Annotated in this window: 59 protein-coding genes, 2 pseudogenes and 1 other annotated feature (2 of these 62 only partly in view); of the genes and pseudogenes, 27 read left to right on the forward strand and 34 right to left on the reverse strand. The window is 48.5% G+C overall.

The window, feature by feature from the left end; translation table 11 throughout:
• Positions 1-5: the beginning of a heme A synthase gene (locus tag D082_RS07800; protein WP_028948204.1), read on the reverse strand. 937 nt of this gene lie to the left of the window's left edge; 5 of the gene's 942 nt are visible here — the first part of the coding sequence; its start codon is at positions 3-5; the stop codon falls past the left edge of the window.
• Positions 6-264: 259 nt separating this feature from the next.
• Between D082_RS07800 and D082_RS07805 the strand changes: the two genes are divergently transcribed.
• On the forward strand, positions 265-951 hold the full coding sequence (locus D082_RS07805) for a response regulator transcription factor (protein ID WP_028948203.1): 687 nt from the start codon (positions 265-267) through the stop codon (positions 949-951).
• Positions 952-982: 31 nt separating this feature from the next.
• On the opposite strand, the gene D082_RS07810 is transcribed toward D082_RS07805, so the two are convergent.
• The 5 genes from D082_RS07810 to D082_RS07830 form a co-directional block, all read right to left on the reverse strand.
• Positions 983-1234 carry a hypothetical protein gene (locus tag D082_RS07810; protein WP_028948202.1) on the reverse strand — a complete coding sequence of 84 codons (252 nt, stop codon included), beginning with the start codon at positions 1232-1234 and terminating at the stop codon, positions 983-985.
• A 26-nt stretch (positions 1235-1260) separates the two neighbouring features.
• Positions 1261-2418, reverse strand: coding sequence for a DegT/DnrJ/EryC1/StrS aminotransferase family protein (locus D082_RS07815; protein WP_028948201.1), 1158 nt, complete (start codon positions 2416-2418; stop codon positions 1261-1263).
• A gap of 130 nt (positions 2419-2548) precedes the next feature.
• Positions 2549-4330, reverse strand: a complete 1782-nt coding sequence (locus D082_RS07820; RefSeq protein ID WP_028948200.1) for an ABC transporter ATP-binding protein — start codon at positions 4328-4330, stop codon at positions 2549-2551.
• 131 nt (positions 4331-4461) lie between these two features.
• Positions 4462-5106 carry a hypothetical protein gene (locus tag D082_RS07825; protein ID WP_028948199.1) on the reverse strand — a complete coding sequence of 215 codons (645 nt, stop codon included), beginning with the start codon at positions 5104-5106 and terminating at the stop codon, positions 4462-4464.
• Positions 5103-5834 carry a hypothetical protein gene (locus D082_RS07830; RefSeq protein ID WP_238546889.1) on the reverse strand — a complete coding sequence of 244 codons (732 nt, stop codon included), beginning with the start codon at positions 5832-5834 and terminating at the stop codon, positions 5103-5105. Before D082_RS07830 ends, D082_RS07825 begins: the two co-directional genes overlap by 4 nt.
• Before the next feature lie 204 nt (positions 5835-6038).
• Here D082_RS07830 and sir point away from each other — a divergent pair, with 204 nt between their 5' ends.
• From sir to ligA, 3 genes are all read left to right on the forward strand, one after another.
• On the forward strand, positions 6039-7946 hold the full coding sequence (gene sir, locus D082_RS07835) for a sulfite reductase, ferredoxin dependent (RefSeq protein ID WP_028948197.1): 1908 nt from the start codon (positions 6039-6041) through the stop codon (positions 7944-7946).
• Positions 7947-7991: 45 nt separating this feature from the next.
• Positions 7992-8918, forward strand: coding sequence for an EfeU/Ftr1 family ferrous iron transporter subunit (locus D082_RS07840; protein WP_028948196.1), 927 nt, complete (start codon positions 7992-7994; stop codon positions 8916-8918).
• An 82-nt stretch (positions 8919-9000) separates the two neighbouring features.
• On the forward strand, positions 9001-11010 hold the full coding sequence (gene ligA / locus D082_RS07845) for an NAD-dependent DNA ligase LigA (protein ID WP_028948195.1): 2010 nt from the start codon (positions 9001-9003) through the stop codon (positions 11008-11010).
• A gap of 63 nt (positions 11011-11073) precedes the next feature.
• On the opposite strand, the gene ruvB is transcribed toward ligA, so the two are convergent.
• Positions 11074-12150, reverse strand: a complete 1077-nt coding sequence (gene ruvB, locus D082_RS07850) for a Holliday junction branch migration DNA helicase RuvB (protein ID WP_028948194.1) — start codon at positions 12148-12150, stop codon at positions 11074-11076.
• Here ruvB and D082_RS18550 point away from each other — a divergent pair.
• From D082_RS18550 to D082_RS19020, 3 genes and pseudogenes are all read left to right on the forward strand, one after another.
• On the forward strand, positions 12149-12286 hold the full coding sequence (locus tag D082_RS18550; RefSeq protein ID WP_158506501.1) for a hypothetical protein: 138 nt from the start codon (positions 12149-12151) through the stop codon (positions 12284-12286). The two genes, ruvB and D082_RS18550, sit on opposite strands and share 2 nt — an antisense overlap.
• 66 nt (positions 12287-12352) lie before the next feature.
• Positions 12353-13378, forward strand: a pseudogene (gene thiO / locus D082_RS19015) (glycine oxidase ThiO); the annotation flags it as partial.
• 90 nt (positions 13379-13468) lie between these two features.
• The gene (locus D082_RS19020) at positions 13469-14326 is read left to right on the forward strand and encodes a thiazole synthase (protein WP_304413397.1); all 858 of its coding nucleotides are present in this window, start codon (positions 13469-13471) and stop codon (positions 14324-14326) included.
• Between the two features lie 14 nt (positions 14327-14340).
• Here the strand turns inward: D082_RS19020 and D082_RS19310 are convergent, their stop codons facing one another.
• Complete coding sequence (locus D082_RS19310) at positions 14341-14463, reverse strand: hypothetical protein (RefSeq protein WP_255356942.1); 123 nt, start codon at positions 14461-14463, stop codon at positions 14341-14343.
• A gap of 15 nt (positions 14464-14478) precedes the next feature.
• On the opposite strand from D082_RS19310, the gene D082_RS07860 reads away from it, so the two are divergent.
• Genes D082_RS07860 through cbiB form a run of 3 tightly spaced genes read left to right on the forward strand, consistent with a single transcriptional unit; the run spans position 14479 to position 17943 of the window.
• Positions 14479-15675 carry a Coenzyme F420 hydrogenase/dehydrogenase, beta subunit C-terminal domain gene (locus D082_RS07860; RefSeq protein WP_028948192.1) on the forward strand — a complete coding sequence of 399 codons (1197 nt, stop codon included), beginning with the start codon at positions 14479-14481 and terminating at the stop codon, positions 15673-15675.
• A gap of 34 nt (positions 15676-15709) precedes the next feature.
• Positions 15710-16915, forward strand: coding sequence for a serine hydrolase (locus tag D082_RS07865; protein ID WP_028948191.1), 1206 nt, complete (start codon positions 15710-15712; stop codon positions 16913-16915).
• On the forward strand, positions 16915-17943 hold the full coding sequence (gene cbiB / locus D082_RS07870) for an adenosylcobinamide-phosphate synthase CbiB (protein WP_028948190.1): 1029 nt from the start codon (positions 16915-16917) through the stop codon (positions 17941-17943). The genes D082_RS07865 and cbiB overlap by 1 nt, the downstream gene beginning before the upstream one ends.
• On the opposite strand, the gene prfB is transcribed toward cbiB, so the two are convergent.
• Positions 17893-19012, reverse strand: a protein-coding gene (gene prfB, locus D082_RS07875; protein WP_144428725.1) for a peptide chain release factor 2 whose coding sequence is annotated in 2 segments (ribosomal slippage) — positions 17893-18933 and positions 18935-19012 — 1119 coding nt in all. Because the reading frame shifts where the segments join, the coding sequence is not laid out codon by codon here. The two genes, cbiB and prfB, sit on opposite strands and share 51 nt — an antisense overlap.
• Before the next feature lie 353 nt (positions 19013-19365).
• Here prfB and D082_RS07880 point away from each other — a divergent pair.
• The gene (locus tag D082_RS07880; RefSeq protein WP_051738765.1) at positions 19366-19611 is read left to right on the forward strand and encodes a hypothetical protein; all 246 of its coding nucleotides are present in this window, start codon (positions 19366-19368) and stop codon (positions 19609-19611) included.
• A 12-nt stretch (positions 19612-19623) separates the two neighbouring features.
• Here the strand turns inward: D082_RS07880 and D082_RS07885 are convergent, their stop codons facing one another.
• Positions 19624-22314, reverse strand: coding sequence for a chloride channel protein (locus D082_RS07885; RefSeq protein ID WP_028948187.1), 2691 nt, complete (start codon positions 22312-22314; stop codon positions 19624-19626).
• Between the two features lie 112 nt (positions 22315-22426).
• Between D082_RS07885 and D082_RS07890 the strand changes: the two genes are divergently transcribed.
• Positions 22427-22930, forward strand: coding sequence for a hypothetical protein (locus D082_RS07890; protein ID WP_028948186.1), 504 nt, complete (start codon positions 22427-22429; stop codon positions 22928-22930).
• A 102-nt stretch (positions 22931-23032) separates the two neighbouring features.
• Here D082_RS07890 and D082_RS07895 read toward each other — a convergent pair whose 3' ends face one another.
• From D082_RS07895 to D082_RS07920, 6 genes are all read right to left on the reverse strand, one after another.
• Positions 23033-24082, reverse strand: a complete 1050-nt coding sequence (locus tag D082_RS07895) for a DMT family transporter (protein WP_028948185.1) — start codon at positions 24080-24082, stop codon at positions 23033-23035.
• 3 nt (positions 24083-24085) lie between these two features.
• Positions 24086-24439, reverse strand: coding sequence for a cupin domain-containing protein (locus D082_RS07900; RefSeq protein ID WP_038530507.1), 354 nt, complete (start codon positions 24437-24439; stop codon positions 24086-24088).
• Between the two features lie 18 nt (positions 24440-24457).
• Positions 24458-25162 carry a DUF4079 domain-containing protein gene (locus tag D082_RS07905; RefSeq protein ID WP_028948183.1) on the reverse strand — a complete coding sequence of 235 codons (705 nt, stop codon included), beginning with the start codon at positions 25160-25162 and terminating at the stop codon, positions 24458-24460.
• Positions 25163-25283: 121 nt separating this feature from the next.
• On the reverse strand, positions 25284-25766 hold the full coding sequence (locus tag D082_RS07910; protein ID WP_028948182.1) for a hypothetical protein: 483 nt from the start codon (positions 25764-25766) through the stop codon (positions 25284-25286).
• Between the two features lie 37 nt (positions 25767-25803).
• Positions 25804-26460 (reverse strand): peroxiredoxin-like family protein, encoded by a 657-nt coding sequence (locus tag D082_RS07915; RefSeq protein WP_028948181.1) that lies wholly within the window; start codon positions 26458-26460, stop codon positions 25804-25806.
• Positions 26461-26543: 83 nt separating this feature from the next.
• Positions 26544-26921 (reverse strand): hypothetical protein, encoded by a 378-nt coding sequence (locus tag D082_RS07920; RefSeq protein WP_038530511.1) that lies wholly within the window; start codon positions 26919-26921, stop codon positions 26544-26546.
• Between the two features lie 111 nt (positions 26922-27032).
• Between D082_RS07920 and D082_RS07925 the strand changes: the two genes are divergently transcribed.
• Both D082_RS07925 and D082_RS07930 read left to right on the forward strand, forming a co-directional pair.
• On the forward strand, positions 27033-27941 hold the full coding sequence (locus D082_RS07925) for a LysR family transcriptional regulator (RefSeq protein ID WP_028948179.1): 909 nt from the start codon (positions 27033-27035) through the stop codon (positions 27939-27941).
• A gap of 147 nt (positions 27942-28088) precedes the next feature.
• A complete protein-coding gene (locus tag D082_RS07930; protein ID WP_028948178.1) occupies positions 28089-29267 on the forward strand; it encodes a DUF58 domain-containing protein in 1179 nt (392 codons plus the stop codon).
• A 184-nt stretch (positions 29268-29451) separates the two neighbouring features.
• Here D082_RS07930 and D082_RS07935 read toward each other — a convergent pair whose 3' ends face one another.
• Both D082_RS07935 and D082_RS07940 read right to left on the reverse strand, forming a co-directional pair.
• The gene (locus tag D082_RS07935) at positions 29452-29736 is read right to left on the reverse strand and encodes a type II toxin-antitoxin system PemK/MazF family toxin (RefSeq protein WP_038531490.1); all 285 of its coding nucleotides are present in this window, start codon (positions 29734-29736) and stop codon (positions 29452-29454) included.
• Positions 29727-29897 (reverse strand): hypothetical protein, encoded by a 171-nt coding sequence (locus tag D082_RS07940; RefSeq protein WP_238546655.1) that lies wholly within the window; start codon positions 29895-29897, stop codon positions 29727-29729. Before D082_RS07940 ends, D082_RS07935 begins: the two co-directional genes overlap by 10 nt.
• Before the next feature lie 329 nt (positions 29898-30226).
• Between D082_RS07940 and D082_RS07945 the strand changes: the two genes are divergently transcribed.
• Both D082_RS07945 and D082_RS07950 read left to right on the forward strand, forming a co-directional pair.
• Entirely contained in the window at positions 30227-30757 is a 531-nt protein-coding gene (locus tag D082_RS07945; protein ID WP_051738930.1) for a hypothetical protein, read from the forward strand.
• Between the two features lie 40 nt (positions 30758-30797).
• Complete coding sequence (locus tag D082_RS07950) at positions 30798-31349, forward strand: Tfp pilus assembly protein FimT/FimU (RefSeq protein WP_051738767.1); 552 nt, start codon at positions 30798-30800, stop codon at positions 31347-31349.
• A gap of 85 nt (positions 31350-31434) precedes the next feature.
• On the opposite strand, the gene D082_RS19025 is transcribed toward D082_RS07950, so the two are convergent.
• The gene (locus D082_RS19025) at positions 31435-31587 is read right to left on the reverse strand and encodes a hypothetical protein (RefSeq protein WP_238546656.1); all 153 of its coding nucleotides are present in this window, start codon (positions 31585-31587) and stop codon (positions 31435-31437) included.
• A 34-nt stretch (positions 31588-31621) separates the two neighbouring features.
• On the opposite strand from D082_RS19025, the gene D082_RS07955 reads away from it, so the two are divergent.
• Genes D082_RS07955 through D082_RS07965 form a run of 3 tightly spaced genes read left to right on the forward strand, consistent with a single transcriptional unit; the run spans position 31622 to position 33692 of the window.
• Complete coding sequence (locus D082_RS07955; RefSeq protein ID WP_238546657.1) at positions 31622-32020, forward strand: hypothetical protein; 399 nt, start codon at positions 31622-31624, stop codon at positions 32018-32020.
• 11 nt (positions 32021-32031) lie between these two features.
• Positions 32032-32970 carry a PilW family protein gene (locus tag D082_RS07960; RefSeq protein ID WP_028948174.1) on the forward strand — a complete coding sequence of 313 codons (939 nt, stop codon included), beginning with the start codon at positions 32032-32034 and terminating at the stop codon, positions 32968-32970.
• Between the two features lie 26 nt (positions 32971-32996).
• On the forward strand, positions 32997-33692 hold the full coding sequence (locus D082_RS07965; protein WP_028948173.1) for an alpha/beta fold hydrolase: 696 nt from the start codon (positions 32997-32999) through the stop codon (positions 33690-33692).
• Positions 33693-33697: 5 nt separating this feature from the next.
• Here the strand turns inward: D082_RS07965 and D082_RS07970 are convergent, their stop codons facing one another.
• The 3 genes from D082_RS07970 to D082_RS07980 all read right to left on the reverse strand — a co-directional run bounded on the left by D082_RS07970 (position 33698) and on the right by D082_RS07980 (position 37837).
• Positions 33698-34516 carry an HpsJ family protein gene (locus tag D082_RS07970; protein WP_028948172.1) on the reverse strand — a complete coding sequence of 273 codons (819 nt, stop codon included), beginning with the start codon at positions 34514-34516 and terminating at the stop codon, positions 33698-33700.
• 114 nt (positions 34517-34630) lie between these two features.
• Entirely contained in the window at positions 34631-35371 is a 741-nt protein-coding gene (locus D082_RS07975; RefSeq protein WP_028948171.1) for a hypothetical protein, read from the reverse strand.
• A gap of 228 nt (positions 35372-35599) precedes the next feature.
• Entirely contained in the window at positions 35600-37837 is a 2238-nt protein-coding gene (locus D082_RS07980) for a heavy metal translocating P-type ATPase (protein WP_028948170.1), read from the reverse strand.
• Between the two features lie 188 nt (positions 37838-38025).
• Between D082_RS07980 and fabD the strand changes: the two genes are divergently transcribed.
• The 3 genes from fabD (at position 38026) to D082_RS07995 (ending at position 40249) form a co-directional block, all read left to right on the forward strand.
• On the forward strand, positions 38026-38907 hold the full coding sequence (gene fabD / locus D082_RS07985) for an ACP S-malonyltransferase (RefSeq protein WP_028948169.1): 882 nt from the start codon (positions 38026-38028) through the stop codon (positions 38905-38907).
• A 279-nt stretch (positions 38908-39186) separates the two neighbouring features.
• Positions 39187-39729, forward strand: a complete 543-nt coding sequence (locus D082_RS07990; protein ID WP_028948168.1) for a PleD family two-component system response regulator — start codon at positions 39187-39189, stop codon at positions 39727-39729.
• 64 nt (positions 39730-39793) lie between these two features.
• Entirely contained in the window at positions 39794-40249 is a 456-nt protein-coding gene (locus D082_RS07995; RefSeq protein WP_028948167.1) for a YbjN domain-containing protein, read from the forward strand.
• Positions 40250-40287: 38 nt separating this feature from the next.
• On the opposite strand, the gene hemW is transcribed toward D082_RS07995, so the two are convergent.
• The 3 genes from hemW to D082_RS08010 are packed head-to-tail and all read right to left on the reverse strand — an operon-like array spanning position 40288 to position 42716.
• Positions 40288-41505, reverse strand: a complete 1218-nt coding sequence (gene hemW / locus D082_RS08000; RefSeq protein WP_028948166.1) for a radical SAM family heme chaperone HemW — start codon at positions 41503-41505, stop codon at positions 40288-40290.
• A 17-nt stretch (positions 41506-41522) separates the two neighbouring features.
• Positions 41523-42125: a nicotinate-nucleotide adenylyltransferase gene (locus tag D082_RS08005; RefSeq protein WP_028948165.1), complete on the reverse strand. Its 603-nt coding sequence runs from the start codon at positions 42123-42125 to the stop codon at positions 41523-41525.
• A 39-nt stretch (positions 42126-42164) separates the two neighbouring features.
• Entirely contained in the window at positions 42165-42716 is a 552-nt protein-coding gene (locus D082_RS08010; RefSeq protein WP_028948164.1) for a hypothetical protein, read from the reverse strand.
• 165 nt (positions 42717-42881) lie between these two features.
• Between D082_RS08010 and folP the strand changes: the two genes are divergently transcribed.
• The 5 genes from folP to sfsA all read left to right on the forward strand — a co-directional run bounded on the left by folP (position 42882) and on the right by sfsA (position 48025).
• Positions 42882-43751: a dihydropteroate synthase gene (gene folP / locus D082_RS08015; RefSeq protein WP_028948163.1), complete on the forward strand. Its 870-nt coding sequence runs from the start codon at positions 42882-42884 to the stop codon at positions 43749-43751.
• Entirely contained in the window at positions 43742-45097 is a 1356-nt protein-coding gene (locus tag D082_RS08020) for a glycosyltransferase family 39 protein (protein WP_051738769.1), read from the forward strand. Before folP ends, D082_RS08020 begins: the two co-directional genes overlap by 10 nt.
• Before the next feature lie 461 nt (positions 45098-45558).
• The gene (locus tag D082_RS08025; RefSeq protein ID WP_028948162.1) at positions 45559-46515 is read left to right on the forward strand and encodes an RNA polymerase sigma factor, RpoD/SigA family; all 957 of its coding nucleotides are present in this window, start codon (positions 45559-45561) and stop codon (positions 46513-46515) included.
• A gap of 150 nt (positions 46516-46665) precedes the next feature.
• A complete protein-coding gene (locus D082_RS08030) occupies positions 46666-47253 on the forward strand; it encodes a DUF1997 domain-containing protein (RefSeq protein ID WP_028948161.1) in 588 nt (195 codons plus the stop codon).
• Positions 47254-47311: 58 nt separating this feature from the next.
• Entirely contained in the window at positions 47312-48025 is a 714-nt protein-coding gene (sfsA, locus tag D082_RS08035; RefSeq protein ID WP_028948160.1) for a DNA/RNA nuclease SfsA, read from the forward strand.
• A 342-nt stretch (positions 48026-48367) separates the two neighbouring features.
• On the opposite strand, the pseudogene D082_RS17720 reads toward sfsA, so the two are convergent.
• From D082_RS17720 to nusG, 9 genes and pseudogenes are all read right to left on the reverse strand, one after another.
• Positions 48368-48487: pseudogene (locus D082_RS17720) on the reverse strand (Uma2 family endonuclease); the annotation flags it as partial.
• Positions 48488-48785: 298 nt separating this feature from the next.
• Positions 48786-51098: a DUF3488 and DUF4129 domain-containing transglutaminase family protein gene (locus D082_RS08040; RefSeq protein WP_028948159.1), complete on the reverse strand. Its 2313-nt coding sequence runs from the start codon at positions 51096-51098 to the stop codon at positions 48786-48788.
• 116 nt (positions 51099-51214) lie between these two features.
• On the reverse strand, positions 51215-51799 hold the full coding sequence (locus D082_RS19030) for a GIY-YIG nuclease family protein (protein WP_028948158.1): 585 nt from the start codon (positions 51797-51799) through the stop codon (positions 51215-51217).
• A 9-nt stretch (positions 51800-51808) separates the two neighbouring features.
• Positions 51809-52900, reverse strand: coding sequence for a chorismate synthase (aroC, locus tag D082_RS08050; RefSeq protein WP_028948157.1), 1092 nt, complete (start codon positions 52898-52900; stop codon positions 51809-51811).
• Between the two features lie 200 nt (positions 52901-53100).
• Entirely contained in the window at positions 53101-53487 is a 387-nt protein-coding gene (rplL, locus tag D082_RS08055) for a 50S ribosomal protein L7/L12 (protein WP_028948156.1), read from the reverse strand.
• A gap of 89 nt (positions 53488-53576) precedes the next feature.
• Positions 53577-54098 carry a 50S ribosomal protein L10 gene (gene rplJ, locus D082_RS08060; RefSeq protein WP_028948155.1) on the reverse strand — a complete coding sequence of 174 codons (522 nt, stop codon included), beginning with the start codon at positions 54096-54098 and terminating at the stop codon, positions 53577-53579.
• A 40-nt stretch (positions 54099-54138) separates the two neighbouring features.
• Positions 54139-54310: a sequence feature (ribosomal protein L10 leader region), on the reverse strand.
• A gap of 34 nt (positions 54311-54344) precedes the next feature.
• Positions 54345-55061: a 50S ribosomal protein L1 gene (rplA, locus tag D082_RS08065; RefSeq protein WP_028948154.1), complete on the reverse strand. Its 717-nt coding sequence runs from the start codon at positions 55059-55061 to the stop codon at positions 54345-54347.
• Between the two features lie 101 nt (positions 55062-55162).
• Positions 55163-55588, reverse strand: coding sequence for a 50S ribosomal protein L11 (gene rplK / locus D082_RS08070; protein WP_028948153.1), 426 nt, complete (start codon positions 55586-55588; stop codon positions 55163-55165).
• Between the two features lie 106 nt (positions 55589-55694).
• Positions 55695-55832 carry the final stretch of a transcription termination/antitermination protein NusG gene (gene nusG, locus D082_RS08075; protein WP_028948152.1) on the reverse strand. Its footprint extends 483 nt past the window's final position, so 138 of the gene's 621 nt are visible here — the last part of the coding sequence; the start codon falls outside the window, past its right edge; the stop codon is at positions 55695-55697.

Here is a 55832-nt window from a genome sequence, read left to right on the forward strand (position 1 = left end):
GCCATAATGTTTGATTAGCAACCTCAGCAATGGGGGCAGGAAAAAAACCCCAGTCACCGTCAGATTCTAACCAACACTCCCCCCACGGGAAAGAAAATTTGGCTACAGCATTGGGATTCTTTAGATTTACTTCAGATTTATTTTCTTCGAGTTTTCACCTAGGGGGCGTCATTAGTCCACGATCTGCCCCTGCTGGAAGAATATCAATATACTTGGTAGGGTAGATTTTTTGGTGTTGAATGCCAATCCATTGCCCAAAGATCCATGGAGTTTGATCCTGATTCCCTCGTTTTTAACGCTAGGTATGACCTATTTCAGCTTTTGGTCAATCATTTTAACGTTATTGCCTGCTTGTATCCCCGTTTATTCGCCGTATCGGTGGCTCGGATTTCTGCCCAGAGGAAAAACAAAAAGAAAGTAAAAATTTTTACTCTGCAAACGGAAGCCCTAGCTTACTTTGATCAGCAACTGGAGCCGGTGGTGGTGATTATTTGCCAACGGTTAGAGGATGGTTCGGGCCTGGATTTACTCAAACAGTTAAAAGCCCACGCCCGATCGCCGCAGTGTTTGTTGCTATTGCTCAATGACCATCCGGTAATTGTGGAAGAGGCCCAACAGTTGGGGGCGGATGCTATTTTTCTTGAGTCTAGCTTGGGCAATGGGGAAATTAATTTGGCAGTGGAATCTTTGCTTCAGGGCAAGACCTACATTGATAGTCGCTTAAAGGCGATCGCCAACTATAAAAAATCCCTCAAGGATGAGTTAACCCAACGGGAAGTGGCGGTTTTACGGTTAGTGGCAGAGGGCAAAACCAACGGCGAAATCGGCCAAGAATTACATTTAGCCACCTCTACGGTGCGGGAATATGTCCAGACCATTATGCGGAAACTCAATGCTAGGGACAGAACTTCAGCGGCGATCGCCGGGCTACGGGAAGGCTATTTAATTTAGGGCATTAAGCTTGTAGATTAACCTCTGGGCTTTACCAATCCAACACGGCTTTTTCTGGTCCCTGTTCCCTTTTTCTTTTGGCATCCTTTTCAAACCAGGCAATGATCATTTCCGGTGTGAGGTTGGCGATCGCCTGTTGCTCCTCTGCGGCAATGGTTTGTAAAAGTCGGAAGGAAGAAATGGTTAGGCGGGTGAGAAACTTTTCCGACTGACTGAGCATGGCCCCATCAACGGCGTGGGACTCGGCGGGGGTGAGGAATTGTTGTCCGGCTTCCATGGCAATAGATGGTTATTGAATTGAAAATGGCATCAGAGACTAGGCAAAACCTGGATAATTTTTTCCGCCACTGCCTGCACTGTTGCGGTCTCCATTTCCGGCCAGATGGGCAAGCTCAACACTTCCTCCGCCAGGCGATCGCTGATGGGATTGGGGGCATATTGACCCCGGTACACGGGCAATTGATCCTGGGGCACAGGGTAATAAATCATGGTGCTGATGCCAATGGCCTGCATGGCTTTGGCCAAGGAGTCCCTTTTGCCCTCTAAAATCCGCAGGGTGTATTGGTGAAAAACATGGCCTGCGGTGATGGTGGGGGTAATGATGCCGTCAACGCCTTGGAAAAGCTCGTTATAGGTTTGGGCAACCCGGCGACGACCCTCGCTCCACTCTTTTAAATGGGCAAGTTTGACATTTAAAATGGCGGCCTGTAGTGCGTCAAGGCGGGAATTGTAGCCCAACATTTCATTTTGATAGCGCTGTCTGGAACCATGCACCCTCAAACAACGGGCCAGGTCGGCGATCTGCGGATTATTAGTGGTGATTAAACCGCCATCGCCATAGGCTCCCAGATTTTTGGTGGGAAAAAAGGAAAAAGCTCCCACATCCCCCATCGCTCCGGTATATTGACCCACTAAAGATTGTTTAACTTGGTCATAGCATTCTTTTTCACAACCCAGACAATCGCCGGCATAGATAGCCCCAAAGGACTGGGCACAATCTTCAATAATTTTTAGCCCATGGTCATCGGCAATGGTTTTAATGTGGGCCATGGCCGCCGGTTGACCAAACAAATGCACGGGCATAATGGCTTTGGTGCGGGGGGTAATGACCGCCTTAATTTTGTCCGGGTCGAGGTTGAAATCGGCGATCGCCACATCGACAAAAACTGGCTTGGCCCCCACGTTGCTAATGGATTCCGCCGTGGCAAAAAAGGAAAAGGGTGTAGTAATTACCTCATCCCCTGGGCCAATACCCAAAGCCCTCAGGCCAATCATCAAAGCGTCGGTGCCGGAATTGACCCCAATGGCATATTTCACCCCTAAATAATCGGCGGCGGCCTGCTCAAAATTTTCGACGGTTTTACCCAAAATGAATTGTCCCGATTCCAAGACACCATTTACTGCCTGTTGAATTTCGGCTTTGATCATCTGGTACTGGGGCTTGAGATCAAGGATGGGAATGTTCATCGAGCTGGTCAATTGGTTAAATTAGGGGGAAAACGACAACTTGGGGCAGGAAACATGTCCATCAAATTCTAGGGCATGGCCGCCCCCAAATTGAACAGATTCCCAACACCCCTGGCGAATGGAATGGGGCTCAACTCACCCCACTCCTCAGACCCGTTTGCACCCGCCAGAGTTTGGCGTAAATACCTTGTCTTGCCAGCAGGCTGTCGTGGTTGCCCATTTCTTCGACCATGCCGTTCTCCAGCACATAAATTTGATCCGCATAGCGCACAGTGGAAAGACGATGGGCAATGGTAATGGTAGTACGATTTTTAGTGATTTTTTCCAGAGAGCGAACGATGGCCGCCTCCGTTTCATTGTCCACCGCGGAAGTGGCCTCATCCAAAATGAGGATGGGAGAGTTTTTTAAAATGGCCCTGGCGATCGCCAACCGTTGCCGTTGACCACCGGAAAGTTTTTGCCCCCGTTCACCGATTATGGTGTCGTAACCCTGGGGCAATTGGCGAATGAATTCCTCCGCCTCTGCTAAATTGGCCGCCCGTTCAATTTGGGTCAAAGTGGCATCAGCACTGCCGTAGGCAATATTTTCGCGCACTGTGCCGTGGAATAAAAACACGTCCTGACTGACCAAACCGATACTGCGCCGTAAATCCCCCAGGAAATATTTTCTTAGATCTACCCCGTCAAGCAAAATGTCGCCGCTGTCCCATTCGTAGAGTCGCAGTAATAGTTTGACCAGAGTGCTTTTCCCCGAACCCGTTGCCCCCACAATGCCAATGGTCTGCCCCGCCGGAACTTTCAACGAAACATCCTTCAACACCGCCGGACGATGGGGATAGGCAAAGCTAATATTCTGGAAAATCAATTCTCCCTGTACTTGACTCGGATGAAGACTTAATTCCCCCGGATGGGCCTGGATGGGGGTGGCCAACAATTTCATCACCCGCTGGGTGGAAGCCATGGCCCTTTGATATAGATCCAAAGTTTTTCCCAAACCCGTTAGGGGCCAGAGTAATCGTTGGGTCAAAAAGACCAGCATACTGTAACTACCCACCGCCAAATTGCCCCGCACCGCATCCAAACCGCCGAAGTAGAGGATGGTGGAAAAGCCGACAAAAATAATCACCCGAATCAAAGGCACAAAGGCCGCACTCAAGGCGATCGCCCGTTGATTACTGTCCCGGTAGGCATCGCTATCTTGCCGCAGTCGTTCCACCTCCTCCGTTTCCGTAGCAAAACTTTTAATAGTCATAATGCCACTGAGGTTATTGGACAAACGGCTGTTCAAATTACTAACCTTTTCCCGCACCAGGGCGTAACGGGAAGTGAGCAGAGACTGAAAGTAAATGGAACCCAACAGCACAAAGGGCATGGGTACCACCGCCATCCAGGCAATGTCCGGGGTAATGACAAAAAATGCCCCTCCAATCACCACTACAGTGGTCAGCACCTGCAAAATTTCGTTGGCCCCCACATCCAAAAACCGCTCCAACTGGTTGATGTCATCGTTGAGAATGGCCATTAGCCGCCCCGTACTCCTTTCCTCAAAATAGGCCAGGTCTAGCTGTTGCAAATGGGCATAGGCATCCAAACGCAGGTCGTGTTGAATGTCCTGGGCTAGGTTACGCCAAAGCCGCTCATAGGCATACTCAAAAATTGACTCCAGGGCCCAAATAACCGCCGAAACCACCGTCAGCGCCAGCAGTTGGCTTTCCACCGCCACAATGCCCCAACGGGCGAGGAAAGAATCCTGCTGTTTGATCACCACATCCACCGCCAAACCAATCAGGGCCGGGGGAGCTAGGTCAAAAATTTTATTCAGTAGGGAGCAGGTTACCGCCCAGTAAATTTTGCCACGGTGGACCCGACTATAATTTAAAAGGCTGACGAGGGGAGCAATGGGTTTGGTCACAGGATTAGCAAGGACGGGAAAACGTTAATTTTAAGCCGGGGCACCATTTGATACGGTACAACCCAATTCCTTATCTTTGGCCAAAAATTGTCAGTTTCAGCGAGGGAATTTCGGCAAACCATCCTCAAACCTTAAAAAGGAGTTTCGGGACTTTCCCCATCATCGATCGCCCTAGTGCCTCCACCGCCGGTAGTACCAGGTAAGCCCTGACGGGAAGGGGGAGGAAATTGGATCTGACGAGGCTGGACGGGGGATCTGGGCACCCCCATGGGGGGGGTATCCGCTGGAGGATCTTCGTAGCGCAAAAAGTATGTGGCGGGAAATTTATACATCTCCCCTGAGGCACAGGTTTCCGTCCGCAACGTAGCCACCGCTTCGGCCATGCCCTCTAGGTTGAGGCTATATTCCTGGACAGTGGTGCTTCCTTGATGGGCTTTGACCGTTAACTGCTGGGCTTGGAGTAATTCCGTAAAGATTTCTCCGCTGATGACCACGCCAAAAGTTGATTTCTCTCCGACTGACAAAAGCAAGGGGGGTTTTGCTTCTCCGTAACTCAATTGGAGTTCAACGCTGTCAAATTCCCCTGGGATAAACAAAATCAGTTGGTCTTTACTTAGCTGATGGGAATAGTCTTGATAAATGCCCACGCAACTAACGGTGTTATCAATGGGATCAACGATGGGCCGGACAATCCAATTAATTTCTGCCATTGCCTGACCAGCTTGTCCCAGCAGTAGAGTGAAAGCCAACAAGGAATAAACACCACGGAGTTTCATAAATTTGCAAAACCTCTAACGCGAAAATTGCCCGTGTTGGAAATACGCTGATTGGTATAAGGCCAAAGGAAAACGTTAAAAGTCTTTCCGCCGATTTGTCCCCGATATTTAAAAGTGTCTTTTTCGTAGAGACTCACCACTGCATTAAGTTGGTTGGCTAAATTCAGGCATTGCCTAAAGGTGGGAGAGCTATAACATTGCACATCAATCTGGTTACAACCGTAGCGGGGCAAGAGGTTCCTTTGGAAAGGTTGAATGGAGCAAAAAATAAACTTGCGATACTGGTTGGCTAAACGCTCAAAATCCCTGGCGGAATAGTTGGCAAAGAAGTGGTCATCCACCTGTAAACCATCGGTGTGACGGGCTTCGTTGATAATTTGCTCGATGGTGAGGGAGCGGTGTTGGGGAGACTGAATCCAGGCTATGGGAATGAGGTTATGGTTGCGGGCTTGCTGGCTAACTTGTTCTTGTACCTCGTCGGTTACACTCCGAAAATCCAAAAAAACTAAGCGATAGCCCTGGCTTTGAATGTCCTTCATCACCTGATCCAGGGCATTCTGGGAAGCGTAGAAACGGATTTGGGGTTGGGATAACCAAGTCCCGTTGGGCACCCCGGCCAGGGCCATACTGGGGCAAAGTGCGAGGGCACCGATGAGTAGTGTTTGCAGAATTTTTAACATTTGGCGGAGAGGAGGGCGACGGGCGGCAACTTGGGGGCCAAGGGGCAAAAAAGCGACTGATTGTGGTCAATATTAAGCTAGTTAGCTGAAATTTAATCGGTTTTGCTGTTCTTAAGTCCGGCCATAGTAAACTGTTTGGCGATCGCCGCTTGACCGGGGGAATGGTATCTCTCGCCCACTATTAAAGTTAAAATAGGGTTTTCTGTGGATTAACCACGGACGATTTTCCCGTCGATTACATAGAGAGAGTTAATGGTAACCACCCCCACCGCTGCCCCCCGTAAACCGTCCAAGGTAGAAGGCATCAAGGAAAGAAGCAATTATTTACGGGAACCTCTGGCCACCGAACTGTTGAATGATGCTAACTATTTTACGGACGATGCTGTCCAAATTTTGAAATTCCACGGTTCCTACCAGCAGGACAATCGGGACAATCGGGTTAAGGGGCAAGAAAAGGATTATCAGTTTATGCTCCGCACCCGCAATCCGGGGGGATTCATTCCGGCCCAACTCTACACCGCCCTGGATGATCTGTCCAAAACCCACGGTAACCAAACTCTCCGGGTGACCACCAGGCAAGGTTTGCAAATCCATGGCATTGTCAAAAAAGATCTGAAAATGGCGATCGCCACGGTGGTGAATAATTTGGGTTCTACCCTAGGGGCCTGTGGGGACATTAACCGCAACGTGATGGCTCCGGCGGCTCCTTTTCGGGATAAACCAGAATATGGCTATGCCTGGGACTATGCCAATAAGGTGGCGGACTTGCTCAGTCCCCAGAGTGGTGCCTATTACGAAATTTGGCTCGATGGGGAAAAAGTTATTAGTGCGGAGGAAGCCCCGGAAGTTAAAGCAGCCCGGCAAAAAGCCCTCAATGGAACTAACCTGGATGACCCCAAGGAACCCATTTACGGCCAACAGTTCATGCCCCGCAAATTCAAAATTAGCGTCACTGTGCCGGGGGACAATTCCATCGACGTTTATACCCACGACATTAGTTTGGTGGTGATCACCGATCGCCATGGGGAGCTACGGGGTTTTAATGTATTGGCCGGTGGTGGTTTAGGCCGGACCCACAATAAGGAAGAAACCTTTGCCCGGGCCGCTGACCCCATTGGTTACGTGGGGAAAGATGATGTTTACGATCTGGTCAAAGCCATTGTGGCCACCCAACGGGATTACGGCGATCGCCATAACCGCCGCCATGCTCGGATGAAATATCTGTTGGCGGACTGGGGAGTAGAAAAATTCCGCAAACAGGTGGAAAAGTATTTAGGCAAACCGTTCCAATCCTTTAAGCCCCTGCCGGCCTGGCGTTACCAAGATTACCTCGGTTGGCACGAACAGGGGGACGGCAAACTCTTTTTCGGTCTGTCGGTGGAAAATGGCCGCATCAAAGATGAAGGGGATTTCCAGCTTAAAACCGCCCTACGCAAAGTGGTGGACCAGTTCCAGTTGCCCCTGCGCCTCACCGCCAACCACAATATCCTGCTCTACGACATCAATGCCCAGGATAAAGCGGCGATCGAGCAAATTTTTCAACAGCATGGTGTAGTCACTGACCCGGAGGCGATCGACACCCTGGTACGCTACTCCATGGCTTGCCCCGCCCTGCCCACCTGTGGCCTAGCGGTCACCGAGTCGGAGAGAATTATGCCCAGCGTCAATGCCCGTCTACGGGATCTGTTGAATAGCCTGGATTTACCTAACGAGAGCATTGTCACCCGGATGACCGGTTGCCCCAACGGTTGTGCCCGGCCCTACATGGCGGAAATTGGTTTTGTCGGTAGTGCCCCTAACACCTACCAAGTATGGCTGGCGGGGAGTCCCCACCAGGAACGTTTGGCCGAAGCCTACACGGAAAAAATGCCCCTGGAACAGCTAGAAAGCTTTTTTGAACCCCTATTTGTCTTCTTCAAACAGAATCGCAAAGCGAAGGAAAGTTTTGGGGACTTTTGCCATCGGGTGGGCTTCACCGCCCTACGGGAATTTAGCCAGGGTTACACGGTGCCGGCCAAGGGTAATAAAAACCGCAAAAACCAACGCCGAGTTAGTCTGTCCGATGAAATGTATGCCCAGCTTAAGGCCCGGTCTGAGCGGGATAATTGCCCCATGAACCAAATCGTTCAGGAGGCCCTCACCGCCTACCTGGGCAAATAATACCTTTGTTTATTTATTCCACCATTGTAATAACCGATTAAGAAGATGGATTTTGCCGCCGGTTTACCCATTTTCATTGTCACCCTGCGGGAAGCCCTGGAGGCATCCTTGGTGGTGGGCATTGTTTTAGCTTGTCTCGCCCAGGCCCGCCAACTGCAACTCAAAGGCTGGGTGTACCGGGGCATTAGTGCTGGCGTGGTAGCTAGTGTGCTAGTCGGTTGCCTCCTCGCAGGGGTATTGCAGGGAGTTGAACGGTTACCGGGGCCCTACACCCCCATTTTAAAAGCCCTTTTGGCAGCTCTGTTGGGGGCGATCGCCGTCGGGATGCTGAGCTGGATGTTGCTCTGGATGACCACCCAAGCCCGTTCTCTGCGGGGGGAAATCCAAGGACAGATTGACCAAGCGGTGGAACAGGAAGGGGGAGGCAAAGCCATTGCCATTGTGGTGTTCATTGCGGTGGTGCGGGAAGGCTTTGAAATGGTGCTATTCCTAGCGGCCCAACAAAATATGGCCAATCCGGCGGCGATCGGGGCGGCCCTGGCGGGCATTGCCACAGCGGTGGGGATAGCCCTCTTAATTTTCCGCCTTGGGGTCAAACTTAATCTGAGGCTTTTTTTCCAGGTGATGGGTACCCTGTTGCTGATTATTATCGGGGGACTGGTGATTGGGGTGCTAAAAAACCTTGATTTGGCCGTCAGTATGATGGGTCTGGCTAATCTGGGCCTAGATTACCTGTGCTTTGTTCCCGGCGATTCCTGCCTCCTGGGGCCCCAGTTGTGGAATTTGGCCCCCTGGTTACCGGATAATCAATTTCCCGGCCTTGTGCTTAAAACCCTCGCCGGTTACAGAGATCACCTTTACCTACTCCAGGCGATCGCCTATGGCATTTTTTTAAGCGTCATTGGTGGTCTTTATTTCCGGGGTTTAGCTGGCCAGAAAGATTCTTCCACTGCCATGGCTCAAAAGTCCTAGTCAACCCGCCACGGGACCAGAAAGTATGAATTACTACGGCCCGACAATGGGGGACGAAGCTTTTCCTTCAACCAATCCAACAATGACCACCGTTGATCGCCTTTTGCAACTGCGCCAACAACTCCAAAAAGCTAGCTACGCCTACTATGTGTTGGATGCTCCCACCATGGAGGATAGCGTTTATGACCAACTCTACCGGGAACTACAAAGGCTAGAAGCGGAAAATCCTGAGCTAATCACCCCCGATAGTCCTACCCAACGGGTGGGGGAACAGCCCGCCGGTCAATTCCAGTCCGTTGCCCATCATATTCCCCTCTACAGCCTCGAAAATGCCTTTAACGTGGGGGAACTACGGCAATGGCAAGAACGGTGGCAACGGATTACCCCAGAAATTGAAGCAGTGGAATATGTCTGTGAACTAAAAATTGATGGTTCGGCGATCGCCTTGACCTACGAAAACGGTCTGCTGGTGCGGGGTGTCACCAGGGGAGATGGTACCACCGGGGAAGAAATTAGCCAGAATATCAAAACCATTCGTTCCATTCCCCTAAAGTTAAATCTAGATAACCCCCCCCCCAGGGTGGAAGTGCGGGGAGAAGTCTTTTTACCTTTGCAGGAATTTGATCGCATTAATCGGCAAAGGGAAACCGAGGGAGAAAGTTTATTTGCCAATCCCCGCAATGCGGCCGCTGGTACTCTCCGGCAGTTGGACCCCAGAATAGTCCACCAAAGACGGCTACAATTCTTTGCTTATACTCTCCATTTACCGGGACAAGGAGAACAAATCCAGAGTCAATGGCAAGCGTTGGCATATCTAAAAGAAGCCGGTTTTCTGGTCAATCCCCATTGTCAGCTTTGCATCAATTTGGATGGGGTAGTGGAATATTTTCAAGATTGGGAAGGGGCCCGCCAACGTTTGCCCTATATGACCGATGGGGTGGTGGTGAAAATCAATGATTACCGATTGCAAAACGAGTTAGGCTTCACCCAAAAATTTCCCCGCTGGGCGATCGCCTTAAAATATCCCGCCGAAGAGGCCCCCACAGTGGTTAAAGCCATTGAAGTTAATGTGGGGCGCACCGGAGCTGTAACCCCTTTAGCGGTGATGGAACCAGTACATTTAGCAGGGACAACGGTGCAAAGGGCAACGTTACACAATCAAGACCGCATCCAGGAATTAGACATTCGGGTGGGGGACACGGTGATTATCCGCAAAGCGGGGGAAATTATTCCCGAAGTGGTACGGGTTCTAGGGGAATTGCGCCCCGCAAATACTAATCCCTACGTTTTTCCCAGTCATTGTCCTGCCTGTGGCTCACCATTGGTAAAACCGTTGGAAGAAGCGGTAACCCGTTGTGTGAACAGCTCCTGCCCCGCCATTCTACAGGGAAGTTTAATCCATTGGGCTAGTCGCAATGCATTGGATATTCAAGGGCTAGGGGAAAAGGTCGTCATTGCTCTGTTGGAAAATCGCTTGATCAACTCCGTTGCCGATTTATATCGTTTAGAGGTGGAGCAGTTATTAAACCTGGAACGCTTTGCCCAAAAGTCTGCAGAAAAATTAATTAGCGCTATTCAAACCAGCAAAACCCAACCCTGGAGTCGTATTTTATTCGGTCTGGGCATTCGCCATGTGGGACAAGTTAATGCCAAATCCCTTGCCAGACAATTTCCCACAGTGGAAAGGTTAGGCCAGGCTAGTTTTGCCGACTTAGAGGGGGTTTATGGCATCGGGCCAGAAATTGCCGAAGCCGTGGTGAACTGGTTCCGTAACCCCAGTAATCAAAAATTGGTGGCGGATTTACAGGAGTTGGGTTTGCAACTGGCGGACCATGGAGTGGACCAAAACCCAATGGAAACCAAACAATTAGCAGGGAAAACCTTTGTGTTGACGGGAACTTTGCCTAATCTAAGTCGCTTGGAAGCTCAGCAATTAATTGAACAAGCGGGCGGGAAAGTAACCAGTGCTGTGAGTGCCAAAACCGACTATGTTCTGTTAGGAGAAAAACCCGGTAGTAAGGCAACCAAAGCGGAAAATTTGGGTATCAGATTACTATCGGAGGCGGAATTTTTAGAAATCCTAGGGAATTAAGTATTCGCAAACTATCATGCCTGGTCAAGATTAAATCCAGACTAGGTTATGCCGATTAACTTCTTACCACGGCAGAAGGGGATTGGGCGGAGTTAACCCCAAATGTTCGTAGGCGGCGGTGGTGGCAATGCGGCCCCGGCTAGTGCGGGCCAGGTAACCGATTTGTAGCAGATAGGGTTCGTACACTTCCTCAATGGTTTTCGCATCTTCCCCCGTGGCGGCGGCGATCGCCTCTAGACCTGTAGGGCCACCCTGGAATTGTTCAATTAAAGTTTGTAAAACTAAGCGGTCTGTCCAATCCAAACCCCGTTTATCTACTTGGTATAAATCCAATGCCTCCGAAGCCAAGGTCGGAGTAATTTCCAGTTGTTGTTTTACCTGGGCGTAATCCCGCACTCTTTTGAGTAAACGGTTAGCAATACGGGGGGTGCCCCTGGCCCGCATGGCGATCGCCTTAGCCCCTTCCGGGGAGATGGGGACATTCAATAAACCAGCGGTGCGGAGAATAATTTGTTGCAACTCATCTAATTCATAAAATCTTAATCTTTGAATTAAGCCAAACCGATCGCGTAGCGGAGAAGTGAGGGAACCAACCTTGGTGGTGGCCCCCACTAGGGTAAACCGGGCCAAATTTAAACTACGGACTTTGGCACTTTGCCCTTTGCCCATGGTGATGTCTAAACGAAAATCCTCCATGGCAGGGTAAAGCAATTCCTCCGTGAGGCGATTTAAACGGTGAATTTCATCGATAAACAAAATATCTCCCGGTTGCAGTGCTAGCAGTAGTCCCGTAATGTCCCTAGGCCGTTCCAACGCCGGAGCCGCAGTGATTTTGCAACGCACCTGCATTTCCTCCGCCAAAATTAACGCTAGGGTGGTTTTACCCAACCCCGGCGGACCGTACAACAGTAGATGGTCGATCGGCTCTTGCCTACCCTGGGCGGCCTGAATGGCAATGCGTAACACTTGTTTGAGATCCCGTTGGCCAATGTAATCCGTCAACCTTTGGGGCCGCAGGGATGCCTCTTGCTGGTCCAACTCTGGACTGAGACTGCATTCCTGGGGGATAACTTCCGGGGAAAGAAGGTCGGACTTAACGTTGGGAGAAAGATTATTGTTACCAGAACGTTTAATGGCCATGGCGCAGGGAAAAGCAAAGGCTCAGCTCGAGTCAGTTTTAGTCAGTATCCCCCCATCCTACATTGGCGATCGCCGTCCGGTTGTTCGGAACATCCAAGCAAAAAAGCCTCCGGCCCTCGATAATCCGCTAACCTGAAATTAGGTACTTCTCCCCCCATTTACCCAGGGCTTTAAAGCATTCAGGGGTTGATTTTTTAAGGTTATGCAAACAACCAGTGACGTTCTCATTATTGGCGGTGGCATCATCGGTTTGGCGATCGCCGTTGAACTGAAATTAAAACAGAGACAGTTACGGGTCACAGTGCTGAGTCGGGACTTTGCCCAGGCGTCTAGCCACGCGGCGGCGGGGATGTTAGCCCCCCATGCGGAACAAATTGCCCCAGGCCCCATGTTGGAACTTTGTTTAGCCTCCCGCTGGCGCTATGGGGAATGGGTAGAAAAATTAGAACAGTTAACGGGGATGGAAACGGGTTATAACCCCTGCGGCATCCTGTCCCCTGTGTTTGAAGCACCCCATGGCAATGGTTCTAGTGTCAGTGGTAGTCCTTGGTTAGACGGGGAAACTATCCGCTATTACCAACCGGGCCTGGGGGAAGAGATAATCGGCGGTTGGTGGCACCCCGATGACGGTCAGGTGGATAACCGTAAATTAGTTAGTGCCCTCAGGCAAGCCGCCCAATCCCTGGGGGTACGCATCCAAGAAGGGGTCACTGTCCAGGCGATCGCCCAACGCCATAGCCAGGTAACGGCACTGTTGACGGATCAGGGGTCTTTCCAAGCGGATAGGTATGTGTTAGCCAATGGTTCCTGGGCCAAGGAGTTATTGCCCCTGCCGATATTCCCGGTAAAAGGACAAATGCTGGCCCTGCGGATGCCAGCGGGAACTCATCAGCCCTATCCCCTGCAACGGGTACTTTTTGGTCCCCAAACCTACCTGGTGCCCCGGCGGGATGGCCGTTTAATTGTGGGGGCTACCTCCGAGCAGGTGGACTGGGAGCCCCATAATACGCCCCAGGGCATTCAAACTCTGTTAAGTCGGGCTATTCGACTTTTTCCCGCCCTGGCCCATTGGCCCATTGAAGATTTTTGGTGGGGATTTCGCCCCGGCACCCCCGATGAAAAGCCTTTTTTGGGCTATGGCCCCTGTGATAATCTCATTTTGGCGATCGGGCATTACCGCAACGGCATTTTACTCGCCCCCATCACCGCCGCTTTGATCAGCGATTTAATCCTTGACCAGAACGTTTCCCCCCTCATCAAAGTCTTTAATTCCCAACGTTTACTCACCCCTAACCCCCCCGCTTTACCCTGTCGCCCTATGACTGCCGTGTTTACCTCCGTTACCAACCATTCTTTGCCCCACGCTTCCGACAAGTTAGAGGAGAGTAAGGATCTGCTGGAAATTGCCGGCCGTAAATTCCACTCCCGTTTAATGACCGGCACTGGTAAATATCCTTCTCTAACTACCATGCAGGACAGCGTAGCTAGTAGTGGTTGTCAGATTGTGACAGTGGCAGTGCGGCGGGTGCAAACCAATGCCCCAGGCCATGAGGGATTAGCGGAAGCCATTGACTGGTCTACCATTTGGATGTTACCCAATACCGCCGGTTGTCAGACTGCGGAGGAAGCCATTCGAGTGGCCCGTTTGGGGCGGGAAATGGCCAAACTATTGGGGCAGGAAGACAATAATTTCATTAAATTGGAAGTAATTCCCGATAGCCAATACCTGTTACCCGACCCCATTGGCACCCTAGAAGCGGCGGAACAGTTGGTCAAAGAAGGTTTTGCCGTACTGCCCTACATTAACGCTGACCCCCTACTGGCTAAACGCCTAGAAGAAGTGGGCTGTGCTACGGTGATGCCCCTCGGTTCCCCCATCGGTTCCGGTCAAGGTATTCGTAACGCTGCCAACATTGCCATCATCATTGAAAATTCCAAAGTTCCCGTGGTGGTGGATGCCGGTATTGGCACTCCTAGTGAAGCGGCCCAGGCCATGGAAATGGGGGCTGATGCGGTGTTGATCAACAGTGCGATCGCCATGGCGGCGGATCCGGTAATGATGGCTAAGGCCATGGCCATGGCAACCCAAGCGGGTCGGTTGGCCTATTTATCGGGGAGGATGCCCATTAAAGCGAAGGCCAATGCTAGTTCTCCCCTCACTGGGCTGGTCAGCTAATTTCTCAATTGCCCTTACCCTTCCTCTGGGGTGGAAAAAACCGTTTCACCTATGGCCAACAATGGCGATCGCCAATGGGTGGGCCCCTGGTTTTGCGCTACCTTGGGGAATGGCGTTAATGCCAGAACTTTTTGCAAATTTCCCACTTTTCCATGACCGTTCCTGCCCCCCACCAGAAAGCCAAAGGTCTTAAACCCGGTAGTGCGCGCCCCGCGAAAGAACTCTGTAGCGATTGTGGCCTCTGCGACACTTACTACATCCACTACGTCAAAGAAGCCTGCGCTTTCATCAACCAGCAATTTGACCACCTGGAGGAACAAACCCATGGCCGCCATCGGGATCTAGGCAAAGAAGATGAGGTGTACTTTGGGGTGCACGAAAAGATGTTCACCGCCCAAAAAAAAGAACCCATCCCCGGCGCTCAATGGACGGGCATTGTCAGCACCATTGGCTGTGAAATGTTAAATAAAGGCCTGGTGGAAGGGGTGGTATGTGTGCAAAATACCCCGGAGGATCGTTTTCAGCCCCAGGTGGTGATCGCCAGAACTCCGGCGGAAGTACTAGCGGCTAAGGTCAATAAACCCACGTTATCCCCCAATTTGTCGGTGCTGGAGGAAGTGGAAAAGTCCGGCATGAAAAGGCTCTTGGTTATCGGTGTCGGTTGCCAAATCCAAGCTCTGCGGGCGGTGGAAAAACAATTAGGCTTAGAAAAACTCTATGTGCTGGGCACCCCCTGTGTGGATAACGTGTCCCGGGCGGGACTACAGAAATTTTTAGAAACCACCAGCAAATCCCCCGATACAGTGGTGTATTACGAATTTATGCAGGATTTTCGGGTGCATTTCAAGCACGAAGATGGTTCGACGGAATTAGTGCCGTTCTTTGGCTTAAAAACTAATCAGTTAAAGGAAGTTTTTGCCCCTTCCTGCATGAGTTGTTTCGATTACGTCAATGGCTTAGCGGATCTTGTGGTCGGTTATATGGGCGCTCCCTTCGGTTGGCAATGGTTAGTGGTACGCAATCAAACAGGGCAGGAAATGTTAGACCTGGTGCAGGATCAATTACATATCGGCCAAGTAAGTTCCACTGGCGATCGCCATCAGGCGGTGCAACAGGGCATCACAGCCTACGATAAAGCAGTGACATTGCCCATGTGGGTGGCAAAAATAATGGGTTTAGTGATTGATAAGATTGGTCCCACAGGTCTGGAATATGCCCGCTTTTCCATTGATTCCCACTTCACCCGCAATTACCTATACGTTAAACGGAACCATCCGGAAAAGTTAACGGATCACGTGCCTCCCTTTGCGAAAAAAATTGTTGAGCAGTATAAACTCCCTCAGCAATAAATACACCTGATTAAAATAAAGTTAAAGATAAGCTATGAAAAAGTCTCTGTTTCTGGGCGGTACATTGGCGTTTTTCTCCATCCTATCCACCGGCAGTGCCTGGGGAGAATCAGTAGTTGATGGTAAGGTTCAAGCTATCCTGGACAAACATTATCAAACCTACAGAAATGATGAGTTTTTTAGTGCTATTCAGTTATCTACTAAAGCAGGGGATGGGGCAATCAAAACCTATGTGGTGGGGACAAAAAGCCATGAAGCGGATAGTCCTGTCATAGATTCAGAAAGCTTATTTCAAATTGGTAGTATTACCAAATCTTTCACTTCAGTATTATTACTGCAGGCGGAAATGGAAGGAAAAGTTAGTTTAGACAATGATTTTACCTCTTACCTACCGGAATATGGACGCTGGAATGGGGTAACCATTACCCAACTATTGAATATGACTTCTGGATTACCCAACTACAGTGATAGTCCCACCATTAACTATAGCTTTGTGCAAAGTCCAGAGCGCATTTGGCAGGACAAGGAATTGGTAGATGTGGTTTATCCCCAGCCCAATTTGCCGGCTCCGCCCCTAAATACTGGGTATGGCTACACCAACACCGCTTACACCTTGGGCGGTCTTATTTTAGAAAAGGTTTATGGTCAAAGTTATGCTGAACTAATTGATGAGAAAATTCTACAACCATTGCAACTAGACAACACTTTTTATCCCATTCCCAGTTATCCCCCGGTCATTTTAGCTCGCATGGTGGACGGGAATAATTTTAACCCCTACACGAACCCTGAATTAACAGGGCGATCGGTGGACAATGGCAATCTTTCATGGGCAGGAGCAGCAGGGGGTCTAGTGGCGAATACGCAAGATATTATTAGTTGGGTCAGAGCTTTGTTTGTGGAAGATAAGTTACTGTCATTGGAGCAAAAGAAACAGTTAACCCAAATAGTTTCCCTCAGCACCGGCGAACCCATTACAGGCACCACCGCGGAAGAACCGAGGGGATTTGGTTTGGGGGTTGTCCAAGGTTACGACCAAGATTGGGGGCATTATTGGTTCTACCAGGGGGAAACCCTTGGCCATCGTTCTTTTTATCTTTATTTTCCCTGTAATGAAGTAATTATTTCTGCTTTGTTTAATAGTGCTGTTAACGACCAAAATAATAATGTTAAACCTCTCTTAACCGGCGTTTATCAAGCCCTCTTGGATGACCAACCAAATTTAGTTTGCCAGAGCAAATAATGATGGCAGAAGATCCGAGTTTTTTGCCGCTGATTGGTTTAATTATTCTAGGGGGGGCTTCGCTGTTGGATTTTCTGCTAGGGGATCCCAAATCTTGGCGACATCCAGTGGAATTTATTGGTTCAGCTATTAACTTTGGTAGCCAGTTGATTATCCGTAAAGTTAATAATAAAAATACTCGACGTTTATGGGGTATTTTTTTAGGATTAAAAATAATTATTGGTAGTGGCTTTCTAGCCTGGTTAGTAGTTTATTTAACCGAAAAAATCTCCCCTATTTTGGCAATATTTGTGCAAATAATTGGCATGGCAAGTTGTTTTGCTGGCCATAGTTTGGCCCAGGTGGCCCGGTCAGTACTTGATCCTTTAAAAGTAGGAGATTTAAACGCTGCTCGACAAAAATTAGCTCTATTTGTGGGCAGGGATACGGATAATTTATCAGAAACAGAAATCCTGCGGGCTACAGTGGAAAGTGTGGCGGAAAACACCGTGGATGGGGTCACTAGTCCTTTGTTTTATGCACTTTTGGGCACTCTTTTCCCTTTGATTGGTCCTTGGCCCTTGGCGATCGCCTATAAAGCGGCCAGTACACTCGATTCCATGGTGGGGTATAAACGGGAACCCTATACGGATTTAGGTTGGTTTAGTGCTCGCCTGGAGGATTATTTAACTTGGTTGCCCTGTCGTTTAACGGTGTTGATGTTGGCAATGTTATCAGGCAAACCCAAAGCAATTTTAACCATTGTGGACAGGGATGGCCCCCTAGATCCCAGCCCCAATTCCGGGCGGAGTGAAGCGGTTTATGCCGCCATTTTAGGCGTACAACTAGGGGGTGATAACTATTACCAAGGAGTGTTGAAAAGCAAGCCCCTATTGGGGGATGCCATTGAACCTTTAAGCATAGGCAAAATTGCCCAAAGTTTGTGGTATTCCCGCACGGTTTTTCTTTGGCAATTATTGTTGGGGTTAACAGTAATACTAGCTATCCAAGCGGGTACTATGGCGGAGATAAGCCTCAATAAAATCTGATAATTCCCCGTCCATGACGCCGCTCACATCGGTGGTTTCCAGATTGGTCCGTAAATCTTTAACTAACTGGTAGGGGTGAAAAACATAGTTACGAATTTGGGTGCCCCAGGCCGCTTCCACCATATCGCCCCGGATTTCGGCGATCGCCTGGGCCCGTTGCTCCTCCAGCACAATTAATAACTTAGCTTTGAGGATAGCTAGGGCCTTTTCTTTGTTTTGTAACTGGGAACGTTCCTGAGTACAACGGACAGCTAAACCTGTGGGTAGGTGAACAATGCGGACAGCGGTTTCCACTTTGTTAACATTTTGCCCTCCCTTACCCCCGGCCCTGGAGGTGGAAATATCCAAATCCTTATCAGGAATGTCCAAATTAATTGCTTCTTCCCCCAGTAAAGGCATAACTTCCACTCCGGCAAAGCTGGTTTGACGTTTACCGTTGGCATTAAAGGGGGAAATACGCACCAAGCGATGGGTGCCCTTTTCCGATTTGAGGTAACCGTAGGCATAACGCCCTTCAATTTCCAACGTGACGGATTTTAAGCCCGCCTCATCCCCCTCGGAAATTTCTGCTAAATGAACTTTGTAACCCTGTTTTTCGCTCCAACGGGTGTACATCCGCAACAGCATTTCCGCCCAGTCCTGGGCATCGGTGCCCCCAGCTCCGGCATTGATGGTTAAAGTCGCCCCTTTAGCGTCGTAAGGCCCAGACAGTAATTGCTGTAATTCCCAACGGTCTAATTCTTTTTGTAATTGCTCTAGGGTAGCTTCCGCCTCTGTGAGCAGGGCTTCATCGTTTTCTAATTCTAAAAGCTCGGCGATCGCCTGACTATCCTGCCACTTTTGCTGCCAAGTATGCCATTGATGCAACTGGGATTTGGTGTCGTTCAAAGTTTGGAGAATCTTTTGAGCTTGGTCTGTATCGTCCCAAAAGTCTGGTTGGGCGGCACACTGCTCTAGATCTTGAACTTTGGCTTTTAATCCTGCCAGGTCAAAGATAGTCCTGGGTTTGCCCCAGGCGAGAAGAGATTAGCTCTAGGCTTCTTTTTAAGTCTGTTAATTCAGTGAGCATTGGCAAAAACGTTCTTGATGCTCACCCAAGTATATGGCCATTGGGTTTTCCCTGCATCGAAGGCTATCCATCAACAAAAGTTATCACTTGTGTCAAGATTTGTTAATTTTGCTTGGCGGATCAAATTATCATCCCTATCATTTTGTAAATATAGATACAGAAATTATTCCTTTAGCTTCCAAGCTATTTAGGGAATCGTCAGCAGAGTCTTAAGGTTTGTTCCCCTCCATGGCCCCGGTTTTGGGGAATCTATTGCAAGGGTCAGGCAAATGGGTGCTAGACAAAACCCTTTAAAGGTTGGGTAGGGAAAGTTTTCTGTGCAATTTTGCTGGTTAGTAAAACGGAGAGGACTTATGTCACCACAAACAAACCTGTTGAACGTCCAGGCCTCGATGCCGGTCAATGAAATGGCGGTGGGTTGGCATGCTTTTTGTCAGATTACGTATAACCGAGACACCTGGGTGAAATTGCTTCGGTCCCCCGGAGATTACGCTTTCGACCAAGCTAAGTTACTTTGCCAGGATTCATCCACCACTTGGGTTGCTTGGGTGCCGGACCACGGGCAGGTGGTTCTGGACCGCGGGGATTTTTACTGCTAATTGGCATTGGTATTATCCACTCAGATCCTGGGCCAGGGGAGGGACCACCTCTTGGTTAGAAGAGTCCACTGGCCCCCGAAAAATGAACACCGTAGTATTGGTTTGGCTGGCAATTTGGGTAGGTAGGTTGCCGTGGATGACATTTTTCAGTAGGCCTTCCCGGCTGGCCCCCAGCACGATCGCCGCACATTGACGCATTTCCGCCAGGTCACTGAGGGCATCGGCAACGGAAGTGGAACAAACAGGGATGGGAATAATGGGGCGCTGCAACTGTTCTGTCCACCGTTCTGCTAAAACTTTGAGATCGTAAAAGGGGTCATATCGCTCCGATTGGCGGGGCAGATACACTTTAGAAATTAGTAGTTGGGGATTATTCTCTTCCGAGTAGAGGGAAAATAAGGCCGGCAATAGGTTTAACATCTGCTCGATATTGGGGCCCCCCGCCACGGGCATAAGCCAATGGGCGATGGGAGATAGGTAACGGGGATAGGCATGGCTGTTGGTGCCCTGTTTAACCATCAATAAAGAACAGGGGGCTTGGTCGATGAGGCGATCGGTAATTTTGCCGAAAATTTGCCCCCCAATGGGCATTTCCCCCTGCCATTCCAGAATCAATAGGTCGCTATGGCGGGTCTGGATAGTGTCAAGGATGGTGTTGCTAACACTGTAGGCAAGTTTGATTTCCGTATGGAGTAGTACCCCTTGGTGACGGGCCATGCGTTCCAGCTTTTGCATCAGTTGCCGTTGTCTTTGCCATTGCACCCTCTGCACCGATGGTGGCTGGGCCTTGGATACCTTCACCACCTGTAGGCAGTCAATTTCATAGTTCTGCTTTTTGGCGATCGCCGCCGCAATTTGAAACAAAACTAAAGCACTGGCAGGGTCTCGGATAGGTAGTAAAATGCGCCCTTCCCCCACCAATGGCGATCGAGTTTGGTACACGCTATAGGCGGGATGGGGAGGATGAATAATTTGTCCCCCCAGTTGACTCACTTCTTCCCGAATAATGTCGGTACGGGTGATAATACCCACCAATTTGTTGTCCCCTTCCACCACCGGCAGACGGGAAAGTTGATAGCGGTTGAGTAAATACAGCACATCCCCCAGGGAAGCTTCCGGGTCCACCGTGATCGGGTTGGGGGTCATAATTTGTTGCAGAGAAACATGGACCGACTCCTGGGCCGCATTGGCCAAATCCGTTTGGGTAAACACCCCCACCAGTTTGTCCCCCTGTACCACAGGAAAACCCCGGTGATGGGAATTGGACATAATTGGCAAAACCTGGGCTAAGGTCAAACTCTGCTCCAAACTTTCCACTTCCGTTTTCATTACCTGGTGGGCGCGGATATCGGCCAAAAAATCGTGGTCCGGTTTCTCCTCCGTTAAAAAAATTCCCTTAGTTTCCAGCAAATGATCGTATAAAGAGCGGGGAAAGAGACTTTCCGCCACTAGGTACGATGTGGCACAGGCCACCATCAGGGGCAGTACCACATTAAAGTTGCCGGTCAGTTCAAAGACGATGATGATCGCCGTCACCGGTACCCGCACCACACTGGTGAAAAACGCCCCCATGCCCGCCAACGCAAAGGTGGTTTGGGTAATCTGGTCTTGCCAGTAGCTACCGAATTCCCCTACGAGGTAACCCAGGGCTGACCCCATCACCAACGCTGGTGCAAACAATCCCCCCGGCGCATCGGTGCTGTAGGCCAAAATAGTCAAGACAAAATGGGCCACCAGGGTCAAAATCACCTGACGCCAACTCAGTTCCCCGGAGGTGACAAATTCCCTCAGCCCCGCATTGTCCCGAAAAAAGCTAGGCAATAAGGCGATCGCCACCCCGGAAATTAACCCCACAGTACCAATGCGGATAACCAGGGAAATATTGAGTTTCCTTTGCCAGTTTTGCAGGCTGAGGATACTGCGGTTGAGCAAAACTCCCAAAATACCGGCCAGAACCCCCAGTAATAAATAAAAGGGAATCTCTGCACTGGTGAAACGCACCTCCGGACTATTGCCCAGGCTGTGGGTAAAATTTAGGTCGCTGGACTGGAGGGCCAAGGAAGTGACAGCCCCCACAAAGGAAGCAACGATCGCCGTTTCCAGGGTTAAGCTTGACACATCCCGCATCAACTCTTCCACCACAAATAGAACCCCAGCAATGGGGGTGGTGAACCCCGCCGCTAGCCCCGCCGCCGCTCCGGCCGCAATCATCTGCCGTCGATGTTCTGGGGAAGTGGGGAACCAACGGCTCAACTGGGCCGCCAAGGCCGCTCCGATGTGCACTGTGGGGGCCCTTCGTCCCAGGGTCATGCCCCCACCCAACACCAGCACTGTGCCCAATAGCTTCACCAGGGCCACTTGCCAATTGAGGGGAATGGGATAGCGGGCCAGGGCCGCCTTAACTTGGGGAATGCCCCCCCCCGCCGCTGGTCGGGAAAATTGCTCAATCAATAACCCCGCTAAACTGCCAAACACCAAGCCAAAACAGGGCAATACCCAAATGGCACCGTAGGTATCTGCCAGGGTCAAACGATTGGACCCCAACCAATTGACCCCACTTTTAATCAACAATGCCGCCAGGGCCGAGACAAATCCAATTATGCAGGCTTCGGCGATCGCATAGCGGCTATCAATGGCGGTGCGGCCATAATGTCGGGATCGTAACCATTGTTGCCACCGTTGCCAAAGGGGGAACCAAGCCATGGAGAAAGAATTACTAGAACAGTTTTAGGGCAAACTTTAGGGACACCATCGCCATCCGGCAATCAGTTTGTTACAATAACAGCGGTCACCACAGCCTTTGAAGAGAGCATCTTTGAGCCAAGTTGTTAATATCCCCACCCTAGATACCTTAGCGCAGGAACTGGCCGCCATTCAGCAAACTGGTTCTAAACGCATTGCCCTATTGGGGTCCCGCCATGTGCCGATCACCCACCAACAGTTGATCGAAATGATGAGCTATGCGTTAGTGCTGGGGGGTAATCACCTGGTCACCTCCGGTGCTACGGGCACTAATTCCGCCGTAATTAAGGGGGCTATGCGGGCTGACCCCAATCTGCTCACGGTGATTTTGCCCCAGAGCCTAGACCGCCAACCCAGGGAGTCCCGCAATCAATTGGGCCAGGTAGTTCACCTGGTGGAAAATACGGAAAACGATAGTCTTTCCCTGGGGGAAGCTAGCACAATTTGTAACCGGGAAATTGTCAACCGTTGTCAACAGTTGATTTGCTTTGCTTTTCACGAAAGTCATACGTTGTTGCAGACCTGTGCGGAGGCAGAGGAACAGAGAAAGCTGGTCACCCTTTTCTATTTTGATTAGGCTGAAACCCATACTAGCCAAAATATTTGTGACTAGAACTAAACCAAATCTACTGGCCATTGCAAAACAAATCAAAGCAATCTGAATTTTAATCAAGCTTGTCTAAAGTCCTCGAAAACCCATATCCGTGTCCATTACTTGGCGAGGATTTAAAGGTGTTACTGATTGTTCCTGTTTTGATACGTGTAGATTGTCTATAAAACTAATTATTGCCCCCAATAGTAGAAGGGCGCCGCCTAAATATTGAGCTTGGGTGGGCGTTTCTTTTAAAATTAGGTAGGCAAAAATAATGGCAAGAATGGGAGTGACTAAACTTGCTGAATTAATTTGGATAAAACTTGCGGTTCTGAGACCCGCTAGCCAAGCTAGTTGACCAAGAACAACAATGATGGCGGCATAGATTAGCATCCATTGCCAAAGAATTGGCGCAAAAACGTCTGCGAAATGGTGAAAACCGTAAAGAATAACTGCCATCCAAAAAAAGACAAAAGTTCCCACTAAACTACGGTAAACAGTAAAAATACTTACGGGAATAGATTGTAGCTGTTGTTTGCTCAAAATCGTTGTGACGGCTGAAATGAAGGCGGCGATCGCCACTAAACTTTCCCCCAGTCCAAAATTAAAACCCATAACCATCTTGGTGGGTTCAGGAACTCCCAAAAAAACCGTAACACCGACTCCGAAAAAAGAAATCAAAGCTGCCACGATGCTAAGCCAATTGACGGAGGTTTTGAGCAGGAAGATACTTAAAATTAATGTAAAAATAGGTTCTAGTCTTCCAATTAAAACCACATTAGTTACATTGGTTTGCCCCAGGGCCGTAAACATTAACCCAGGGGCGATCGCCCTCGACAAAATAGCCGTAATGGTTAATAACCACCAGTCTTTTCTGATTATTTTTGTAAATTGCCGGAACTGCCAATCGGGGTAAAAAATCAAGATCATTAAACCCAAGGCGCATAAATTACCGACAAAAAGAACATTACAGAGGGAAATGGGATTACGACCATCAATTGTATAGGCTTGACCTAACTGAATAATACGAGTAGTCACAGCATTAGCGGCCGAAAAGATAACAACGGCAAGGGCAAGATAAATCGGGCTAGGAACCTGCTTTAAAAAAGCCTGAAAGCCGGAAAAGACAGGTTTCATTTACTATGCCGATTCCTTTTGATAACCAATGGAGGGAGCGGAATAGATAGAAACAAAAATTGCATTTTCCTGACTGTGATTAATGGCCCCATGGACTTCATTTCTTTTGGCGATCGCCACTTCCCCTTCCTGCAAAATTTGACTGTGACCATCTCCTAAATAATAGGTTAAGGTTCCTTGGAGCATTACCCAGGTATCCTGACCATCAGGATGGGAATGGGGCTGAACCACCTGCTGGGGTCGAACTGCCCAAACAGCGATACTAGAATCCTCCGTCTCAATCACTGGGGTTACCGTTGCGGCTTGCTCAGAAAAACGAGCTATTTTTTCCAAATTAAAGATTCGTCCATTATCCATTTTAAAAATTCCTTTTTATTAAGGCTGAGGACAGGTTTTATTGACAGAATCACACTGATAAATATAGGGCGCTTGCCAATGGAGAGGAATTTCCAGCAAATCCCTGGCTCCAGTTAGACCTTGACCGATAAAAAGTAATAAGGCAAAGCTGTTAATGATAATGTGGGCATTGCGCCAACGATTTTGACGATCTTGATAAATATCTTGGGTAGTGGCCACTGAGAAAATCATTAAAAGTGCGGCTAAAATCCCATAATAAAAATGAGAAATCAGCCACTCATGGCCTCGACGATAAATTTCAGGCTGACACCCTAAAAGTACTATTCCCATTCCTGTTAAAACAGAAAAGATGCCCCGCCAAAGTTTTGTTTTAGCTCGAAAAAGAAAAACAAAAGAGGCGATACTTAAGGCAAATAGGGCTATCACTAAGAAAACCCGCAAAGGCTCCTGGGAAATAACATTATTATTAATAAATTTAGAAAAAAGAGGATAGGCCAATCCTAAAAAAGTAACCCCCACCACTGCCATGCTGAGGTATCGGCCGACGGCCACGTGTTCGGTGCCAACCACCGGGGGAATTTTACTTTTTTCTCCTGCTTTGGTTGCTAAACGCCGTTGACGGGTGAGCAAAGCACGATTAAGCACAATGCCCAACAGGGGAAAAACCACAATAATGGCGATCGCGGGATGTAACAAAGCCCAGGCATCTTGAAAGTCCATCATCAGAACAATCACCGAGTTTAGTAAACAACATTCAAGGGAGTAAAAGCGAACCGTTAAGCATTGGTTGTCCCGCAATCATCGGCCATTAATAACACGACAGTGCCATCAGTAATATCTAAGATTAGCTGGGGTCTTTCAAGCGAATCATTGCCGAACCAATGGGAACGTCTCCTTCGATGCCCTGTAATTTGGTGCTGACACGATAAAGGGCCCGGCCCCCCATCCGCGACATATCTACCCCTGATAGTTGCAGTCTTACATAGGTGTCAGGGTCAACGGGTTGATTAAAATCAATGGTTATTCCCTCTGGAGATGTTTTTAGGGTGCTGGGAATTTCCATGCCCTTAGGATCAAAAGCCTTAATTTCAATGGAACGCCCCATGTCAATGGGTAAGCCAATGGTTGTGGATTCTAGGGAAAATCCTGTAACCGCTAGGGTAATGTAGTGCATATCCCCGGCGGCTCCCACAAAGCCAGAGTCCGTGACAAAGGGAGTCGTAAAACGCATCGTCATTTGTGCTTGGGCCGGGAAATTGGCCAGGGGCAAAAAGGTTGCTGAAATGGCCAAAGCAGACAAAGAAGTGATAAGAGGACGAAGATTCATGGGGTTCAATTCCTTAAATTAAGAAAAGAAAATTGGGTCAATTGTCAACAAAAAGAGACAGTAAAATGGCGATCGCATCCTCTGGTTCATAGCGGATACGAAAATCCACATTGACATAGGCCAGAGCAATATGGCCTTGGCGGTCAATTACAAATGTGGCGGGGACAGGTAGTAACCATGCGTCTATACCATTGTGCTCGGGAATAACACAGCCTGATTGTAAATAAGCTTGTTTAACAGCATCGGGAACAGTAAAAACTAATCCATACTCCTGGGCCGTTTGCAGACCATGATCGCTGAGGAGATCGTAAGTCAAATCATGACGATCAATGGTTTTTTGAGAAGCGGCTAGGGTTTGGGGAGAAATGGCCAGAATTGTCCCTCCCAAGGCTCTAATTTTATTAACAATCTTCTGATAAGCTCGTAGTTCTAAACCACAATAGGGACACCAGTAACCCCGAAAAAACTTGAGTAGGACAGGGCCATGTTTTAGTTGTTCAGATAGGCTCACTAATTCTCCCTGGGTATTCGGTAGGGTAAAATCAGGAGCAAAATCGCCTATCCTTAACTGCCTCCGGTTTGTAAACTCCTCACGCAAACCTTGGATGAAGGCCGAAAAAACAGCAGCCCTTTCAGAAGTTGTTTTTTGCAAAGACTCTTGGTGAAACTTATACAGTTCAATTTGTAAATTCACAATCTTTCTTTATGGGGAAATATGGAGGCTATAAGCTATCATATCCCGTAAAGATTGCCCTAATTGAACGGATTATCAAGGGGTTACTTGACTTCATCAGCGGGAAACATGGCAACTCTACCTTTTTTTACCGCCACCACCACGTCATAGGTTGCACAGTAGGAAAAGGTAACATCATTCTTTTTGCTGTACAGATTGACAACCATACCAGCCCCTCCCGGTTGAACGCCCAGAGGTTCTAGATCCCCGTAGAAAAAGCGTCGTAATTGATCTCCACTGCCAGTTTTTCCTTTAGTAACGGTAATTAGTTCGATTTGTTCTTGGCTGGCCGAAGGAGGAGCGGCGATCGCCAGATTTTGGGCTTGGGGTAAAAAGCCAGGGAGGACTACATTGCCCGCGGTAATCACACTGGCCAAGGCAAGGGGAGCCCAAAGAGGACTCGGAAATTTGAGTTTTAACATCGATTTTCCGATCATAGGAATCATTGACAAAATTATCCTCCCTCATTTTTTTTTGAATGGGAAGCAGGCAAAATAGAATAGGTTATATGCCAAGTTGGAATAGGTGCCTCCATGGATCGTCTTGCTTGTATGCAAAGTTTTGTTCGGGCGATCGAAATGAATAGCTTTTCCGCCGTAGCGAGGGAACAGCACACGACACAACCAACCATTAGCAAACAAATCGCCGCCCTGGAAAAATATCTAGGGGTACAGTTAATCACCCGTTCTACGACAAGCCTCAATCTGACGGAAGAGGGAAAGCAATATTATCAATACTGTCAGCAAATTTTAGAAACGGTTGCCGAAGCAGAAGCTAGTGTAGTTGGGAAAGAAAAAGTCACAGGCATTTTACGTTTGGGCTGTCCAGTACTATTCGGCGAGATGCAAATTGTGCCTCGTTTAAAAATCTTTATCACTCGCTATCCCCAGGTTAAAATAGATTTAATGATGGTGGATCATTTTGTGGATATGGTGCAAGAAGGGTTGGACCTTTCTATTCGCATCGGTGGTCTTCAAGATAATGCTTTAATTGGCGATCGCCTCGGCATCACCCGTCGTGTAACGGTGGCTAGCACTGGTTATTTTGAAAAATCAGGGGCACCGAAAACACCGGAAGAATTAATCAATCATAATTGTATTGTCTATACTTCCTTGTCCACCATCAATGAATGGCACTTCCATGGAAAAAATGGAGTTATTAGGATCAATGTTGAAGGTGGTTTTCAAACCAATAGCTCCGTTGCCGTACGAGCCGCAGTTTTATCAGGTTTAGGCATTGCAATCGCCCCCATTTGGATGTTTGGAGAAGATATTTACCGAGGAGATCTCAAAGTTGTTTTACAGGATTATCAACCAGTACCTTTTCCCATTTATGCAGTCTATCGTCGCAGTCGCTTTTATCCTGCTAAAGTTCATTGTTTTATTGATTTTTTGCGGGAAGAATTTAAGCTAGATCCTTGGGTTTCTGACTATGGTGCTTAGTAGATCAATGGAAACTTTTAAGAATTAGCAAATAAAGATCGTTTTAACTATTAGGATCTAATTATGATTTTCAAAAATCAAGGCCCAGGGGCTTTGAATAACACAGCGCTCATTCACCGTTAGAATGTGGAAAATCGGAAGTCGAAGATGGCAAATGTAAAATCTCCCCTTAACCTTACTGATTGGTTGGAAAGGCGTTGGGTTACTCCTTCCTATGCTGGTTGGTTGTTGTTTGTTCTGGCCATTTGTTTATTTGGGGCGGCCACCAACTCCATGGCCGGTTGGCTCTATGTAATCAGCGGTATTAGCTTTGCTCTGTTGATCATTGCCGCCATTCTCCCCTGGCGATCGCTCCGACAGTTGCAATTAGAACGGTTTCCGATCCAGCCGGTCAGTGCGGGGGAAGATTTGACCATTACCCTCCGGCTCCACAATAGCCATAGGGAAGCGAAGAATTTGCTCCAGGTCTGGGATGTGTTACCCGTTGGCTTGGGCAGACCCCAGGGTAAGGCGATCGAGCTGGTCGCCCCCAAGGATTTTTATCAATGGAGCTATTTCCAGCCCACCCAAAAACGGGGAGTCTACCATTGGCAAAAGTTGGAATTACGCACGGGCACTCCCCTGGGTTTATTTTGGTGTCGCCGCAGTCAAGTTGTTCCCGCTAAGGCCATTGTGTATCCCCAGGTGCTGAAACTCCAGCAATGTCCTTTGGTGGATGCCATCGGCTCCGAAGATCAAGATAAAACACAGAGCGATCGCCATTATCAGGCGGCCACAGAGGGCATAACTAAAACTTTGCGGACCTACCGTTTTGGTGACCCCACTAGGCTGATCCATTGGCGCAGTAGTGCCAGGTTTGATCAGTTTATGGTGCGGGAACTAGAAGTGGTGACAGGGGGCCAGGAGTTGGTTATCTGCTTGGACAGTGGCAGTCCTTGGTCAGAGGATGTTTTTGAGCAAGCGGTAATTGCGGTGGCTTCTTTATATTTCTATGCTGTGCGGGCCCAGTTAAATGTGCGGCTGTGGACAGCAGGAGCTGGCTTAGTGGCCGGTGGGCGATCGGTGTTGGAAGCTTTGGCCGCAGTACAAAGGGAAGAGGCAAACCAGTATGAAATCCCCCGCAAAATTCCTTTGTTATGGATCACTAGCAGAGTTCGCAGTTTGGAAAGTTTAGCCAGTTACAGTCGTTGGCTCTATTTTGCTCCACCGGGGGCATCTTCTTCTCCCCACTCTGCCCTTTGTGCTGGCTTGACGGTTGAGGATGGTAAAGATTTATCCCAACAACTCCAGCGGCCTCTGAATTTTTCCCCAAGGCTAGTCAACTAGCCCCCAAGTACTAACCATTGGGCATTTTTATTATTGTCAGGCAACTTGAACAGTTTTTTGTGGTTTAGCTATTGCGAGCGAGAAGCCCCACGCCGTAATCTTTGATTCAGCTATGGGTAGTTCACTCTAGTTGAAAGGCAAATTTGAGAGCTCGATTAAACTCTTGAAAGTTTTGATCTCCCAATCAACCTAGACGTCGTTGCAACAATTTACGGTCAATGGTGACGATTTTGGTAACTCTAATTTTAGAGGCCACTTTGAGCCCAGTCTCGGAAAATTCGGGATCTTCGGGGATTAGAGCCACTTCTTCTGGGCTAATTTGATCAATATTTCGTGAAGAAATAAAACAAACTGTCACATCCTGTCCTTGGGAATCTACCCAAAGAATGACTGCTGGTCGAAGTTTTGTCTGGCTAAGATCGCTAAAAGGAAAGGGAACTAGCACAATATCCCCCTTACTCAAAGGCATAGAGCATCCTCTCCATCATCAATGTTGTAGATGTCGGGTTCATTATCAAGAAAGTCGAAACTACTACATTGCAGCGCCAGATTAGTAATTTCTGTAGAATGGGGATAGGTACCATCAACAAGGAGCCTTTCCCGCACCATAATCTGTTCCTCAGGAGACAAGGATTGAACAATCTGAACGATAGAGTTAATTAATTGTTTGTTCATGTTTTTGCTTTCAAACTGTTCTGAGGGAAAAATTTAGGCATCGATGCGTGTCACCGATTTTAGCGGACATTGCCGATGTAAAGATTTGTCTCAACAACTCCAGCGGCCTCCGAATTTTTCCCCAAGGATAGTCAATTAGGCGCCAAAACAATACGTGTTTATGCTGAATGTGCTTTCAGACCCTTGGCAGTGTGATCGAAATCACGCCAGAATGGATAATGTTAAAGTAGTGGTATGGGCCGTGCCGTATCTTCTTGGGCCTTTTTCCTTTGTTAGGTTTGGCTATGTCTAAGGCTATTTTCCCCCAGTCTTTTGGTCACACTCGTTCGCTGCTCAGCTTGACCCGTCAGTCGGTCAGCCAAGGTTTTACGATGTTCGAGGTGCTTATTGCCTTGATGATTTCCTTTTTATTTCTAACTGGAACTCTCAATGCCATGGTGATGGCAACGATGATGCGGGTGCGGGCGGAAAGACAGGCCCAAGCCGGCTATTGGATTAAAGAAGACTTGGAAAGAGTTAGAGCATTGGCGGCAAATTTTAATCCTTCTACCAACAATGGATGTTCTACCAGCACCGTAGGGGAAGCTTTCAGAACGAATAGCACGGCAAATGTAGGGCTCGCGAGCTTAACTGCTCCCGCCAATAGACCAATTCTAGGAAGAACTGCAAGCTTGACCCGAACGGCCACCGCTGTTGGCAATGTTCTTCAGCTTACCTACACCGTTAGGAACACTGAAATTACAGACACAAATAAAAATATTCTCGCCAGTCTTTACACTGAAGTTCTTCCCGCTGCAGCCCTTACCTGTCCGTAAGTGGCCTGATGGTAAATACAATTTATATTTGGAGTGGTTAATGATGATAAGAAACGGTAGTTCTAAGTTTCTGTTAAAACTTTTGCGCCACTCTCTTTTTACCCCTTCTAACCGAGGGTGGACTCTGATTGAAGTGGGAGTCGTAGCCGTCATCGTTGGCATTTTGGCGTCTCTAGCTGTCCCTAGTTTTGGCAAAATGCAAGCTAGAAACCAACTCAGAGGAGCGATGGCCCAAGTACAGGGAGCATTTCAGGAAGCCCAAAGGAACGCAATCAAAAAGGGCGCTACTTGTACTGTCTCAATCGATGCTTCTAATCGCACTGTTACACAAGCAACAGGTACTCCGAACAATGGTTGTGTTCCCAATCCCGTCACCATTCCGGCGAGTCAGCGTATCACAATGACCTCTCCGTCCAGCACCACTAGTATTGCTTTTTCTTATAAAGGTAATCCCAGTACCACAACTGATCAGACGATAGTCCTAACCCACGAAATCACAAGTCTTGAGCCCCGATGTCTAGTTATTGCCGCTGGCGTTGGTATTATGCGCTCCGGTTATTATCAGGGCAGTACCTGTACCCCCGCTCCATAGACATCCAGCTTGCGGTTTCCTAAAGAATTACTGAGATATTTGCCAGATTACTACTTTTTGTCTCAGATTATAAATATACTAAAGGCTAATGATCTTGTTGGGGGTGTTGGCCTATGGTTTGGCGAAGCAAATTATCTATTTTCCTAAGGCTGTTTTCCCGATCCGAGGGTTTATCATCGGGTTGGACGTTGATAGAAGTGGCGACGGTGGCAGGGATAGTGGGAATTGTGGCTAGCATAGCAATGCCCTCTTTCGTGGGGATGAAAGCCAGAATGGATACAAGAAATGGACTGACTATCCTCAAACAAACTTTACAGCAAGCCCAAAGGAATGCCATTAAAATGGGGAAAGAGTGTCGGGTGCAACTTTCCCCAAGTAGTAATCCGCCAAAGATTATTCTTGATGCTGATTCAAGGTACGCTGGTTGCCTACCCTATAGGGAAGTGACTCTGGAAAATGTGGCATTTCATCATAACTTTCCCAGCACAAATATCCGCTTTTCCTACAAAGGCAATTCAACCAATTTGGGTACCATGGTGGTGGAGTCGGTCAGCGTGATAGGAATTCGCTATTGCCTAGTGATGTCGAATATGATTGGCATGATGCGTACAGGTAAATATTTGGAGGAACCTCCCACTGTCCGGGCTGTCCATTGCCAGAAGGATGTTTAGGTTATTTAGCTATGAAAATTCAGTTATATTTATTGGCTAAAATTGCAGGCAAATCGAAAGGTTTTACATTACTGGAGCTTTTGATGGCTTCGGTTCTGACTTTTTTGGTAGTCAGCGGCATTGGGTATGCCGTTGTACTTATGACTAAGGACAATATATCTTCCCAGGTTTCCGGCGATTTGGTCTTTAACACCACCAGAGCGGCGGATTTTATTACCGACGAAATTAGACAGGCTACTTTTCTTTCGACAAGTTCAGCTGACATTCCCACAAGTACAGTTAGTTGTGCAATGGGGAGCGGGGAACAGTTTGTCATCGGGTTGGCCATCAATTCTTCCCTAGTCAACGTGGTTTACTACACCAAAACGCCTCCTGGTAATCCATGGTTAGGGCCAAGTTCAATTTACCGTTGTGGCCCCCCATTAAATGCGAGTGGACAGTTAGATCTCACTCCGGCAAATAGAACAAAATCAATTCTTGTGGATTCCATCACCACCAATGCGAATGCAAGAAATGAAACGTGTGCCTCCGGAACTACTAAGTTTCCAGCTAGCCCAAGTGCAGGGTTTTTTCTCTGTGTCAATAATAGCAACCCAAACCTTGTTGAGCTAAGGCTCACTAGTCGTTCTGATAAGTTAGCCAGTGATGGCGTTGGTGCAGGAAGAAGTGCAGAAAGCTCAGCCTCAGGAAATTTTCGGGTAGTTACTACCGCTTTTACCCGTGCGGCTTCTGGAGTAGCAACTCTCAATAGCAGTGGGACATGTTCAGGAGTTACAGTTGCCGTTGATGGCAGGCCAGCAGTCAGCTTTACGAGTGGCATGACTGTGGTGGCGACAAAAACTAGCACTATAACTTTTAGCCCCAATCCTAGTCTATGGCTGAAAACATCACCTAGTACAAATCAAGATAGATATACCTATTTGTTGTGTACAATCAACGCAAATTTCTAGTAATAAGGCATTAAGAAAGAAGGCTAATGAAACAGTCTGTTCTATTCATTCCTGGATTTGCGGCAATCTCAGCGATGTGGGATTACGAGATGAATAATCTGAGTGATCTCATTGAAGCCCAAAGTCTGATAATGGCAGGGGATTCACTCCAAGAAATGGTTGATTTCGTGGTTAACAGCAAAACACTGCCTGATAAATTTGCCCTGGTTGGCCATTCCATGGGGTCTTGGGTGGGAGCTGCCACCGCTGCACTGCATCCAGAAAGAATTACCAAGCTAGTGCTGATGGACGGTTGGGCCCGGACTAATGCTGCCAAAGCCACCGAAATGAAGGTCACGTTAAAAGCTCTGCAGGCAGGACAACACCAACAAGTCTTGGCCCAACACTGCCCCAATGTTTTTTATGCCAATAATGCCAACTTCAGTAATAACGTGAAGTTTCTGCGGAGTCTCCAGGAATCTTTGCCAGAATCCCTAATTACGCAACAGTGGCAGGCTATGGTCAAAGATAACGATATTCGCCATTTATTACCAAAAATTCAATGTCCCACCCTGGTGATCCATGGCCGCCATGATCCATGGTTTGACTTGGACGAAAATTTATTCCTGGTCCAATCCATTGCCCATGCCCAGTTCAGCATTGTGGAAGATGCGGCCCATGGCACTCCCATTGAACAACCCCAAGCGACAACGGCTTTACTACGCCTTTTTTTGGGTAATTAAGCTAACTAAATAGTGGAACCAGCACTGGGGGGAGTCGGGGGAGCGGAAAGCAAATTCCTCAGACCTAAAGCACCAAAGGCGGCAAAACCAATGGAGAGCATTAAACTGCTCAGTCCCACCCGTAAACCTTGTTTGAGAGCTTGGTTGGAAGCTTGGCTTTCCACTTTTTGCCGTTGCTCCGCCACTTGAGTTTCTAAATTAGTCTTGATTTCTTCCATTTTTGCCTTGAGGGCGGCCGGATCCTTAGACATTTCCCGCAGACCTTTGAGTTCGTTCACCTGACGCTCAATATTGGCCAACTGCTCTTGGTTGAGGGGATTACCATTAACTTGACCAGCGGCTAAAAGTTGTTCCCCTTCTTGAATTTGTTGTTCCAGCGCTTCTGGATTTTGGGAAAGGGCATCGAATTGTCGCAGAGCACCTTCCACCTGTTGTTGCCCTTGGCCAATTTGGCTCTCCAGTTGGGCCAACTCCGCTGTTTTGATTTGGTTCACATTGGTCAAATGCACCGGAATCAATAGTAAAAAGACTAACCCCAAGGCGATCGCCAGAATATAGATTGGCATCCTTAGGTCAAAACCACCTTTGGGAGAAGTACCGGCGGTTTTAGCCATGGTATCCACGAAGTAACCAAGGGAAATCAACCCCATGCCTAACATAGGAACAATGCCCCGGTCGACAATGCCCGTTACCGTCGCCAACTGCCACTGGGGATCAGCCATTTGCAAGGGAAAAATAAGGCTGAAAAAGTCCAGCAGGGCAATGAGGATGAAAATAACACCAAATAACTTCAATGTCAGGGTGGTAAAGGCAGGGATGTTCATAAATTTCGGAGAGCAACGAAGTATACTATACGCTATCTTTCGACGAACGAATCAACCCAGCATTGCATGGGAACAAGGAGTTTCTCCAATTCCTTTTCGTCCAGATCACTGCAATTAATCTATCCAAATGCAGTCTTCCCAATCCTTCTCGGCGGTGGACTTGGTACCATTGGCTAAAACTGAGGCTAAGTCGAAATCTTCCCGATTAGCATTGGTGATTAGATTACTGTTACCGTTGGTTTGCTTCGCTTTGTGGGTTTTGGTCTTACTGCCAAAGGGGTTAAGGGTTATGCGACCATTGTGGGTAGAGCGGGAAGAAGCGGTGACCATACCCGGACTGGTGGATTTAGTGTGGCTAGGACGGCCATCCGCACCCTGGGTGGCATGGGGCGTTTCTGTTTGCAGACGAGTGTCACGATTAGGGGCTGTGTTAGCTTGGGTATTCTTCCCCTGAAAAGCCGAGGTGGTTTTTGCTTCCGGCATAAGATGTTCAAGGAAATAGTCTAGGGTCTTCTGCTTCACCCAACCCTTGAGCACCGCCACAGAGCCAAATCTAATCCCCAATTTACGCTGTTCTTCTAGGATTAAATTGACTTGATCCTCCTGGAGCAAATAGGCCTGCTGTAGGTAGTAACCTAGGGGACGGCGATCGCGGGTTTTGACCATCCGGGGCCAGGATTCGGCAAAGAAGTCCACTGTTTCCTGTTGCAACCAACCGCGCACGACTAAAATCTCGCCAATGGGCAGGGGGGAATACTGCTGGTCTTGGAGAGCAACTTGTATCTGGGCGTCTGTGATAAGGTCAGCTTCCCTTAAAATTTCGCCGAGCAGTTGAGAACAGGGGGACTTAGCCATGACGGTAAATTCACGAAAAAGGGCGGCTTATCAGCGAGGAGATACTGGCAGTTTTGGGGTGCAAGGATGGAAAAAAAGTTTCTGAAAGCCCTCTAAGCCGGAAAATCCAGCAAAATCATTGCCTGTAATGCCAAAAACTCGGATATATTGACTAAAGCCGATAGGAGCCATCATAAGCGATCTTTTCACCAATTGTCATTACCAAAAAAATCAAAGTTTGGCTATACCCTAAGGACGGAATTGTTTCAATCGCAGAGCGTTGGTTACCACGGAAACGGAGCTAAAGGCCATGGCGGCTCCGGCTAGGATGGGATTGAGCAGTAAGCCAAAGAGGGGATAGAACACCCCAGCGGCCACAGGAATGCCCACAACATTGTAAATGAAAGCAAAAAAGAGATTTTGCCTGATATTACCCATTGTGGCTCGGCTCAGCTTAATGGCGGTCAAAATTCCCTGTAAATCACCGGAAATAAGAGTGATATCACTGGCGGCGATCGCCACGTCGGTGCCGGTACCAATGGCTATGCCCACATCGGCTTGGGCTAGGGCCGGAGCATCGTTAATACCATCCCCCACCATGGCGACGATGTAACCCTTTTGCTGTAATTGTTCTACCTGTTGGGCTTTATCCCCTGGGCGCACTTGGGCCAATACATGGCGAATACCCACCATGTCAGCAATGGCCTGGGCAGTGGCCTGATTATCCCCCGTCAGCATATAAACGGATAAACCCAGTTTTTTCAGGGCTTGCACCACCTGGGGGGAGGAGGGCTTGAGGGCATCGGCGATCGCCAATAGAGCTTTAATTTCCGTATTGACCGCGAGCCAAATGACGGTTTTTTGCTCCGTTTCCCATTGCTGGGCTTGATTTTGCCATGGTTGATGCTCCGTACCAGTGACCCCCAAATCTGCTAACCAGTCAGGCGTTCCCAATCGCACCCATTGCCCCCGCCATTGCCCTTCCACCCCACAACCGGCGATCGCCTGGAAATTTTCTATCTCTAGCAAACTCACCTGTTGGGATTGGCCGTAGTTAACCACTGCTTCCGCCAGGGGATGTTCGGAATATTGCTCCACACTGGCCGCCCATTGGATTAACTGTAAACTTTCCTCCGTGGAAGTGGGGGACAAGGTAAAAAAGTTGGTCACACTGGGTCTGCCCTGGGTTAACGTGCCGGTTTTATCCAACACAATGGCCGTTAACTTTTCGGCCATTTCCAGACTGCTAGCTTCTTTGATCAGCACTCCATACTCCGCTCCCTTACCGGTACCCACCATCACGGAAGTGGGAGTGGCCAAGCCCAACGCACAGGGACAGGCAATGATCAGCACCTCCACCAAGGTCAACACCGCCAGGGTAATATTGCCCGTGGTCAGCCACCAGATACAGAAAGCGGCGATCGCCACCACAATTACTGTGGGGACAAACCATTGGGTAATGCGGTCGACAAAATGTTGGATGGGAGCTTTGGAAGCCTGGGCTTGCTGTACCAATTGAATGATTTGGGCTAGCACCGAATCCTGTCCCAACTTACTGACTTGAATATCTAAACTGCCGCTCTTATTTAAGGTGGCCCCAATTACTTCTGCCCCAACGGTTTTATCCACCGGAAAACTTTCCCCCGTCACCAAGGATTCATCCACGGTGGAATTGCCCGCCACTACCATGCCGTCCACTGGGATTTTTTCCCCCGGCCGTACCCGCACCACATCGTCAATTTCTAACTCGGCGATCGCCACCGTTTCCCAGGTTTCCCCCCGCTTGACCAAAGCAGTTTGGGGTTGTAGCCCCATTAATTTACGGATCGCCGCAGAAGTCTCCCGCCGGGCCCGCTGTTCCAACGACCGTCCCAATAAAATTAGGGTGATCACCACCGCCGCCGCTTCAAAATAAACGTGGGCTTCCAACCCCTGGCTAGTTAACCATTGGGGAAAAAGGGTAATGGCCACGGAATAAAAGTAGGCCGCACTGGTGCCCAACGCCACAAGGGTGTCCATGGTGGCACTGCGGGTTTTAACGGATTTCCAAGCTCCCCGGTAAAATTCTGCCCCGGACCAGAACTGTACTGGGGTGGCCAACAGCCATTGCAACCAAGGATCGTGAAAAATGTGGGGAAAATGGGGAATATTCACCCCCAGCATCATTGGTAGGGAACCGAAAAATAGCACCACACTGATCCCTAAAGCCGTCAACAACTTGGCCGAAAATAGGGGCTTGGTATCCTTTGCTTCTCCAAGGGATAATGCCTCTGGCTTCAGTACCTTCGCTTGGTAACCGGCCCGGGCCACCGCGTCTGTGAGAATTTTGGGATCAATTTCTCCTTGATAGCTGACCGCCGCCTGTTCCAGGGCAAAATTCACCTGGCAAGACTGCACCGCCGGCACCTTGGCGATCGCCCGTTCAATGCTGGAAGCACAGGCCACACAGCGCATCCCCTCCAGTTGCAGATTGATGGTTTGGGCCATGGTTAATTGGTAATACTCAGTACAAAGAAAAGCTTACCTTCAATTTTAGCCACCGCATATTGGGAAGCTAAGGAACAGCCCCGGGCCTCACCTTGGTATAATTGCCTAGCTAAAGACGGACGGTATCAGCAGTTGAACTCTTTGGCAGTGACCAAATTTTTAACTTTTTAATTTACCGAGATAAGTACATGAAAACTGCATGGGTATTTCCCGGCCAAGGTTCCCAGGCTGTGGGCATGGGGGTAGATCTGCTCCCAACGGCGATCGCCAAGGAAAAATATCAGCAAGCCGAGGAAATTCTGGGCTGGTCAGTGGTGGAAAAATGCCAGGGGGATGAAGCTAGCCTGGCCCTGACCCAAAATACCCAGCCCTGTTTGTATGTTATCGAAGCAATTTTGGCTGATTTGCTCAAGGATAAAGGTTTTCAGCCGGATTATGTGGCAGGTCATAGCTTGGGGGAATATTCCGCCCTCTACGCCGCTGGAGTATTCGACTTTGCCACGGGTTTGCAATTGGTTAAGGAACGCTCGGAAGTTATGGCCGGAGTTTCCGGGGGCATGATGGCCGCCCTCATGAAATTTGATCAAAATCACTTACAAACAGCCCTGGCAAATAATCCGGAAGTGGTGCTAGCCAACGATAACAGCCCCGAACAGGTGGTTGTTTCCGGTACCGTAGGTGGGGTAGAAACCATTTTAGCCAGCGTTAAAGCCCGCCGGGCCGTCCCCCTGAAAGTATCCGGAGCCTTCCACTCCAGTTTTATGGCCCAGCCGTCCCGAGCCTTTGCCCAAACCCTAGAAGCTTGCCGGTTTAACGACGCTACGGTGCCCGTCCTCTCCAATGTTGACCCCAACCCCAGCCAAAACGGCGATCGCCTGAAGGAAAAACTAATTCAACAAATGACCAGCTCCGTGCGCTGGCGGGAAACCATGGTGACCCTAGAAGAAATTGGTGTAACGGATTATTGGGAAGTGGGCCCCGGTAAAGTACTGACTGGTTTATGTAAACGCACCTGCCCCGATCTGAACCTGAAAAATATCGGCCAATTAGAGGATTTGAATTCCCTGTAGGATTACTGAAAAGTATGGATTTTTCCCTAAAGTCCCCAATACTGGGGGAGTTTCAATTACATTCTGGCCATAATTGAGGGGTCAGAGGGATTTCTCAACCATGCTCCCCGGGTTTCTGCCACCCCATCCGGGCTTGCTAACATTGGCCTTCTGGGAGTTTTTTCCCACTCCAAATTCCTCTAAGATGGACAGAGCAAGCAAGAATTTTGACGGGTTGGCAGCATCCAACAAGTCTGTCATAGCTATATTTCACCCAATTTTCTCGAAGGAGAGTCTATCGTGTCTGCCCACAAGATTCTGGTCATCGATGACAGCAAAGTTATCCGTATGCGAGTTAGGGATATGTTGCCCCAGGGAAATTTCGAGGTGATTGAAGCCAAGGACGGCCTCGAAGGTTTTAACCTCATCCAGAGTGAACGGCCTAACTTAATCATGTTGGACTTTCTCCTGCCGAAAATGAGTGGCTGGGAAGTGTTTCAATCGGTGCAGGAACGCCCTGAACTCAAGGCCATTCCTCTAGTGTTGATGTCCGGCCGTAAGGAAGAAGTGCTCGAAAAAATTCCCGAACCCTTTGAGTATTTTGCCTTTGTGGAAAAACCGTTCGAGCAAAGGGAATTGGTGGCCGCCATTAAAGAGGCAATGGTGAAGGCCAAAAAACACGCCCCTGTGGCCACCGTGGCCAGTGCCGCTGCCCCCGCTGGGGATTTGGCCGCCGAAGTGCGACAACTCAAACAACAGGTGGCCCAAATACACGGTGAAATTGACCAGTTGAAAAAACAGTTGGGCCAATTGGTTACTTTCATCAAGCAACGACTTTCCTAGGCTATGCTTTGGGGCCTGTTCACCGCTAGACTTGGGGGGAAACCTTCGCGTTGAGAATAGGACTATGGCATCCCCTGCACCAGAGTTAGCCAACCCAACCATAGATGAAATGACCCCGGCTAGTCACCACGACGTGGTGGAAACTGTTATTTCCGGCATGGCCCAGGAAAATAGCGCCTTTGTGCAAGATAACGACCAGGGCGCCATCTGGAAATTTGCCTATGGCAGTGTGGAAGTGCTAGTACAGCTCACTGGAGAAGGGGAAAATGATCTGTTTCGGGTCTGGGCCGAGGTGATGCCCTTACCCAAAGAGCCAAGCCAATTATTGGCGGAGGTGATGCAATTAAATTGGTCAGATACCTTTGAAGCTTGTTTTGCTGTGCGGGAAAATCATTTAATTGCCCTCCATCAGCGCACCGTGGCGGATCTTTCCCCGGGTGAAATTTCCAGGGCCATTACCCTGGTGGCAACTTTAGCTGACGACCATGACGATCGCCTGAAGGAAAAATACGACGTTTAATCAAAGTTTCCTGATCACCAAAGTCAAGTATTAATTAACTAATAATCTTCTTCCAAAGCCGCAAACAAAGCGCTGAGAATCTGATTAGAGTATAAAATGCCCTCCGGATCAGTGAAGCAAAACCTCTGCACCGTTTCCGTTGTGGCCCAGTTTGGGGCCAGGATTTGGTTATCCTCGCCGTAAAATTCCAGCCAATGGCGATCGCCAAAAGACTTTAAAGTATTCAGGATGATCTGCTTAGTCCCTGCACTAGTCGCAGGCAATTGACCCCAAGTTACCCCGGCAGTGAGACGCAGGCCCAGCATCAAACTTTCCAGCAAATTTTCCAACGGAGAAACCGTTTCCCCTGGAGTCGGACACCCTTGATTGAGCCAAGATTCTAGCCATTGGTAATAGTCATTTCTGGTGCGGGGACGACCAAAACGTTTGCTGTCAATGTAACTGGTGGCCCCCATGCCAAAGCCGTAGTAGGGCAAATTACGCCAATAGATTTGGTTATGGCGACATTGGTAATCGGGGCGGCCATAGTTGGAAATTTCGTAATGCTGAAAACCAGCTTGGGTTAATACTTGTTGTCCGTGGCGGTAAAAGTCTGCACTACACTCGGACGGAGGCACAGCCAATTTTCCCCACTGTTGCCATTTGTCGAACACAGTTTGGGGTTCTAACACCAAGTCATAGCAGGAAATGTGTTTAGGCCCTGCGGCCAGAGCCAGGGTGAGGGAACTATGCCAATCTGCTGCCGTTTGCTCCGGTAGCCCGGTAATTAAATCCAAACTCCAATTTTTAATATTCTCCTGGGCGATCGCCGTGAGGGCCTGGTCAATGTCCCGGCGACGGTGGTGGCGGCCACAAAGGGTTAGTAGTTTGTCCTGAAAAGCCTGTACACCCAAGCTAAAGCGGTTAATGCCTAAATTTTTATAGGCTTGCAATTGGCGTTGATCAAAGGTGCCAGGATCAATTTCAATGCTGATTTCAGCTTCCGTAGCAATGCCTAAATGTTTATCTATTACCGCTAAAATTTTTTCCAAACCGGCGATGGGTAGTAAGGAAGGAGTGCCTCCACCAAAGAAAACTGTTTTTAAGGGTGCTTCTTGGTGTTGTTGCCCCGCAATTTCCCGGCAAACTGCGGCTACATATTCCCCCACCCAACCATCCATATTTAGGGACTGAAAACCTGTAACGGCAATGGGAAAATCACAATAAAAACAACGTTGGCGGCAAAAGGGAATGTGAATATAGGCGGCGGTGGGCATTAAATATTTGCCGGTATTTACTGGCGATAAAGTTGTCTTTTTCCTATGTAGTTTTGTACCGGATCTGGAATTAGATCATCGTCCTTAATTTGTCGGTAAATGCTGGAGGAAATGGGGGGAGTGATGGCTTGATCGTTGTCTTGACCTACCAAGTGGTAGCGCCCTCCTAACTGTTCCAATTTATCCAAATCAGAGGGGTCAATGCTGTAGCCTGGTCGGGGAAAAATCACTAGCTTGACGGCGGGCAATAATTCTTTCACTGCATACCATTGGGGAATTTGGACAATCAAATCAGCCCCCACCACCAAAGCATAATCAGGGTCTAAACCCCACCTTTGTTGGGCCCGTCGCAGGCTAATTAAACTGCGGCGATCGCTTAAATCTTCCCAAATTTGCACCGTCGCATAATCCTTCTGTATCTCCTCCACCAACAGCTTCAACATTGCCTGGCGATCGCCTAGGCTGGCCCAGTGGCCCGTTTGGGGACTGGGACCTTGCTTGAAGGGGTTATCGGCCGCCCATACCGCCACTTGGTCAAAATGCTGGGCTAACCAAACGAGAATGGCCCGATGGGCCAGGGTGGGGGGATCAGCACTAGTGCCAAAAAGGGCTATTTTCACAGGGGAGTTTCAATCCAGATTGCTTGGGTCTCCGAACAACTAATTTTTGGCTTCCGTTAGTTCAATAACCCGTTCATCGTAATCCTTGACCAAAAAATTCAGGGGCTTGCGACTGCGTACTTTATAGCGGAGACGACGGGACTGCACCCGCAGGAAAATTTGCTCTAAACAATCGTGGTCAAAGCAGACATGGCGTTGGCGATTGTTACTACCAAAGCTAGCTCCACCGATGATGTGCAGTTGGGTATTTTTTTTCAACTGATACCAAAGCCCATCCTGGGCACTATAGCGGGTATCCGGAGCGATTTGGGGATTGGCCGCCATGGAAAAAGAATCCCAGCCGGCCGTGCCTAGGGTTTGCTCATAGTTGTAGTAGTAATGCAGGGGCACATCTGCCACGTTTAAGTCCAGCAAGCCTTCATAAAACGCTTTGGCGATCGCCAGGTCGGACACCATTACCGTATAAACCTTGGGGGCACTGGTGAGAAATAACCACATGGCCAAAGCATAGGCCCCCAACAGCATCACCATAATGCCTTGGGTGGAAAACAGACTGTCAATAGGAATCAAGGCGGCGAAATGCAGGGGCATAGCTTAGGCAACTGGGGTATAGAACCCGAAAAATCGGCAAAAATTGTTAGGATCATTGGGCTTAGCCCGTTCTAGGGTTAGCAGACGCTGTCGAACTAGAATTGCCCTTGGGGTACATTCTACCAAGACCCCTCCCAGTGCTCCAACCTTACGTCCCCCTAGCCCATGGATCAGTTGGATCAATTCAGTGATTATTTTGTCCCTCCCCTACAGGTGGGCCAAACCCATTTTAATTGGGGGAAATGCACCTATGTGATGGGAATTTTAAACACCACTCCGGACAGTTTCAGTGATGGGGGCGAGTTTAATTCCCTACCAACGGCCATTGACCGTGCCCAAGCCATGGTGCAAGGGGGTGCCCATATCATTGACATTGGTGGCCAGTCCACCCGACCGGGGGCAGAAACCATTAGTTTACAAGAGGAATTGGCACGGACTATTCCCATCATCAGAGCCATACGGCAGCAATTAACCGTACCCATTTCCATCGATACCACCAGAGCTGAGGTGGCCCGACAAGCCCTCGAGGCCGGAGCGGATATGATCAACGATATTTCCGGGGCGACCTTTGAACCGGAAATTTTGGCGATCGCCGCCCAGCATAAAACCCCAATTATTTTGATGCACATACGGGGCACCCCCCAAACCATGCAAAATTTGACAGATTACGGGGATTTAATCGGGGAAATGAAGCAATTTTTTGGCCAACAAATTGACTTGGCCCGCCATTACGGGGTGCTCCCCCAACAAATTATCCTTGACCCCGGCATTGGCTTTGCTAAAACCGCCGAGCAAAATATCACCCTACTGCGGCAGTTACCGGAGCTTAAAAAACTTGGTTTCCCCCTGTTGCTTGGGCCATCCCGTAAAAGCTTCATTGGTAAAATCCTTGACCAACCGGATCCCAAAGAAAGAGTTTGGGGCACTGGGGCGGCCTGTTGTCGGGCGATCGCCGGTGGCGCGGATATAGTCAGAGTCCACGATGTAGAAGCCATGGCCCAGGTCTGTACAGTGGCGGATGCCCTATGGCGATGAGTAAGCTCAACCTCAACAAATTGCTCAGAAATTGGGGGCAAAAACTCCAGCGTTGGCCCCTAGGAGAATGGTTCGGATTAGCGCTCGTGATGCTACCCATAGCTTTATTGTTCTGTTGGGGTTTAGATATTCATGAATTACGCCCGGGCCAAGAAAAGAATTTAGTCCAAGCAGCCCAATATTGGTTAACCACCCAGCAAAATCAAGGTTTTTCCGCCGCCAGTTTTTTCAATGATGTCGGGCGATCACCGTTACCGATTTGGCTAATTGGTTTCAGTCAATCCCTTTTTGGTCAAGGACTCTGGGGCGATCGTTTATTGGTAGCCTTGCTCAGTGGAGCTAGTTTACCCCTGTTGTATTGGTTGGCCAAAGAACTCTATGGTCGCAGTTTACCAGCCCTGCTGACGGTGGTGGTCTACGGCACTGCCCCCACTGTGGTTTATTGGGCCAGGGTGGCCAGCATTAACGGTTTTTTATTACCCCTCACCATTACCTTCTTCGCCAGTGTGCTATTTTGTCGTCGAGATTTAAGGGGAGGCCTGCCCTTGGGATTGAGCCTAACCGCACTTAGTTTGACCGATGGCCCCACTGCCATTTTGCTCCTGGGCACCGCTTTATTTTTTCTCCATTGGGACACCCCCCGTTTAAAGTTTTCTCCCTTTTTCTGGCTTGGTTTTACCCTAGGTTTATTACCGGCGATCGCCTGGTGGTTAGGCTATGGTTTCCTACTGCACGGGGAAATTGTGGACTCGATAATGGTCATCGGTGGCTCTCCCTGGCCCATAAAATTAAGGGGTTGGCTATGGCTGCTGGCCAGTTCCCCTGGGCTAATTTTTGCCATCAATACTTTTCCCCAAGCCCAACAAGCTTTGCCCTGGAGTTGGGCCCGTTTTCTCATCTGCCAGGGGGGAATGTACGCCATGTTGGTAATTATCTCCCCTTGGCCCAGCGCACCTTTGACCATGGCCCTATTGGTGGTTATGGCATTGGCGGCGGGATTGACTTTAGCTGAAATACGGCAAGGAGCTAGTACCTTGGCTTATCCTCCCTGGTGGCGTCGATTTTTCCTAACCCTAGCCGGTTTGACTTCCTTGGGGGCCATGGCTATTTATTTCTCCTACCGCCGGGGAAATTTGCCCAATTGGACTGCCCAGGACGGGGTAATCAGCGTATTAGTGCTAGTGTTACTGGCCTTAACCTTGGGGATGACGTCCCTGTTGTTGGATCGTCAGAGATCTGAGTTCATCAACGTACTTTTTTGGGGTCTGTTTGTCTGTTTATTTTTGGCAATTTACAGCCCCCTGAGCCATCTGCCACCAATGTCTTTGCCCAATGTGATTGCTTGAATGAGTAAATTTTAGGATCAAATATGCTTGTTAATCTGTCAAAAGGCGGACTTGGTCCCTACTCTCCAGTAAAGCTAGTAAAGATTGTTAGCCCTCTTCCGACATCAAGGTAAAGTTTTCTCATAATTGAGCTGAAAAAATTCCCTGACCAGATTAACCGGGGGTTTTGGACTTAAAATCCTTGTCATTGAGGGTTTTATAACATCTGTCTTCCTTGTTTGCTGAGTAAATACTTCACAAAAAACTTTACAAAACTTAAAGAATTGCTTAGTATTATTAGTGGATTGATCCCAGTCATTCCCAAACTATTCTTCAGTTTCCAGTTGGCCCAAACGCCCCCATCGGACAGGCATTATGCGTCATTAACCTAGCCCAGTCCGTTTCGAATCTTACTAACGTGGCGTTCCCTGGGTTTATTTGGTCTCCCACTGCGATTCCCCCACTGAAATCACTAATCCAAGATGACTGCCAGAACCAGCCCCGATTCCGTCCGTGCCTATCTCAGAGAAATTGGTCGTGTGCCCCTGCTCACTCACGAAGAAGAGATTGTTTACGCCAAGCAAATTCAGCAGGTAGTCAGTCTCAACGAGATTAAAAAGTCTTTGGCCGAGGGTAAAAATGGCGAAGCGGTTTCCCCCAGCGAGTGGGCCAAGGCCGCTGATTTGTCCATCCAGGAGTTAGAGAAGACAATTAAAGAGGGGGAACGGGCCAAGCGCAAAATGGTGGAGGCCAATCTCCGGTTGGTGGTTTCCGTTGCAAAGAAATATCTCAAGCGCAATCTAGATTTACTAGATCTGATCCAGGAGGGCACCATTGGTATGCAACGGGGGGTGGAAAAGTTTGACCCCACCAAAGGTTATCGGTTTTCCACCTACGCCTACTGGTGGATTCGCCAGGCTATCACCCGGGCGATCGCCGAAAAAAGCCGCACTATTCGTTTACCGATCCACATCACAGAAAAGTTAAACAAGATTAAGAAAGCCCAGCGGCAACTATCCCAGGAAAAAGGTCGGGCCGCATCAATTGCCGAATTGGCAGAACATTTGGAACTGACCCCAAAGCAGGTGCGGGAATACTTAGAGCGCTCCCGCCACCCCCTTTCCTTGGATTTACGGGTGGGAGATAACCAGGACACCGAGTTGGGGGATTTATTGGAGGACGATGGTCCCCTGCCGGAGGATTTTGCCACCTATGCTTCCCTGCAGTTGGATTTAGATGGTTTGATGGCGGAGTTAACCCCCCAACAACGGGAAGTTTTAATTCTTCGTTTTGGCTTAAATGACGGTCAACCCCTGACCCTAGCCAGCATTGGTTCTATGTTGAGCATCAGTCGGGAGCGGGTGCGGCAGATTGAACGGGAAGCTTTAAATAAACTACGTAAGCGCAAGTCCATGATTCAAGAATATTTAGCTAGCTAAAGAAAAGCTAACTTTCGTTACATTCTTTTGTCTTTTGCATAGATTAATACCCCAAAAACCGTATAATCCCTAGCAGTATTTTTAAGAAATGTAACAATTTTTAAAGATTCCCAATTGCCCCACACCTCACCTTTGGAATAAAAAGATATTATGCGAGTCACTTTTTCCGCCACCGAACAATTAAGCCTCCAGCAGTCTGACCCGTTGCCGAGCTTGCAACATTATCTCCGGCAACCCCAACGTTTGGTGCGGGCGATCGCCGACCCTAAATTAATGGAAGTACTACCTGGCGATCGTTTTAGATTAAAGATGCGACCGCTCAACTTTTTAGACATATATCATTTTCAGCCCACAGTAGTCCTGAAGCTATGGTCTAACCCGACGGGCACTGTGTTTCTAGAATCAGAAAGCTGTGAAATTCGTGGTATTGATTATATTAACCATCGTTTTAGTTTGCGGTTAAAAGGTCGTTTGGCTCCCTACCACCAGGGGGGACATACATTACTCCAAGGCAAGGCAGATTTACAGGTGGCGGTGGATCTACCCCAGGCCCTCTGGTTAACCCCAAAACCTTTACTAGAAATGGCGGCTAACGGTTTATTGCGGGGGGTTTTGGCTCGCATTAAACAACGACTCCAAGGACAACTTTTAGCAGATTACGAGCAGTGGTTAGCCCAGCAAAATGAGAATTCACCACTCCAAAGTTCTCCCGCTGTTGAAGCTTTAGAACCAATTTAACTAGATAGCTTAAGTATTTAAATTGTCCTTAAAACTGGACCATAGCCAAACAAAATTGATGGATTTTTTCTATTCCTATCCACCCCTAATTGCTGGTACTTTAGTCAAACGTTATAAACGCTTTTTGGCCGATGTTGAGTTAGATAGCGGTGAAGTAATTACAGCCCATTGTCCCAACACTGGTCCCATGACTGGAGTTTGTCAGATAGGGGCAAAGGTCTACCTTTCCCAGAGTGATAATCCTAAGCGGAAATTAGCCTATACGTGGGAAATGATTGAAGTAGATAATACCTGGGTAGGAGTGAATACTGGCTTACCTAATCGAGCCATTAAACAAGCTTTAAATGAAAGGATTTTTCCCAATCTAAGGGAAGATTATGACAATATCAAGCCGGAAGTTGTTTATGGTAAAGACAAAAAAAGTCGCATTGATTTTTTGTTGACTAAGCCAGCGCAAAAGCCAGTTTATGTGGAGGTGAAAAATACGACTTTAGCCAAGGAAAATTTAGCTTTATTTCCCGATACAGAAACCACTAGGGGACAAAAACATCTCCAAGAACTGATGGATATTTTGCCAGAAGCTCAGGCGGTGATGCTTTACTTTATCAATCGGGGTGACTGTACTCATTTTTCACCAGGAGATGCCTATGATCGCCGTTATGGAGAACTACTGCGCCAGGCGATCGGTGCTGGGGTAGAGGTGATGCCCTGCCGTTTTGAGGTTAGTCCAGAGGGGGTAAAATTTCTCGGTATGGCGGAATTAGTCCTTTGAGATAGATTAGGTTTTATTACCCTTCTATCAAAAAAGGGGAAATAGAATAAGGAAATGGCGACAACATAGTGATGAATGTGTATTTGTTGGCCAATCTTCAGATAGAAAACTTAGACCAAAGAAATAATTGTTCGAGTGAATTAAAATATAGGAAATAGAAGTTTCACCAGGATAGACAAAAACATCCATGGTGCAATAAGGAATGGGAGGCAGTTAGCTATAAGTTCGACCCGAGCGCTTTCTCCCAGCATTTCTATGGGTAACCATTGGCGAACCGCTTAGCGGATCTCTACAAGATCCCCAACTTCTAGGGCTAATAAAGCGACTCAAATTGAAGGTTCAGCAATTATGGTTTGCAGAAGCCCCGGCTATGGGAATAATTTCTCCTTGGATAAATTCGCTTTTTTCCGTTGCCCGTTCTTCTTTTTGCAGATATAGTTGATTTAATTGAAAGTAAGACACTGAACGGAGCTAAAAGCCTCTTTGGTAAAGACCTTAGCTATCTCAATCTTACTTTGATTGACTATATTAATCCACCGCGAAGGGTTTAGTTGCGGCAACGACCATTATCGACCTCCTGTTTTATCCGGCTTGTTTGAATTTAGCCTCAACTTTTTGTTATAGTCGTTTTTAGTAAGATTGAGGCAGTCAAACTCACCGAAAAGCTTGTCAATAAAGACTTAAGCAGTCCCGAAACTATTTGAAATGACTATAGTGTTTAACCTTACCAAGATGGTCAACTTGAGCAAAAGGCGATCGCCTAGGGGGACTTCATTTTTGCTTTGCTTCGCCAACTGCGTTCTAGAAGTTTGAATTGTTGACCCAAATAATCCAAATTGGGTGGTTGTTCTCCATAACGCCAAGCTACATAGGCAGTAGAAATTTCCACAATTATTTCTACCTGTTCGGAGATTAAATGTTCCCGCAGGGACTGGGCAAATTCCCCGGGGGTTTGGGCTCGACTTCTGTGAAAACCCCGTTGTTCTAGATCGTAGAGCAAAGTTTGATAAAGCCTAGCCATGGGATGGAGCCGGGTCAAGCGACGATACTGCAACCAACGTTTAGCCTGCATCCAGCCAAGCCAACCCACAAAACCAGCGGCGATCGCCAAAATTAGTCCTAGTAAAGCACCGCCTAAACTGGTGGAAATCAAATTCCAGAACCAGCGCAGAATAGTAATGAGGAATCCGGTGACAGCGGCCCAGACATTAGCCAGGAAACCACTCACCGGGGAAGGCAACCAACCCGCTACCCAACGCCAAATTTGTTGGAGCACGCTAAAGGTTTCGCTATCTTCAATGGAAGGGGGATAAAGTTCGTGGCCGGGAATGGGGTCGAACATAAACCAGCCCAGCCGAGGGAAAAGCACTTCTGTCAAAGCATAGGCATCGGTGTTATGGACTAAGTGATAACCGGTGAAGGGATTAAATTGTCCTGGAGCAAAGCCCACCGTCAGCCGGGCGGGAATATCTAAACTCCTCAGCATGATGGTTAGCACCGTGGCAAAGTGATCCGGTAGGCCCCCCTCGTATTCAAATAAAAACGCTGTGACCAGGTCTTCATCTTTGTCGAAAAATGGTAAATCTGTGCGAATGCGGTAATTTTGCTTGAGAGCCTGGGTCAAATACAGGGAAATTTCATAGGGGGTTTCCAGGGGGCGTTCCGATTTGGCTAACAATTCCTCGGCTTTGGCCCGCACCGCTGATTTGATATCCGGGGGAACCTGTAGCAATTCGGGCTTAATTTTTACTTCCGGGGGAATACGATACTTTTGCAACATGGTCCGGTCCCGCACCGGTACTTCCGAAATGACTGTGTAGGTAATGCCTTCCATTAAGCCCACTGGCGATCGTAAACTGCCATTGCGGTCTATGGCCACCTCCCTGGTGGGAAAGTATAAAAATTGGGGATGGTAAAGACTGGGAATTATATTGGGCAAATCCATTACAGCAGTGTAGGTCTGCACCACATTTTCCGTTTCCATTAATGAGTCAATGCTATCCAGCCCAAAACGATAGGACCATGGCGATCGTTGTATGGTCGTGATTTCTGTATTGTCGGTAATTTCCCATCCTTGGCCAGTGTAACGGTCAAAGGATAACGCCTTCCAAAAACCCGGCGCCTGGGAACGGACCCGGAGCACCAATTGTTTGGTCATTTCCCCCCGTAAATTTTGATTCATACGGCTGTTAAAACCGTAGTAGAAGGTATCATCCACCTGCCCCGGTTCTGAACTATCAGCCTCCCCCCCCGTGCCAGTGCCGTCGCCTCGACCATAGCCGGGATTATTAATATCTTGATTTTGCCCTTCGAAGGTTTGTTGTTGCATTTCCCCAGGGCTGGATACAGGAAAACTTTGCAGTCTATAGCCAGCAAAGCGGGGCATTAGGGCAAATAATAACAGCCCAAAAGCTAGGGTCACCACCAACAGGGCTAGCAATTTTTTCGGTACTAGGGGGGAATCTTCCGCCTGATTTAATTGGTTCCGTCTGCCGGCACTTTTCCAAAAGGGCAAAGAAAGGGGAATTCCTTCCAACCCTAAACGGGAACGATAGTCCAGCACCAGGGTGGGAATGGCTACGGCTAAAAAGAGTATTAACCAGGGAGCAAAGGCCAGGGTTTGGGACAGGGTTCCCGCCACGCCCAAAAGGATTAGCCCAATCACCATGGAGTAGCCCAAATCTTTACGCTGGGGCAAGTCAAAACTGTGCAACACCTGCAATTGCACCAATAATCCCGCTAGGGCCACCTGGCTGGCATTGAGATTCTCCACCAAGTTGCCCAAAAAGACAAACAACATGGCCACCATGGCGATCGCCAGCAGAAATTTGAGGGCAATATTCTTCTTTTTCCTTTGGCGCCAACTCCACCAGGAACCGACAATGCTGAGGGGAATGGCCCATAAACTCCACGTGGTCTGGGCTGCGACATCCGTTGCCACAATGCCCACAATCACCATCAACTGCACCAAAATGCGAAAGACAATGGATTCCTCAGTTTTAGGCTCCGGCAAGTTTTGGAATTGGGCTTGCCATCGTTCTAACCAACGGAAGACGGGGGAGGGGGAGGTCATGGATGGAGAGGGGAGGTTTTGTTGTTAACGAAATGGGGTTTTATGCGACACAAACCAGTTTGTTGCTAATAAGTGATCCTCAAAAGGCATTGTAACCTTCTGCTAATTTGAGTAACTCAGCTCAATTTGCCGAAGGGCTGTCCCCACCAGCGCCAACACTCCTTATTGAATGGCGATCGCCATTTGAGGATTAACTCCTTTTCCCAAGCTAGGAGAGTTTTTTTATCCGGGGGCACATGGGGCCAAAAAGCTGCCACCACTTCTACCTCCAATTCATAGCGGCGGTGCAGTTCGATATAGCTCAGAATATAGTCTTTACAGTCGTGGGTTCCCTGCCAACGTTGATCCGCTGTCAATTTGGTTTCCCCGACATACAGTAACAATGGCCAACGGCGATCGAGGATGAAATATAAACAGCCCTGATTTTCCCCAGCTATGTTTGCTGAATCCTTACCCTGTCGCCAAAAAAGGGAAGACTGTTGGGGCAGAGTAAATGGGTCAATTTCGTCGGCATGATGCCCATTAGTGACTGGGGTATCAAACAGAGAAGTTTGTTTGGGTTGGCCCGTTTGCCGTTGACTCTGTTGATATTGGTAAACTTTCCCTTGCCAATCTTCCAAACCCTGGCGATCGAGCAATAGTTTTGGCTCCCGTTTTACCCGGTAGCTGGAGGGAGTATCAAACAGTTTGAGCTGTTCCAAAATATTTGCCTAACCTAGGGTTTTACATTGGGCTTGGAACCGCAAAAGATGGTCACACAACACTAAAGCAGCCATGGCTTCCACCATGGGTACAGCCCTAGGTAACACACAGGGATCATGGCGACCTTTGGCGGCTAAGGTGGTTTCTTCCCCGGTATTACTCACAGTTTTTTGTTCCTGGCCAATGGTGGCGGTAGGTTTAAATGCTATCCGCATAATAATCGGTTCGCCGTTGCTGATGCCCCCCTGGACTCCCCCGGAACGATTGGTGCGGGTGCGCCATTCCCCCGCCTCGTCTAAATAATATTCATCATTATGTTGACTGCCGGTGAGTAAAGTCCCCGCAAACCCTGAGCCAAACTCAAACCCCTTGGTGGCCGGCAAGGACATCATCGCTTTGGCTAAATCTGCTTCTAACTTATCGAAAACCGGCTCTCCCAAACCCTTGGGAGCATTGCGAATTACACATTCCACCACTCCACCAATGGAATCCTTTTGCCGGAGCACTTGGTCAATGCGCTCAATCATTTTTTCGGCACATTCAGCATCGGGACAGCGGACAATGTTGCTTTCCACCCTTTCCAACATCACCGTATTGGTATCTACCGTTGCTTCAATATCCTGAATACTTTTCACGTAGGCCACAATTTCCACCCCGCTGAATTGGGCGAGAATTTTTTTGGCGATCGCCCCGGCGGCCACCCGGCCAATGGTTTCCCTAGCGGAAGAACGACCCCCTCCTTGCCAATTGCGAATGCCATATTTTGCTTCATAGGTGGCATCGGCATGGGAAGGACGATATTTCACCGCCATCTCGTTGTAATCCTGGGAACGGGCATCCTTATTCCGCACCAAAATGGCGATCGGTGTGCCTAATGTTTTCCCCTCAAATACCCCGGAGAGGATTTCACACTGGTCAGCTTCTTTACGGGGAGTGGTGATTTTGCTCTGCCCTGGCCTGCGTCGGTCTAAATCTATTTGGATTTCCTCTGGGGAAATTTCTAGGCGGGGGGGACAACCATCAATAATTACCCCCACTCCGCCCCCATGGGATTCACCGAAGGTGGTAATGCGAAATAAACTGCCAAACGTGTTGCCCATAAAATAACCAATGCTGACTAACCAGTCTTTTATTTTAGGTATTTTTTGGAACCAGGCATAGAAAAAATAAACGGGCCGAGGAAAGATCCCAGCCCGGAAGACAAGTTCTTAAAAATTGGAGTCTAATAATTTAGCTTCCAAAAGAAAAGTGAACAAAAAGTAAATGACCAGCTAAATCATCAGGTGAATATACCAAACAATTATTTAACAGCGGCTTTACCACCCGCTTCTTCCAATTGTTTTTTGATAGCTTCAGCATCATCTTTACCGGTGGCTTCTTTGATAGCTTTGGGGGTAGATTCCACCAATTCTTTGGCTTCTTTCAGACCCAAGCCGGTGATGGTGCGGACAACCTTAAGCACGGCAATTTTCTTGTCGGCAGGTACTTCTTCAAGGATAACGTCGAATTCAGTTTTTTCTTCAACGGCTTCGGCGGGGGCGGCGGCAGCAGCGGCCATAACCATGCCACCAACGGGGGCAGCGGCGCTAACACCAAAAGCTTCTTCGATTTGTTTAACTAATTCGGCAGCTTCCAATAAAGAAAGGCTTTTTAACTGTTCTAAAATTTGATCGGTTGCAGCGGACATAGAAATGACTCCTATAGATAAGTAGGTTAAATCTGACTAGAAAAACCAAAAACAAATGCCTGTGGGGTGAACAGGGCTAATGGTAGACCCTATTCCTTGTCCACATGGGCTTGAAGACCACGGGCCACAGAAGCCGGAACTTCTTTGATGCCCAAGGCAATCTTGGTGGCCAGAGCATTGATGCCTCCAGCAATTTGTCCCATGAGTTGCTCTTTGGAGGGCAAATCACCGATCGCCTCCACGTCAGCTTGGGACAGACTTTTTCCTTCCAGTACCCCCCCTTTTAATTGGGTTTTTTTGGTATCTTTCTGGAATTTTTTGTAAGCCTTAATTGCGCCGCCCAGGTCTTCTTTCAAGACAAGAATGGCAGTGGTTCCCGTCAGAAATTCTTCCATGGGAGACCAGGCTTCTTGCCCTGCCAATGCCCTACGGACAAGGGTATTTTTGGCAATCTTACAGGTTCCACCCAGGGGGCGGAGCCGGTTTCTTAAATCGGTAATTTCGGCAACGGTTAACCCTTGATAATCAATGAGCACCGTCATTTGAGCGTCCTGGAATAACTCCTGAACATCACTGATTACCGTCGCTTTATTTTCTCTCGTTCTTCCCATTCGGGTTTCACCTCCTTGGGGTTGGGATAGCAAGCATTAAACACACAATAAAAATGCCCCTTGGCGATCGCCGGGGCTGAAGCAGAGGATCAAAAGCCGTCAAGGAAAAAAATCCCCAACAAACTCAAATCTTGATTCAGGCTTCAACCTCGGCAGGTTAATTAAGCAACCCTAATTGCTCCTGCGGTCTTTGGCATAGCCAGTTAAATGAATAGTGGCTAGAAATGACTCGGAAATTGTCGTCGCTTAGTTATCCTCAAACTTCAGATCGCGTAAAGCATTGATGTCTACGGGGATGGAAGGACCCATGGAACTGGACACAAACACGGTGCGCCAGAAACGACCTTTTGCCCCCGAAGGACGATTGCGGTCAATGGTCTCTTGCAGCGCTTTTAAATTTGCCAACAAATCATCGGCAGAAAAAGAGGCCTTTCCAAACATAACATGAACGATGCCCGTACGATCAGCTCGGAATTCTAATTTCCCTGCCTTAAATTCATTTACCGCCGCTGCCAGATCTGCGGTTACCGTTCCCCCCTTGGGAGAAGGCATGAGACCCCGGGGCCCCAATTGTTTACCCAACCGGGCAATTTTGGGCATCATATCAGGGGTGGCAATGAGCACGTCAAAGTCCATCATGCCCTTTTGAATTTCCTCGATCAATTCCTCGGAACCGGCAATATCCGCCCCAGCATCAGTGGCTTCTTTCACCTTTTCCCCCCGGGCTAGCACGGCCACCCGCACCGTTTGCCCCGTTCCTTTAGGCAGAGAAACGGTAGTCCGAATTTGTTGGTCGCTATATTTGGGATCAATACCCAGACGGATATGGGCTTCGGCCGTTTCATCAAATTTGGCGGTGGCGGTTTCCTTGAGCAACTCCATGGCCTCCAACGGGCTGTAAAGTTTGCTGTCATCTATCTTGGCGATCGCCGCCTGCATCCGTTTTGAAAGCTTTTTAGTCATAGATTTGGTAACTCCTTGGGTAATGGCGAAGGGTCTACCTTCTCCCCGAAATAAATGCAAAAAATTAGTTGGTTTTAGTCAAATTTGACCAGCTTAAAAACCTAACCGTTGACGGTGATGCCCATATTACGGGCGGTGCCTTCAATAATATTCATGGCCGCATCAATGTCGTTGGCATTGAGATCGGGCAATTTAGTTTGGGCGATTTCCCGCAGTTGATCGCGGGTAATGGAAGCCACCTTGTTTTTATTAGGTTCGCTAGATCCCTTTTCCACCCCAGCGGCTTTACGGATTAGCACCGAAGCAGGGGGAGTTTTGAGGATAAAGGTAAAACTACGGTCTTCAAACACTGAAATTTCCACGGGAATAATCATCCCGGGCTTATCAGCGGTTTTGGCATTGTACTCTTTGCAAAATGCCATGATGTTAACCCCATGCTGACCCAGGGCCGGGCCAACGGGGGGGGCGGGGTTAGCCTTGCCAGCGGGCAGGGCCAGTTTGATCAGAGCGACGACTTTCTTGGCCATTGCTTGTTATATCTAAAAAGGTAGTTAGGATGTGAACTGGGGAATGAACAAAAACTAAGTGATAGTTGAGAAATAAGTCTGATGAAATAGATCTCAATCAAACAATCTAATTCTGTTTTTCCACCTGGGTAAATTCCAATTCCACCGGGGTTTCCCGGCCAAAAATGGACAGTAAGGCTTTTAGCTTACTTCTTTCTGGACTGACTTCAATCACGTCCCCTTCAAAATCTTTAAAGGGGCCGGA

Source organism: Synechocystis sp. PCC 6714, from assembly GCF_000478825.2.
Taxonomy (GTDB): domain Bacteria; phylum Cyanobacteriota; class Cyanobacteriia; order Cyanobacteriales; family Microcystaceae; genus Synechocystis.

Excerpts from the sequence above, each read along its gene's own strand:
- D082_RS07805 (WP_028948203.1), top strand. The coding sequence starts at position 265 with ATGGAGTTTGATCCTGATTCCCTCGTTTTTAACGCTAGGTATGACCTA.
- D082_RS07815 (WP_028948201.1), bottom strand. The coding sequence starts at position 2,418 with ATGAACATTCCCATCCTTGATCTCAAGCCCCAGTACCAGATGATCAAA.
- D082_RS07825 (WP_028948199.1), bottom strand. The coding sequence starts at position 5,106 with ATGAAACTCCGTGGTGTTTATTCCTTGTTGGCTTTCACTCTACTGCTG.
- sir (WP_028948197.1), top strand. The coding sequence starts at position 6,039 with ATGGTAACCACCCCCACCGCTGCCCCCCGTAAACCGTCCAAGGTAGAA.
- D082_RS07840 (WP_028948196.1), top strand. The coding sequence starts at position 7,992 with ATGGATTTTGCCGCCGGTTTACCCATTTTCATTGTCACCCTGCGGGAA.
- ligA (WP_028948195.1), top strand. The coding sequence starts at position 9,001 with ATGACCACCGTTGATCGCCTTTTGCAACTGCGCCAACAACTCCAAAAA.
- D082_RS18550 (WP_158506501.1), top strand. The coding sequence starts at position 12,149 with ATGGCGCAGGGAAAAGCAAAGGCTCAGCTCGAGTCAGTTTTAGTCAGT.
- ruvB (WP_028948194.1), bottom strand. The coding sequence starts at position 12,150 with ATGGCCATTAAACGTTCTGGTAACAATAATCTTTCTCCCAACGTTAAG.
- D082_RS19020 (WP_304413397.1), top strand. The coding sequence starts at position 13,469 with ATGACTGCCGTGTTTACCTCCGTTACCAACCATTCTTTGCCCCACGCT.
- D082_RS07860 (WP_028948192.1), top strand. The coding sequence starts at position 14,479 with ATGACCGTTCCTGCCCCCCACCAGAAAGCCAAAGGTCTTAAACCCGGT.
- D082_RS07865 (WP_028948191.1), top strand. The coding sequence starts at position 15,710 with ATGAAAAAGTCTCTGTTTCTGGGCGGTACATTGGCGTTTTTCTCCATC.
- cbiB (WP_028948190.1), top strand. The coding sequence starts at position 16,915 with ATGATGGCAGAAGATCCGAGTTTTTTGCCGCTGATTGGTTTAATTATT.
- D082_RS07880 (WP_051738765.1), top strand. The coding sequence starts at position 19,366 with ATGTCACCACAAACAAACCTGTTGAACGTCCAGGCCTCGATGCCGGTC.
- D082_RS07885 (WP_028948187.1), bottom strand. The coding sequence starts at position 22,314 with ATGGCTTGGTTCCCCCTTTGGCAACGGTGGCAACAATGGTTACGATCC.
- D082_RS07895 (WP_028948185.1), bottom strand. The coding sequence starts at position 24,082 with ATGAAACCTGTCTTTTCCGGCTTTCAGGCTTTTTTAAAGCAGGTTCCT.
- D082_RS07900 (WP_038530507.1), bottom strand. The coding sequence starts at position 24,439 with ATGGATAATGGACGAATCTTTAATTTGGAAAAAATAGCTCGTTTTTCT.
- D082_RS07905 (WP_028948183.1), bottom strand. The coding sequence starts at position 25,162 with ATGATGGACTTTCAAGATGCCTGGGCTTTGTTACATCCCGCGATCGCC.
- D082_RS07910 (WP_028948182.1), bottom strand. The coding sequence starts at position 25,766 with ATGAATCTTCGTCCTCTTATCACTTCTTTGTCTGCTTTGGCCATTTCA.
- D082_RS07920 (WP_038530511.1), bottom strand. The coding sequence starts at position 26,921 with ATGTTAAAACTCAAATTTCCGAGTCCTCTTTGGGCTCCCCTTGCCTTG.
- D082_RS07925 (WP_028948179.1), top strand. The coding sequence starts at position 27,033 with ATGGATCGTCTTGCTTGTATGCAAAGTTTTGTTCGGGCGATCGAAATG.
- D082_RS07930 (WP_028948178.1), top strand. The coding sequence starts at position 28,089 with ATGGCAAATGTAAAATCTCCCCTTAACCTTACTGATTGGTTGGAAAGG.
- D082_RS07935 (WP_038531490.1), bottom strand. The coding sequence starts at position 29,736 with ATGCCTTTGAGTAAGGGGGATATTGTGCTAGTTCCCTTTCCTTTTAGC.
- D082_RS07945 (WP_051738930.1), top strand. The coding sequence starts at position 30,227 with ATGTCTAAGGCTATTTTCCCCCAGTCTTTTGGTCACACTCGTTCGCTG.
- D082_RS07950 (WP_051738767.1), top strand. The coding sequence starts at position 30,798 with ATGATGATAAGAAACGGTAGTTCTAAGTTTCTGTTAAAACTTTTGCGC.
- D082_RS19025 (WP_238546656.1), bottom strand. The coding sequence starts at position 31,587 with ATGCTAGCCACAATTCCCACTATCCCTGCCACCGTCGCCACTTCTATC.
- D082_RS07955 (WP_238546657.1), top strand. The coding sequence starts at position 31,622 with ATGGATACAAGAAATGGACTGACTATCCTCAAACAAACTTTACAGCAA.
- D082_RS07960 (WP_028948174.1), top strand. The coding sequence starts at position 32,032 with ATGAAAATTCAGTTATATTTATTGGCTAAAATTGCAGGCAAATCGAAA.
- D082_RS07965 (WP_028948173.1), top strand. The coding sequence starts at position 32,997 with ATGAAACAGTCTGTTCTATTCATTCCTGGATTTGCGGCAATCTCAGCG.
- D082_RS07970 (WP_028948172.1), bottom strand. The coding sequence starts at position 34,516 with ATGAACATCCCTGCCTTTACCACCCTGACATTGAAGTTATTTGGTGTT.
- D082_RS07975 (WP_028948171.1), bottom strand. The coding sequence starts at position 35,371 with ATGGCTAAGTCCCCCTGTTCTCAACTGCTCGGCGAAATTTTAAGGGAA.
- D082_RS07980 (WP_028948170.1), bottom strand. The coding sequence starts at position 37,837 with ATGGCCCAAACCATCAATCTGCAACTGGAGGGGATGCGCTGTGTGGCC.
- fabD (WP_028948169.1), top strand. The coding sequence starts at position 38,026 with ATGAAAACTGCATGGGTATTTCCCGGCCAAGGTTCCCAGGCTGTGGGC.
- D082_RS07995 (WP_028948167.1), top strand. The coding sequence starts at position 39,794 with ATGGCATCCCCTGCACCAGAGTTAGCCAACCCAACCATAGATGAAATG.
- hemW (WP_028948166.1), bottom strand. The coding sequence starts at position 41,505 with ATGCCCACCGCCGCCTATATTCACATTCCCTTTTGCCGCCAACGTTGT.
- D082_RS08010 (WP_028948164.1), bottom strand. The coding sequence starts at position 42,716 with ATGCCCCTGCATTTCGCCGCCTTGATTCCTATTGACAGTCTGTTTTCC.
- folP (WP_028948163.1), top strand. The coding sequence starts at position 42,882 with ATGGATCAGTTGGATCAATTCAGTGATTATTTTGTCCCTCCCCTACAG.
- D082_RS08020 (WP_051738769.1), top strand. The coding sequence starts at position 43,742 with ATGGCGATGAGTAAGCTCAACCTCAACAAATTGCTCAGAAATTGGGGG.
- D082_RS08025 (WP_028948162.1), top strand. The coding sequence starts at position 45,559 with ATGACTGCCAGAACCAGCCCCGATTCCGTCCGTGCCTATCTCAGAGAA.
- D082_RS08030 (WP_028948161.1), top strand. The coding sequence starts at position 46,666 with ATGCGAGTCACTTTTTCCGCCACCGAACAATTAAGCCTCCAGCAGTCT.
- sfsA (WP_028948160.1), top strand. The coding sequence starts at position 47,312 with ATGGATTTTTTCTATTCCTATCCACCCCTAATTGCTGGTACTTTAGTC.
- D082_RS08040 (WP_028948159.1), bottom strand. The coding sequence starts at position 51,098 with ATGACCTCCCCCTCCCCCGTCTTCCGTTGGTTAGAACGATGGCAAGCC.
- aroC (WP_028948157.1), bottom strand. The coding sequence starts at position 52,900 with ATGGGCAACACGTTTGGCAGTTTATTTCGCATTACCACCTTCGGTGAA.
- rplL (WP_028948156.1), bottom strand. The coding sequence starts at position 53,487 with ATGTCCGCTGCAACCGATCAAATTTTAGAACAGTTAAAAAGCCTTTCT.
- rplJ (WP_028948155.1), bottom strand. The coding sequence starts at position 54,098 with ATGGGAAGAACGAGAGAAAATAAAGCGACGGTAATCAGTGATGTTCAG.
- rplA (WP_028948154.1), bottom strand. The coding sequence starts at position 55,061 with ATGACTAAAAAGCTTTCAAAACGGATGCAGGCGGCGATCGCCAAGATA.
- rplK (WP_028948153.1), bottom strand. The coding sequence starts at position 55,588 with ATGGCCAAGAAAGTCGTCGCTCTGATCAAACTGGCCCTGCCCGCTGGC.